The following is a 57,671-nucleotide window of genomic DNA, read 5'->3' on the forward strand; positions in this document are numbered from 1 at the left end:
CACTCAAAATTTTTGGTACTAAATCTTAAATTGTCGAATTCAGTACCATTCTCACTCAAAATTTTTGGTACTAAATTTTAAATTATTGAATTCAGTACCATTCTCACTTAAAACTATGGTGACCATATTTAATAATGTGCCATTCCCAACCCAGCATGACCAAATTAGCACTAAATATTTATTTTTAAAATTTGGTGCTAGTTTGAACTGAATTTTTTAGCATCATATTTCTATTTCTAGGATTTGATGCTAGTTTCCAATCTCCACCATTATACTAACATTTCTCCCCCCCTCATTCTTTCTAATAATATTGACAAACCAAAAAAGAACAATAACCAAATTTTGATTATTGTTCTTCCTAAAGTTCTTTGAATACTTGGGACAATGGTTAGTCAACTAATACGTCAACTGCTTCTTCATTTGATACTCCCATGAAGTATTCTTTAATATTAACTTTATCAATGACTTTTAAGATTGATTCTCTGTCATATTTTGTGCCCTTAAGCATGGTTGCAAGTTCGGCTACATCTTTTACTCCAAAGAAGTCGCCGTAGAATTTGATGTCTTCGATTATTCCGTGGATTACATTGATATTTGCTTCAACTTTTCCTGTAGGAAGTTTTCTTTTTCTTTGAACATTAAAGTCTGGGTTGCTTCCATATACCCAATCCCAAGAGTCGTTCTTTTCAGCTTTGATTGCTCTAATTTTTTCTTCATCTTCTTCAGTAAGAATGTACTCTTTCATATCATATGTTTTGTACATGTGTTCTCTTAATTTGTTTAAGAAATCACGTACTGTTAAAGATTTATCTTCAAGATGATCCTTAATATTTGTAACACGTGATCTTACTGATGTTTTACCTTTTGATTCGTATTTGTCTTTTGAAACTGTTAGAGCTTTTGAAAGCACTGAAACGTCTACATCAAACATCATACATCCGTGATGCATTACTCTTTTACCTTTAATGTATTGTGCATTTCCACAGAATTTTTGATCCCCGATTTGTAAGTCATTTCTACCTGTAAATTGAGCATCTACACCCATATCTGCAAGAGCATCCAATACAGGCTGACTCATTGACTTAAAGTCAAAGTCAGCTTCTGAATCTTCATTGGATATTATTGTGTAATTTAGATTGTTATAGTCATGATATACTGCGCCACCACCACTAACCCTTCTTACAATTTGAATATTATGTTCATCACAATATTTTTGATCAATCTCTTGTCTTGTATTTTGATTTTTTCCAACTACAATACATGGCTTGTTAATCCATAGAAAGAATACATTATCTTCCTTAGCAAGTTCTTGAAATGCATATAGCTCTAAAGCTGTATTGTATGCTGGATCATTGCTCTTTGATTCTAAATATATCATGATACTCCTGATTTCTATTTATTTTTCTTTGGTAAGTGGATACTTCTATCTAGACAATCAGCAAAAGCTTCATATAAAGCTTCGGAGTATGTTGGGTGACCATGCATAGCTTCTAATACGTCATCTACTGTCATTTCTGTTTCAATAATTGTTACAGCTTCGTTAATGATTTCAGCTGCACTTGGTCCAACAATGTGAACACCTAAAATTTCGTGATATTTTGTATCCATTACAACTTTTACGAAACCTTCAGCATTATTTGATCCAAGAGCTCTACCATTACCTGCAAAGTTGAATCTACCAACCTTAATGTCATAAGATTTTTTAGCTTTTTCTTCAGTTAAACCAACTGTTGCAACTTCTGGGAATGTGTAAACTGCTGATGGAATGGAATTTAATGTAACTTTCTTATTTAATCCCATTGCGTGTTCTGCAGCTCTTTCACCCATCTTGAATGCAGCATGAGCTAACATTAATTGACCATTTACGTCACCAGGTGCATAAATGTCTGGATCTGATGTTTGCATATATTCGTTAACTGCTAAAGCGCCTCTTTCAGTTTTCTTCAATTCAACTTCACCTAAAGCACTTAGATTTGGCACACGACCAACTGATAATAATAGATAATCAGCAACAATATCATCTTGTCCTTCAACTTTAACTTTGATTTCATCGCCTTTTTCTTCAATACCAGCAAATCTTGCATTTGCAATGATGTCGATACCTTCTTTTTTGAATTTCTTAGCAACTACATCTGATAAATCTTTGTCTAATACGCTTAATAATCTTTCAGCACCTTCTAAAATTGTAACTTTTGAACCAAATGCTGAGAATGCTTGACCAAATTCTGTACCGATTACACCACCACCAACGATTACTAATCTCTTTGGTAATTCTTCTAAATCTAAAATAGTATCAGAAGTTAACACTCTCTTGCTGTCTAGACCAGGTAAGTCTAACATTCTAACTTCTGAACCACCAGCTAAGATAATCTTATCTGCATCAATAGTTTCTTCACCACCATTTACTAAAACTTTTTTATCTTTAGTAATTGTACCTAAACCGTTGAATAGTTTGATACCATATGATCTGAATAAACCAGAGATTCCGCCAGTAAGTTTTTTAACAACATCATTTTTAACTTTAACTGTTTGTTTCATATCTACTGAGAAAGCATCATTAACTAATTTAATACCTCTTTCTTCAGCTTCTTTAATGTTATAAATAATTTCAGCATTGTGTAGATATGTCTTTGTTGGAATACATCCTCTGTTTAAGCAAGTACCACCAACAACGCTGTTTTCTACAACTGCTACTTTACCACCTAATTGAGCTGCTCTGATAGCTGCTACATAACCAGCAGGACCACCACCGATAACTACAACATCATAGTCACCTTTTCTTTCTCTCTTTGGAGCTTCTTCTTCAGATGGTTTTGATACTGATTTAGGTAAAACTTCTTCCTTAACTTCTTCTTTTGGTTCTTCTTTTGGTTCTTCATCTGATCCACCTGCTGAAGGAACTTCTTCACCTGGTTCACCAATCCAAGCAATTGTTTCAACCACTGGAACAACTTCACCAGCTTTGTGAACAATCTTTAATAATGTACCGGATTCTTCAGCTTCAACTTCCATATTAACTTTATCAGTAACGATTTCTAAAATTGGTTCACCAACTTTAACTTCATCACCTTCATTTTTCAGCCATTGTACGATTTCGCCCTCTTCCATTTCTGAGCCAGCTTTGGGCATGATTACTTCATATGCCATTCAATTACCTCCTATAATAATAATCCAATTGGATTTTCTAAGTTACCTTTTAATGTTTGCATAAATTTAGCGCCTTCTAGACCATCTATTACTCTGTGATCACCTGTGAATGTGATATTCATAATTGGTCTTATAACTATTTCATTATCGATTACTACTGGTTTTTGTTTTGTAGCAGCGATACTTAAAATACCGTTATTTGGTTGATTAATAATAGATGTGAAACTATCAACTCCAAACATTCCTAAGTTTGAAATTGTAAATGTGGAATCAGCCATTTCATCTGGTTTTAATTTACCATTTACTGTCGCACCAATAACTCTTTTACTTTCAACTACTAGTTCGCTAAAGGACATCTTTTCTGCATTTTTAACTACTGGAACCATTAAACCACTATCTAACCCTACTGCTATACCTAAGTTAACATAAGAATATTTTGTAAATTCTGATTCATCCGCACTAACTGATGAGTTAACAAGAGGATGTTTTAGTAAAGCCTTGATAACAGCTAGTGATATATAGTCTGTAACTGATGGTTTCAATCCTGTTTGTTCTACCACTAGATCTACAGTTTGTTTTCTTAAATCTAATAGTTTTGTCATATCTACATCCACACTTACTTGGTAAGTTGGTGCTATAGATTGAGATTCCTTCATTCTCTTAGTAATAACTTTTCTCATTGGTGTCATCTTAACTGTTTCGAATTCACCATATTTATTAGTATTACCAGCTTCTTCTTGTTTTTCTTCTTTTGCTTCTGCAGCTTGTGCTGAAGCTTTTTCTTATTTTTTGCCACCATGTAGAAGATTCATTACATCTTCTTTCATGATTTTACCTTGTGGTCCTGTACCTTCAAGCACTTGAACATTTAGACCTTCAATTTCTGCAATTCTAGCAGCTAATGGAGAAATCTTAACTTGTCCATGTAATTTGTATTCAATTACATCATCTTCATGTACACGACCTTTTGCTCCTGAGCCTTTTACTTCCGCAATACTAATACCGTATTCTCTAGCATATTTTCTTGCGGCAGGAGTAGCTCTAAATTTTTTGTCTGACATTGCTTCTCCTTTTTATTGTTTATTAACTGTTTTTAGTACTGCCTCTTTAACTTGTTCTACACTTGGTTGAACAGCTTTTTCTAGATTAGATGCTGAAGGTACGTTTGTATCTGCACTTGCAACACGTCTAATTGGAGCATCTAAGAAATCAAATGCTTCGCTTTCAACTACTCTTGCTACAATTTCACCACCAAATCCACTAGTCTTGAATGAATCGTGAACAACAACTAATTTACCAGTTTTCTTAACTGATTCAAATATTAATTCATCATCTAATGGTTTCAATGACATGATATCAACTAATTCAACGTCAATACCTTCTTTTTCAAGTTCTTCTGCAGCTTGTTCAGCTAAAACAAAAGCTTTACCCCATGATACAATTGTGATATCTTTACCTTCTCTAACAATCTTACCTTTACCAATTGTAGCGATATTGTCATCACTTGCATCAACTTCACCCTTCATACCAAAATGAGTTTTTGGTTCTAAGTACATTACAGGGTTATTGTCTCTAATTGCAGCTCTTAATAATCCATACGCATCGTTTGGATTAGATGGAGCAACAACTTTCAATCCAGGAATCAATGTAAACCATGATTCTAAAGTCTTAATGTGTTGTGATGAAGCACCTGTACCAGCACCATTAGCAAATCTTACAACCATAGGCACTTGAACTTGTCCACCTAGCATGTATCTCATTGGAGCTGCTTGGTTAACAATCGCATCCATTGCAATAGTTGTAAAGTCCATAAATGTCATATCAACGATTGGTCTCATACCATTTGATGCAGCACCAGCTGCTAAACCATTTATAGCTGCTTCTGAAATTGGTGTATCAATAACTCTTTCTTTTCCGAATTCTTCTAACATTCCAACTGTAGTACCAAAGTCACCACCAAAGATACCAACATCTTCACCAATTAAAAATACATCTTCATCTAAACGCATTTCGTCTACCATTGCTTGTTTGATAGCATCACGAAATTGCATAACTTTTTTTTCTGCCATATAAATCTCCTCTTTCTGTGCTTTTAAGTTTAAATAAATTAATTTGTAATATTAGTCTGCGTAATTATCTTCAAATGCTACACTTTCATCTGGGAATGGAGCATTTTTCGCAAATTTTACAGCTTCTTTAACTTCTTTAGTAGCTTCTTCTCTAATCGCATCTAATTCATCAATATTAGCTGTTTTATCATCTAATAAAACTTTTCTAAAAGCTTCGATTGGATCTTTTTCTCTCCAAGCATTAACTTCTTCTCTAGATCTATATGCACCGGCATCTGAAGCTGAGTGACCAAACCATCTATAAGTATTTGTTTCAAATAAAACAGGACCTTTACCTGCTCTTGTGTGCTCAATAGCTTCCATCATACCATCATAAACAGCTAAAACATCATTACCATCTTTAACATGTATTGCTTTAACATTATAAGCAGATGCTCTATCAACGATATTTTCAACGTTCATCGCATTATTGATATCCATTGAAATACCATATTTATTATTGATTACACAATAAACTACTGGTAAATCCCAAATTGAAGCCATATTTAATGTTTCGTGGAATGAACCTTCGTTTGTTGATCCATCACCCATGAAAGAAACAACTACATTACCAGTTTTCTTTCTCTTTTGTACGAATGCAGCACCGATACTTAATCCTTGGCCACCACCAACGATACCATTACAACCCATGTTATTTACTTCAAGGTTGAACACGTGCATTGAACCACCACGTCCTTTACAGTATCCTGGTTCTCTACCTAAAATTTCAGCCATCATTAGATTAATATCAATACCTTTAGATATTGTTTGTCCGTGACCTCTATGGTTAGAATACATAATATCTTCTAATTTCATAGCAAATACACTACCAACATTTGCAGCTTCTTCACCAACTGAATAGTGAGTCATCCCTGCAACCAATCCTCTTGCATATAGCTTTGAAAGCTCTAAGTCAAAATGTCTACAAATTTCCATTGTTTTTAACATTTCAAGCTTTTGTTCTTTTGTTAATTTATCTGAATATTTACCCATAAATTTTCCTTTCCTTTGCACCGTATTTTTTTGCCTCAATTAGATTATATACTATTAAATATTTTAATCCAATTAAGTAAATATTTAACAAAAAATCGTGCATATTGCTTTATTCCTATAATAAAAAAAGCCCTTAGTGTTTACCTATCCATGTTACAGGAAAAAGTATTTTAAATCTGTAATGCTCATCACGTTTTCATAAAAAATGTAATACCTATGAACATGTTAAAATTTTATTAATTCACCTCCCTGAAACTATCTATTTCTATCAATACCCTATTTCTAACATTTATACACTTAGAGAAGAAAATTTGTTTAATGGAGATATACAGATATTATTTGATCTAAAAAAGAGTTATCAGATTATTATGCAAAAGTCGTTTTTGACCCAGCATTTTTAGTTTTTCTTATTTATAAAGGTAAAAAAATTCCTGTCTAATTCTCAAAATGAGAAATAAACAGGAAATCTATTAATAACAGCTTAAATTTTACACTTACTGAGAATACTAGGACTCTAAACCTTGATAACGCCTCATATCTCATGGAAAGACAACTTCACATTCCACCTTAATCTAAAACTAGATGATATGCTAGTCTTTCTAATTCGCCATCTATATAGACAATGCCAACATATTGAAATCCATTCTTCTTAATGTGAAGTTGCATTATCTTGTTGTTTTTATGTGTATCAATTCTAATATTTTTTGTTTTTGTTTTTGCAAATTCTAGTACTTGACTAAATATGCCGCCCTTTTTTCCAGATGATGCGATTTTATGAATGGCTAGATATGGTTCATCATTTAACCATTCCCCCTGAATATCAATATAATCATTGTCAAAATCGATTAATGAGAAGACTCCTAAGATTTCGTTGTTTTCTTCTATGACATACATATCAGCTGATTCAATGTCTTTTACAATTGCATCATATTTTGGTCTATCATTTCCCCATTGATCGGGATTTCCAGTGGCTTTCATCGTACGTCTCGCTATTGCGTAAATTTTTAATATTTCGCCTAAATCATCTCTTGTCGCATTCCTAATCATAAAACCTCTATGTTATTTTTGTGAGAATGAAGTACTGGCATCTCCTAGAAAACTTTAAGACAATCCAAACTTACTCTCTCCCTCTTTCATTGGTATCTCTTCATAATCTACATCTTCAATTTTGATTATTGGTAAATGTTTCATGTATTCGATCAAAAATTTTATCTTATCTCTTTCACTTTGTGCTTCAAGTTCAACTGTACCGTCTTGTAGATTTCTAACATATCCGGTAAGTTGTAGTCTCATAGCAATGTCATAAGCATTGTATCTAAATCCTACACCTTGCACTCTTCCGTGAAAAATGATGTGCGCTCTAATTTCTTCTGAACTTTCGAAATTTGGAATTTCTAATTTTTGACCTTTATAATCACCAAACATTCTGTTAAATATATTTTTCATTTTTTCATCTCTTTTATAAATCTATCTATTTCGTCAAAATCGTCAGAAAACAACAATTTTCTTCTATCTTCTACAGCTAAAAACTCCTTTTGTGCCATTTTATCGTACATATTTTTCAGATCATCATAATATCCATCTTTATTATAGACAATACATGGACTCGTATTTTGACCTACTAGAAAAAGAGAATACGCTTCAGTAATCTCTTCCATTGTTCCTGCACCTCCAGGAACAGCAATACATACATCTGATAAATTTCGCATCAAGTCTTTTCTTTCTTGCATAGTTTCAGTTTCGTAAAACTTTGTAAGTCCCTTATGTACAAGCTCATATTCTTTTAGGTAGTTTGGCATTATACCAATTACTTCGCCGCCGTTTTCTAAAACTCTTCCGGCCAATACGCCCATTAAACCATTTGCATTTCCACCATAAACTAAGCTATAGTCATTTCGTGAAATCCAATCAGCAACCTCGATACAAGCTTTTCTATAAACTTCACTATTCCCAATTTTTGACCCTAAAAATACTAAAACTTTCAACTCACACCTTCTCTATTTTTCAAAATTTTCTATTAATTTATTCATTAGATAAATATTTTCGTGAATGTTCATTTTTGATTTAATAGTAATCACATAATATTTTTTATCTTTTCCTAAGAACTCAGAAATAAATTCTCCCGTTTCTGTTGAAAACATCGCCAATTCCATTCCTTCAATTTTGGCAATATCCGCTGGATAGGTTTCGGAATACATATAGTAGAAAGCTTTTGGAGAATAATCATCATCAAAAGGAATAATTGATAGAACAAAATCATTTTGTTCATCCACTTTTTCTCCTTCTTTAGCTTCATATCTCGCCGCAATGTATCCTGAATCTCCTTGTTTACCTTGTGTAACTTTCAAATCTTTTGAAAGCTTAAGCTTAAATATTGGATTTTCCTCCGGAACGCTATATTCCTTATCAGGACTTAATCTCTTATCTATTAATTCTTTCGCTTTATCACTTACTTTAGTTTCATCATATTTAATTGTAGGTTCTAGACTTACTTTATCTAATTCTTCTTTTGGAGGAGTTAAATCTGGAGCTTTACATCCTGTAAAAATCAAACCAGATAAAAGCACTATTAATAATATTAATTTCTTCATTTTTACCCTAATCTACCTATCTTTAATCTATTTTTCAAGTATAAATTTCTCAACATAGTCTGCAACACCATCTTCATTATTTGTCAGTGTCACATAATCAGCTATTTCTTTGATGCTATCTACAGCATTTCCCATAGCTACACCAGTCCCAGCTAAAGCAATCATCGTATGATCATTGTTTTGGTCACCAAAAGCAACAACATCTTCTGCTTCAACTCCAATCTTTTCTGCCAATTCCATTAATGTTGCACCTTTTGAAATATTTTTTGCCATAGCCTCAAAATAGAATGGTTCAGAAAAAACAAATTCAAAATATTCGTCAAATTTTTCTTTAATTTTCATTGCTGGTTCTTTAATTCTAGATTCATCTTGTGAAAATAAAATATTATTCGGTACAAAATCAATATCTTCAGTTAAGTTTTTTCTAAAAATTAATGGCATAAAACTCTTACTCAAAATATCCTCTAAATATGGCATATCTAAAGTATATGCATAAACACAATTATCATAATAAATGACATATTCAATATCTAAATCCTTTGAAAATTTTAACATTTCTTTCATCTTTTCAGGATCTAGAGTGTGATTAATCAATACTTCTCCATTCATAACATTCGTAACAAGACCACCATTGAAATTACAAATATATCCACTATATTTGTCCATTTCAAGCTCTTTGTATAAATGTTCCACTCCCTTTGGAGCTCTTCCTGAAGAAATAACCAATCTATGACCTTGCTTTTGAGCTTCTATCAATGTCTTTTTTGTTCTTTCCGTTAATTCATGATTAGACTTTATCAATGTCCCATCAACGTCCACAGCTATTAACTTTTTCATCTTCTCTCCAATTCTCAAATTATTTTAAAATAAACTTCTTCAAATATTTCGCGATACCATTCCTATTATTTGTATCCGTTACATAATCTGCCACATCTAATAATTCAGATGAAGAATTTTTCATCGCCACGCCAGTTCCACACATTTTTAACATGGAAATATCATTCCCATAATTTCCAAATGCAATAGTATCCATAGGATCTATCCCTAAAATCCTTGCTACTCTCAACACACTCTTACCTTTAGACGTTTCCTTTGGCGTAATCTCAATAGAAACTCTTGAAGAAAAGTTGATATCAACCTCATCTCCAAATTCCTTTTCCAACTTAAACTTCGTCACCTTTAGATGTCTCTTCCAATCATTCACAAGCACCTTATAGACAGGGAAATCTGTATAATCGTGCAATTCTTCATTATCAATTGCCACCTGCCCGACAAGTTTCCTATAAATCTTAAATATCAATCGACTATATTTATTTGTATACAATTTTTTCTCATGCAAAACAGAATAATCCGCTTTCATATCATTCATAAAATTAATGATACGCTTTAACAAATCCATATCCATTTTTACATCATAAATCTTCTCTTCGGGATTTAATCTAGTAATCAATCCTCCGTTATAATTGGAAATAAAACCATTAAACTTATCAATCTGTATCATCTTCGCATATCTTAATGATGATACATAAGGTCTTCCCGTTGCAATCATCACAACATGCCCTTGTTCTTGCGCCTTCACTAGCGCATCAATCGTCTCTTGTTTTATCGTTTTTCTCCAATTAAGTAACGTCCCATCTAAATCTAGTGCAATTAATTTCTTCGTGTTTTCCATTCATATTCCTTTTAAGTTTCTAACTAATAATATGATAACATAAAATGTAAATTTTGTATCTGTGTGTATTGGGGGAATGGGTGTTTTAGGGAAATATGTATATTGGGGGGAAATTAATATTTTGGGGGAATGGGAGTTTTGGGGAAAATAAGTAGTATGTGGGAATAGAAGTTTTGGGGAAATATGTAATCTATAGGAATGGGCATTTTGAGGAAATATGTAATCTTTGCAAATAAGTGTTTTTGGGAAATGGATAGTTTGTGAGAATGGGTTTGGTTTTTCAGAGCATAGTTTTAAGGTAATGGAATAGTTCGTAATACAAATGGTTAAGATATTATGTAGAACATGTGGGTGCACTAAATGAATTTATGGTATTCTAGCAGAAATTTAATATTAAATGTTTTCACTTGGATGTATTGCCCGCGTATACCCCTCCCCGGTATCTTTTGGACCATAAATATTTTTTTTATGGTCTGTAAATACCCCACCCCAGTATTTTTTAGACCATACGATTTGAGGATATTATAAAAATTATGGTCCCTAGATACCCCTCCCCAGTATAATTGAGACCATAGTTTTACAAATTTATATAATACTTTCGGCTGAATCTTTTAAATCTATGGTCCATTTTATACCCCCCTGGAGTATTCTGAGACCATAAATTTCGTAAACATACTCCTTAATATACCCCCTAGGGGTATTTTGGGACCATAAATTCCCAGGATAAAATTATAGATAAACTATAAAAAAGTAATAATTTTATAAAAAATTGAAATATCAACATTTATTTAATTTTTTTATCTTTTTAACTGTTAAACCAATGCCTAATTTAATTTATCTCCCCGTACCAACAAATAGTGTCGGATAACAAAAAGAGACTGCTGAAAAACAGCTCTTCAGTCATTTTTCAACAGTCTCCTATTTTAGTTTTGAATTAGATATTTAATTAAAATCTATTTCCTATTACAGCTCCGCTTTTATCAAATTCGTACCATTTTCCATCTATCCATTGTCGGCCAGTAACTCTTGTACCTGTACCAATTCTATAGAACTTCCATTTTCCATTGACTTTTTGCCAGCCAGTTGCCATGGTTCCAGATTTTCTGAAAAATCTCCATGCTCCATTAATGAATTGTTCTCCTTTAACCATTGTGCCTGAAGATAATCTAAAGAAATAGATGTATCCATTTTCTGGATTTGTCCACCAACCCTTGTGATATTGTTTCATTGGTCCGGTTAAGGATAAGCATGAGAGACCATTCTTTGTGTAGATTTGGTCCATGCTATATCCTTTGGAGTTAAAGTATTTCCAATTGAATTTTTCAGTTTCTTTACCATTCTTGTCAATTATTGGAGCCCACTTCCATTCTGAAATGGCTTGGTGTCCTGTATTTTTGTCTAAGAATTTCCAGTGACCATCAAAGAATTGCCATCCAAGTGCTAAGGTACCAGATTTTCTAAAGAACATCCAATCACCATCGATGAATTGTCTTCCTTTAACCATTGATCCAGAGTTTATTCTGAAGAAGTATTTGCTTCCTGTTTCTGGTCGTGTCCACCATCCACGGTGGTATTGGTTTGTTGGGCCAGCTACTGATAACCATGAGGAACCATTTTCTGTGTAGATTTGCGAAATATTATTTCCTTTGGCGTCGAAATATTTCCAATTGAATTTAGCTGTTGGGTTTCCTTCTTTATCAAGTATTGGTGCCCATCTCCATGAGGATTTTACTTGAGATCCGTCTTTGTCGTAATAGTTCCAGTAATCTCCATTTTGCACCCATCCAGCTTTTACTTCTGCAGGTTTATCTTTTACGATCAAAATTGTAGATAATGGAGCAATTTCTATTTCACCATTTTTAATTTCAACCTCTTCTATTCCTTCAGATTTTGCAACTTGATCTCTTACAAGAACTTTATATTTTCCATTTTCCGCCGCAAATTTTTGAGCATTTCTTGCAGCATTATAGCCAATATAAATTTCATCTTTGTTGTAATCTAATTTATAGGCAACTAGTTGTTTTTCTGTTGCAATTTCCTTATAAACGGCATCAATTTCATCATAAGATTTTAAATCAAATACAGGATATAATTTTCTAATCTTTACTAGTTCTCTGAAATATTCAACATTGTCTGCAAATTTTAGCGCTCTATCCCAATCAATTTGATTTACTGAATCTGGGGATTTGTATGAATTATGATCCCCACCTTTTGTTCGAGCAAATTCTTGGCCTGTATGTATAAATGGTGTCCCTTGAGAAAGTAGTACCATTGATGTGGCCATCTTGTGCATTTTCAGTCTTGTTTCATCACTATCATTTGGATTAGTTTCTAGTAATTTATCCCAAAGAGTTAGGTTGTCGTGCGCTTCGACATATTGAATGACTTGTCTTGCACTTGTGTAACCTTGAAGCCCTTTACCACCTTTTATATTTTGTAAAATGTAGTCTTCTTGATTTTGTTGTCCATTCACAAATCCTGGTTCTGCACCATTAAATACGGAACCTTTTACTCCATCTCTAAAATTATCGCTGAAGTGAGCTATACCCTCTGGCATCTTATATGCATTCTTTTGAGTTGCTCTGATATCCTCTGGAATGCCCATTCCCATGTTCCAGCCTTCACCTAAGATGAAGATATTTGGATTTATTTTTACTAATTCTTTATAAACTAGATTCATTGTTTCGACATCATGTGTCCCCATTAGGTCAAATCTGAATCCGTCAAATTTGTAGGTTTCAGCGAGATATGTGATTGAATCAATGATGAATTTTTGCATCATTTTTCTTTCTGAAGCAGTTTCATTTCCAACACCTGTACCACCTAAGAAATTGCCTTTAGCATCTTGTCTGAAATAGTAGCCTGGCACGATATAATCAAAGGAGTGTTGATCTACACCAGCAACGTGATTATATACAACGTCCATTATTACACCCATTCCATTTTGATGAATGGTGTCAATTGTCTTTTGTAATTCTTCTATTCTATTGAATGGATTTGCAGGATCCGTACTGTATGACCCCTCAATAGAGTTGTAATTTACAGGATCATAGCCCCAGTTAAATTGTGGCGTATCTAATTTTGTCTCGTCCACAGAATATTTACTATAGTCATAAATTGGTATCAATTGAATATGTGTAACACCAAGTGATTTGATATAGTCAAGTCCTGTAATTTGACCACTTGGCGATTTCGTACCAAGTTCTGTCAAACCTAAGAATTTACCTTTATTCTTAATGCCACTATTTTCTGCAATTGATAAGTCTCTTATATGAAGTTCATAAATGATTGGATTTGTAGCATCTTTTCCTGTCAATCTTGAAACATCTGAAGGTTTTGGATTTACCACAACTCCTCGTTGACCATTTATTGTAACAGATTTAGCGTATGGGTCTACCACCCTATTTGTAACATCGTCAAAATGCACATCAAACATATACGCCTTACCCAGTTGGTCGCCTGGAAGTTTGTAATTATACACACCTTTTTCATTCGATTCCATTGGATAAGTTTTAAATCCTTCTTCATATAAATCATCAAATATAACTAAATCAACCTTATTCGCCGTAGGTGCCCAAATCTTAAATTCCGTACCTAACTTACTGTAAATTGCACCTAATTCTCCATCATATGCGTATTTTTTCTCAAATTCAGGAGTATCAAAAAGTCCAGCAATTCTTGAAGATTTTTCAAGTGGATAATCCGCCTTAACTCCATCATTATCATTTTGAGTAATAGTGAAGTTTATCTTTATACTTCCATTTATTGCTAAATCTTCCTTGAATTTAACTAAAAATTCTGAACTAGCATTTTCATCACCTGACACTGGTGTGATTGATTCCACTTTGTCTTTGATACTATTTCCACCAAATGCAATATCATAGTCATCTAAAATATCCGTCAAAGCGACTTTTGTATTTAGAATGATATTAGCTTCCCTAAATGAATCGATGTTAAAGCCTTCAATTCTTGGTAGCATCACGCCATCGGTTGTAAATTCTTCTTTTCCTGATTCGATATATACATTTTGAGGATTCTTTGTAATATAGACAAATCTGTCACCATCAAAATTCTTGGCCCAGTCATTTTTGCCCTTTATTATAAATCCTATTTCTTCAACTTTTCCAGGGAATGTAATTTCCGCAATTTTTACATCTCCATCTTGTCTAGTAAATTCGTATTGCGCACCATTACCATCTTTTGGCCATGCCCAAATCGCCCATTCCCCATTATCAGGGTCTTTGAAGTTAAATATTACAGTTGTACTTTCTGTTTGTGAAGGTAAAAACACTGCAGTACCACCGTCTTTATTCGCCGGAATGGTCACTGTAATTTTGCCATCTTCTGCTTCGAATTCCGCATCTTCATTAAATATATCTTTTAATGCATCGCCCATTGCTGCATTCATTGGGAATGTTACACTCTTAGCCTCATTGCTTATATTCAACCCAACAATTACAGTTTCACCATTGAATGTTCTTGAGAAAATTGAAACATTCTCATCTGTATAAAGTGATTTTCTGTCACCTCTAGCAAAGACTTCTGCATGTTCTTTTCTAATATTTGTTATCTTTTGATAGTGCTTTAATACATCATTATTTTCAACTTTTGACCAATCAAATGATTTTCTATTTTGATTTCCTGCATAAGGAGCGCTCATACCAATCTCTTCACCATAGTAAATGACTGGTTGACCTTTTGCTGTAATTTGCAGTGATGAAGCTACTTTTAGAAGGGATGCATTCCCACCTATTCTTGTCGCTAAAAATCCATCTTCATCATGAGAAGATAAAAATGATCCAAAGTTCTTATCAAAAGTAATTTCCTTGTTTCTTTCCGCTAATCTTTTTTCTATATTAGCAATATCGCCTTTAACGAATTTTTCAGCCAATGACTTAAATTCAAAATCCAATAGTGAATCCATTTGTCCACCACCCAAATACCAACCAGTATTTCCTGTGGAGCCGCCATAAAATTCACCAATCATCTTAAAGTCAGGCTTAATCTCTACAAGTGCAGTTTTTAGTTCTTTCCAAGTATCATGTTCTACATGTTTTACAGTGTCAATTCTAAAATAGTCAATTGTATTACCTTTGTCAGTTCTTAATGTATTTAACCATTCTGATTGCCACTTAACAAGCTTTTTACTAATCTCTGGGTTTTCCGTAATGAAATCTGGCAATCCAGATAATTCTGAAGTTAAATCATCAGTACCTGGCTGAGTTCTATGCATTCCTTCAAATTGACCTTTATTTTTTGTTTCATATCCGGAATGGTTAAGAACAACGTCAACCATTAATTTTATGCCATTATCATGCAATGTGTCGATTAATTTCTTTAATGTATCGACATCACCAAGTCTTGGTTCAATCTTTGTAAAATCTTCCGCCCAATAGCCGTGATATCCGTAAGATTTGCCGTTTTGATTTAAATTGTTTTCAATATTATCCACAATCGGAGTAATCCAAACAGTTGTAATTCCAAGTTGTTTCAAATAGTCAACTTTATCTATTATTCCTTGGAAATCACCACCATGATAAGCGTCTATTTCAGAAGGATCATAAGAGCCATTCTTCGCAGGATCGTTATTTGTACTATCACCATCAAAGAATCTATCTGTCAATAAGAAATAGATAATTTCTTCATCCCAAGCAATAGTATCTTTTGTATCGCTTGATGCCAAAGTATCAAGCTTAAGAGTAGTTTTGTGAGTTCCATTATATTCATCAACTAAAACTACATCAAAAGTCTTTTCTCCAGCCTTTAAATCAAGTGGTAATGCCACATTTTGTTTTAACAAATCTACTGGAACGCCAATTTTATTTTGTCCAAGATTTGTACCATCAATGTAAATTTCTTTTATCCCATGATTTTGAGGATTATCCACATCAATTGTAACAACAAAAGATTCCCCCGCTTTAGCTTCCTTCATATTTAATGATGCGCTAATGCCAATATCAAGACTAACTAATCTTTGATATGATTCCCCATCAATAGTGTTGGAAACATCTAATAATCCCGTTTTTGTCTCTCCATCCTTTGTAACATCAAAGGTATAGACATAATCAAATCCTTCTTCTGGATTTTCTAAAACATATCCGAAACGTTGATTTTCTGAGCTATATGTCATCTCAAATGAACCAAGCTCTTTCATTTCTTTTGTATCTACATTTCTCTTTGAAATATTGATTTTCACTGAATCAATTGCATCCATTTTATCAGCTTCGTAAAGATCAATATCTCTATAATAGAAGGAAATATTTCCGTCTTTGTATTCTGGTCCTTTAAGATATGGGACCACTCTAAACGCATCTTGACCTTGAGTTAAAAATACTTTTGTTGTAATTTCCAATGCGTTTGGATCTGTCTCAACAACTCTATCTAAATCTTTGTTTGGATCCTTTTCCGTCCATCGATTATCATCAGAAACACTCTTTCTTACGATAAATCCTACATTTGTTGCACCTTTTGAAATTGGTAAATCAAGTTTACCATTCACAAAATAATCTAAATCATTTAATGCCACTTTATCTGATGAATCCACCAAACCGGTTGACCAGTACCATAAATTCCAGCCGTCATAATCTTTCTCTGATCTATCATAATTGAATTGAATTTTTCTAGTTTTTGCAGGCTCTGAATCATCTCCAGGCTTAGAATAATACACATTTTCATCACCAGACACAACCCATGCCTCTACAGAAGTCTTTCCTTCAGGCACAGTAACCACTCTTGTCATTTCCTGACTATCCCAATTTTTAGGTCTAGAAATAACAGAAATTTCACTTATTGGAAGTTCAAAAGTTGCCCTTGCATAGCCATCAACGTCTTCTGTAAATCTTTCTGCATAACCATTTAATCCATTTCCAAATACCCACATATCCCAATTCATTTGAGCATTATCTGCCCTCTTGTAATTAATAGTGTAGGTAAACATTGTAGATAAAATAGTTATTTCTTTTGTAGCCTTTTTACCATCAAACTCTGCTACCAAACTGACTTTATCAGCTTTAGCATTTTCGCTAACAACTAACTTCCCATCTTCTATAGAAATACCATCCACAGCATTTTCTAAAGAATAAGTAGCTTTCACATCTTTAACACTTCCATCAGGATTCACATATTCTGCAGCCAAATCCAAACTACCGCCCAATTTAACCACAGACTCCGAATTTATCTTCAATCCCTCAACAATATATTCTAAATTTGGATCCGGCATCCATTTCCCATCAATAATAAATTTATATTGATACTTGCCTGGCTCCAATCTTTGCTGAGTCGTAAATAAATAATTTTCTCCCTTTGTAAGTGAAATATTGGAAGTATTCCATTCATTCATCTCACCAGCTAAATTTACCGTTTTAGTATTTTCATTCCCTTGATAACTAAATGTAGTTATCCCGTTTTCCGTCCTTGGAGCCAACTCCTCAGCACTCGCAGTTTCCATTCCCACCGGAATGAACCCAAGCAACATCGAAAATACCAAAACTAAAGAAACAATCTTCTTAATACCTTTTCGCATTTTTTCCTCCTCATAATATTACTATTGATGTGATTATATTATGAAAACGTATATATGTAAACGGTACCATTTCATAGCATTTTAGTAAATGTCTGGAAAATGCGAGTTTCTGAGTCGAACAGTGAAGATGTTAATCATTTGATTATTAATATTAGTTAATAATTGGAAATTTTCATTAAATTAGGGGTAGGAATGGGTTTGGTGGTATTGGTGACGTGGGGTTTGTGGGGAATGGTTTTTGGGGTATTGGTAATGCGGGGGTTTAGGGGAATGGATTTAGTGGTATTGGTGATGCGGGATTGGATTAACTACTAATGATTCAGTGTTTGCATTCCAAATGTCCATTTTATCCCATTCCACACAAAAAAAAGTATCCTAATCTAAATAGCCCAACTATTAGAATAGAATACTCTCTACATACTATTTAATTTATTCTTAATTTCCCTATCAAGCAAATACAACATCTTAGGCCTATTGCCCATATACTTCCTTTGAATATATGGCTTAACAATCCCTTTATTTACAAGCTTATCAAACTTTTTACCAAAAATATATTTATTCGAAACTTCATTATATCTCCCAGATTCCTCGTCATAAAAATATTCCTTCAAAAGATCCAACTCCTCCTCTTGAAGCCTATAGAAAAAATACATCTTTAGTAACTTATCATACTTCTTCATAACCCCCTCCATGATGCCAAGTATATCATTTATTAATGTTATATACCCGTACTCTCCATCTTTAAGCATAAATGTTAAATTTTTGTATTAATAATGAAAGGTTTTATTTGGTATGAGGTTATATAATGGAGAGGAAGGGATTCAGCACTTGCCATTTTTAAAAACAGTTCGTTTTTATACACATTTTAAGGTATTTTAATTTTTATGTATAAATTATTTTTTCACGTATACACATTCTCTATAAAATAATTTTTTATGTATAAAGTTTTTATCGATTTTGTACACATTAGTCTATCTAATATCAAAATGTGTATAAAATATATTTTTTTCATATACACAACTTCCGAAAATAATGATAAATATGTATAAATTTCGCGATTTTCTTATACATAAAATTTCAAAAATACATTCTATGTATAAATTATTTTTTATTTTATACATAAACTAAAGAATAAGTAACTATATGTATAAACTTTTTGATAAGGAGGAAAATATGACAAGAAAACAAAGTAAATTTTATAATGAAATAGAAACTTTGAAGACTTACAAGAAAAACATAGAAAGTAAACTAATAAAATTCCCAGAGGGTAGGCTAGGAATAAGAAATTCGGGAGGAAAGCCTAGATTCTTTCAAATAATAGGGAATAAAAAGTCAGGATTAACTGAGAAATACCTTTCCGAGAAGTATTTTCCTCTCGCCAAGACTTTAGCGCAAAAGGAGTACTATTTCAAAGTCCTAAAATATATCGAGCAAAGGCTAAAAAATATAGAGAAGATAAATAAGTTATCTGATAATGAAGACTTAATTGACATTTACAATAATCTAAGTCCTGTCCGAAAATCGTTAGTTACACCGATAGAGCCAACATGGGAGGAACAGGTAGATGCGTGGTATAAACAGAGTTATGAGAAACCAGATTCTAAATATGATAATCTAAAGCTTGCAACTAAGAATGGTGAGTTTGTGAGATCCAAGACGGAGAGATTTATGGCTGATTTTTTCTTTGATAATGGAATTAAATATAAATATGAAAAAATTATCTATTTAGATGGCTATGGACCAGCTTCTCCAGATTTTACTTTTATGTCACCATATACTAAAGAGGAAATTTATTGGGAACATTTTGGAATGGTTGATAATCCAGAATATGCCTTGAATATGGTAAAGAAAATTAATGCTTATCTAATGAATGGTTATGTTATTGGTAAAAATTTAATTGTGACTTTTGAATCTTCTAAAGAAGTTCTCAATCTCAAAATTGTGAAGAGTTTGGTGAATGAACATTTAATTAAAGATGATAAGATAAAATAAAAAACACCCTTGAAGTATGCATATTTCAGGGGTGTTTCGTTGTAATTTATATTAATTTACTATACTAAAACCTACAACACTGTGGTGCTCTTGCCTCTATTTCTTTTTGTTTTTCTCTTTCTACGTCTTCTTCTAGTTTTTCTGTTACACCTTCTAATTGGTATACATCAAATAGGATTGAACCGTCGTCTAGAAGGAATGTTGGAAAGCCAGCTTTGCCGTTGGCTTTGATTTGGTCGAATTCTGATCTTGTGTCTCTTAGTTTTAGAAATTCTTTCATATTTGTCATGTTGGCTGTTACATCGATGTATTCAACTTCTACTTTGTTTTTTCTTAGAATTTTGTCTGCTTTTACTGTAGTTGAGCAGATCATTGTTCCGTACATTTTAATCATTTTGTGCTCCTTTATAATTTTAATTCTTTTTTTATTTTCAATAGGACAACATCTAATTCTTCTTTGTATCTGTGATTGAATGCTCTATTATTGTCTGTGATTGTTAAGTCGACATATCCATCTTTCAAGTAAGTTATATCCATTGCTTTCACATCTTTCCATTTTATGTATTTTGCAAGGAATGTGAATGTGCCGGTTGTGGTGATGCCTGTTCGATTAAATCCTTTGACAATCATTCCGGAAATGGTGTAGAGAATTATTAGTACACCGAAAATGATATAACTTAGATTGAAATTGTTTTGTACAATTATGACGGAAATTATTCCGACTGTGATTATCATTGCAGTGATATTCGCCTTTGTAATGTATGCTTTGTAGAGTAGGTCTACATATTTACTAATATTGTAGATGATTGCTGCTGAGAAGGCAAAAATCAGTAAGTAATATATAATTTCCATTTTCTCCCCTAACTATTCTAAATCTAGGCGTTCTGATTGATTGATGGTTCTAATAATTTTCGCTGGAACTCCCGCTACTAGTGAATTATCAGGTATGTCGTTTTTCACTACAGCTCCGGCGGCGATTACGCAACCATTACCTATGGTGACACCAGGCATGACTGAGACATTCGCACCAAACCAGCAATTTTTTCCAATTTTTATTGGTCTTGCTATTTCTAATCCTTGATTTCTTTCTTGGTATTGTAGCGGATGATGCGCGGTATATAGCCCGACATAAGGTCCGAAAAATACATTGTCCCCTATGGTGATTCCTCCTCCATCCATGAAATAACAATAGTGATTGATGAATACATTTTTACCAAGTTTAATATTTCTACCATAGTCTACTATGAATGGACTTAGTAGTTCAAGACCTTCCGGAAGATAGCCTAAGATTCTTTGGATTACTTCATTTCTTTCTTTCTTATCTTCATGAGGAATGCGGTAATTTAGTTCATCACATAAGGATTTAGCCTTGTATCTCATTGCTAATAAGTTTTCATCAAAATTAGCATCATACCACTTTCCATTTAACATTTTTTCGTGTTCATTCATTATTTGCTCCTAGGTTGTTGTATTCGTCAAGAAACGAAAATCTATCACCGTCTTTAGTGTATGAGATGACTGTGTCGACCGCAACATTTTCGGCGGATTTGAAAATATTCTTTTCAATATTCGGATTATCTTTTTTTAGATTTGCTATCATCTCTTTAATATTTTGTCTCTGGCTATCATTTTTCTTTTCCATAATTGGGCAGGCTTCGTCCATTGGGATGATACCCGTGTAATTTATCCATCTGATAATGTCTTTTTCTTCAACTAAATATAATGGACGAATGAGCTCAAGACCTTCGAAATTTCTACTTTTTAATTTTGGCATCATTGAGCGATATGAACCATTCCACATGATATTCATCATGATGGTTTCGATTACGTCGTTGAAATGGTGGCCTAATGCTAATTTGTTGCAACCTAGTTCTTTTGCTTTTGCGTAGAGATTTCCCCTTCTCATTCTTGCGCAAAGATAGCATGGGCTGTCCTTTGATATCTCGTGCACCACTTCAAATATATTTGTTTCGAAGATTTTCACTGGGATGTCCATATATCTGCAGATGTCTTCTAACTTTTGTCTATTTTCTGGGCTGAAACCAGGATCCATCGCTATATATTCTACTTCATATTTTACTCTTGAAAATTTTTGAAGTTGTTGTAACATTTTTGCCAAGATGAGTGAATCCTTGCCACCACTCATTCCGACTGCAATTTTGTCACCTTCTTCAATTAAATTGTACTGATCTAATGCGCGAAGAAACTTTGAAAATGTATCTGTTTTGTATTGTTTTTGTAAAGAACGCTCTATTTCCTTAAGTTCTATCGCATTTTCTAAATGTTCATTTGCCATAATTACTCCTTGTAATAACAATTATATAATATTTGAAAATTCATTACATTATTTAAATTGACTTTTATATTTATATTCCATACAATTATATTTGCAATATAAGGAGAGAATTATGAATAAAAAAATATTGAAACTTGCTCAAAGTGCTATTTTTGCGGCTTTGGCGTTTATTTCATTCACATATTTCCAAATTAAAATCCCCGTACCGGGCGGTGGAGATTTTACATCAATTCATTTTGGAAATATTTTCTTAGTAGTGGCCGCTCTTACTATTGGAGGTTTCTATGGTGGGCTTGCTGGAGCAGTGGGTATGACCATTGCGGATTTATTAGATCCAATTTATGTGATAGTCGCACCTAAAACATTCATTTTGAAATTATGTATTGGTTTAATTGTTGGTCTTATCGCCCATAGATTGAAAAAAATCAATTTATCAGACGATAAGAAATACATTATGAAATGGGCAGTTATCGCATCTATTTGCGGAATGGCGTTTAATGTTGTAGCAGATCCGTTGGTGGGATATTTTTATAAGAGGTTTTTATTAGGTCAACCTCAAGATATAGCGACAGCATTAGCAAAATTATCCGCGGGTGTGACACTGTTTAACGCTGTAATTACGGTGATTATTGCAAATATCATTTATAACGCTATTAGACCAATTTTAAAGAAAGTAAATTTATTATAGTCTCACATTCCCTTAAGTAAGAGAAAATCTTGCTAAGGGAATTTTTATTTCCATATTTATCATTACTTTGATATTATTATAAAGTAAATCAAATTATTTTCGAGGAGCACTTATGAAGGATATATTCAACTATATAAAAGAAAAAGGAAATATTAGTTTTTCAGAATTGCCTTTCAATGAGATTGACTGCGCAATTTTATCTCAAATTTCTTATCATGATTTATTTAGATATTATGAGAAACTGCCGTTTTTCTTGAGGGATATTCCTAAGGATGATTATAAGAGCATAGTTAGAGGTGTTTGGGAAGAAAATAAAAATGTCGATTTGCTTAAATTAATTTCTAAATATCCTAGATTTACAAATATAGATATTGTCGATATGACATCAAAAAATGATAAGGATAAGTTTGATCAATTTTTTGCAATGACTTTGAGATTAGATGATGGTTCAATAGTTATTGTTTTTAGAGGAACGGATTTTTCAATTCACGGTTGGGCTGAAAGTCTTGCAATGTCGTTTGAGCCAGAGATTCCTGGGCAAATTTCTGCAAGAAATTATCTGCGTAAAATTGGGAAATATTTCCAAAGAAATATTATTGTATGCGGTCATTCTAAGGGTGCTAATTTAGCGGTTTTCGCTGCAAGTACCGTTCCAAAGTACATTCAAGATAAAATCACCGTAGTCTATGATTTAGATGGTCCAGGTTTTTTTGATGACTTTTTTGAACGAGACGACTATCATTCAATGAAGGATAAGATTAAGAAATACATTCCAGAGCAGTCAATTTTCGGTATGATGCTTAAAAGTGTGGTCACACCTACGATTGTGGATAGTGCAGGATGGCATTTCCACCAACATTTTCTATTAAATTGGCGTACTGATGATGTCACATTTAAATATGATAAAGTTTTGGATGAATTGTCTACACGAGCAAATAACGCTTTGACTAAATGGATGGAAAAGTTTGATGTCATTGAGAGACGTAAAATTGTGGAATGTTTGATTGATATTATGGATGACTTGGGGATTTCTAACGTGTTAGATTTAGGAAAGATAAATCAGCTAATCAGGATAAAAGATTATTATGAACAAAATATTGAAGAATATGATATTTTGCAAGATGCGTTAACGGAATTTATTGATTTATATAAGACTGAATTGCTAAATGCTATTCCAAGCATTCCTTTTATAAATGATAAAAAATGATAAATGTAGCCGCCCGCCGAAGTTGAGCCTTAAGAATCAACTTCGGCGGGCGGCCATCTTTTATTCATTAATGATATGACCTTGTTTCACATTTTCCAATAATTTTGTATAAACAAATTCATACACTCTTGGGTCTAAATATTTTATCGGTGCAACTCTCTTTTCAATTTGTGATAAAGTCACTTTTCCTTCCACCCAAGTACCACCATTTTTAGCAAAAATATTGCTCAAAACTGGTTGCAATCTATCCATCGCATTGGAATACTTGGATTCTTCAGTTTCCATATCCTCAAATTCTAGCCATAAAGTCTCAAGTTTTTTCGCATTTTCATCATCTAAAAGAGATTTTAGCTTTTCCATAGCTTTCTTTTCTCTAGACAACTTATCTTCATTTGCCTTTACATCATAAGCAAATGTATCTCCTGCATAAATTTCAACTAAATCATGTACCAACAACATCTGTATTGAACGATTAACATCAATTTTCTTTGTAGCATATTTCTCTAAAAATAGCGCCATTGTCGCTATATGCCAAGTATGTTCAGCGTCATTTTCCCTTCTTGATTCTCCAATTATCTTTGTTCTTCGATAAATCTTCTTCATTTCTTCAAGAAGCACTATAAACTCAATATCTTTTTCAATACTCATTTTAACCCCTGACCTGTTTCCTATTTATATTCTCTGTATTCTTTGCCTAAACTTTCAGCAACCGCTCTATTTGTCACATAACCATCAAATGTATTTAAGCCATTTCTGAAATGTTCATCTTCAGCAAATAATTGTTCATATCCTTTATTTGCAAGTTGAACTAAAAATGGTGTTGTCACATTTGTTAATGCAATTGTTGATGTTCTGGACACAGAACCCGGCATATTTGGTACTGCATAGTGCAATACACCATGTTTAATATACACTGGATCAGTATGTGTAGTAGTTCTGTCGATTGTTTCAACTATACCACCTTGGTCAACCGCTACGTCAATGATAATTGAACCATCTTTCATGGTTGCAATCATATCTTCTGTAACTAATGTTGGCGCTTTTGCACCCGGTATAAGTACAGCACCAATCAATACATCCGCATGTTTTACAACTTTTTGAATGTTAAATGAATTTGACATTAAAGTTTGTACACCATTCCCAAATAAATCAGATAATTCTGATAATCTCTTTGCATTTACATCAAGAATGGATACATCCGCACCTAATCCGATCGCAATTTTAGCAGCATTGGTACCTACCACACCACCACCGATAATAGCCACTTTTCCTTTGGACACTCCTGGCACACCACCTAGTAATGTACCTGATCCTCCATTTTGCTTAGTAAGTAAATTAGCCGCAATTTGCACTGACATACGACCAGCGACCATGCTCATTGGTGTTAAAAGTGGTAATGTCCCCTTATCATCCGTAACAGTTTCATAAGCAATACTTATCACTTTATTTTGCAGTAATGCTTCTGTTAATTTCGCATCTGCAGCTAAATGAAGATAAGTGAACAGTATTAATCCTTCTCTAAAATACTTATATTCTTCTTCAAGTGGTTCTTTTACTTTAACAACAATATCTGAACCCCAAATATAGTCCAAATCTTCTGAAATTTCTGCACCCTCAGCTATATATTGTTCGTTAGTAAAGCCTGAATCCAATCCTGCATCTTTTTCAATAACTACTTGGTGACCATTATCTACTAAACTCTTTACACCTGCTGGGATCAAACCTACACGAAACTCGTAGCTTTTGATCTCTCTTGGTACACCTATTTTCATAATAATTAACTCCTTTTTTTCTTTTTAAATAACTTACAAACTTATTTATACCCATTCCTTCTCATGCTAAATATTATTTTTGGGTATTCAAATATCCTAATAAATCTCTTATCATATATAGTGAACCGCACCAAACTACCAAATCATTCTCACCCGCAATAGATTTCGTATGCTCATATGCCTCATACCTATCTTCAATGGCAGTGACATTATCACAATACTCTTCTACTTTTTTAGTCAACTCATCCAAAGTAAAAGACCTTCCATTATAATTTATCGTGGTGACAATTATCTCATCCGCCATTTCTGAAATTTGAGAAATAACGTAACTAAAATCCTTATCTTTCAACATACTAAAGCCGAAAATCAATCTATCATACTTAAATGCCTTCAATGATTTTTTCAATATATCAATTGACTCTGCATTGTGGCTTCCATCAAATAAAATCCTAGGTTTTTCATTAACTAATTGCAATCTGCCCAAATTTGTTGACTTATTTATTCCATCATAGATATCTTCTTTTGTCAAATTGAACTCATCTTTGAAATAATCTAAAACCATAATCGCCAAAGATGCATTATATAATTGATGCTCGCCAATTAACCCAGATTTAACGTTTTTGTATTCTCTAAAATTAAACCTATTCACCCTATCCGACAATTCCAAAATTTCAACTTCATCTTTTGTAAATGTAAATAATTCTGAATCTGATTCTCTTGCTTTATTTTCAAAAACCTCAAAGACATTTTCCGCTTGAGGGTATACAAAAACAGGTCTTCCTTGTTTAATAATGCCAGCCTTATGCTCTGCAATTTCTTCAATTGTATCGCCTAACACATTTATATGATCCATTGAAATAGTCACAATCACAGACGCCAATGGACTTTCTATCACGTTGGTAGCATCAAACTTTCCACCAAGTCCAACCTCTACAACAGCAATATCAACTTTCTGATCATAAAAATACTTAAACATTATAGTAGTCAAAACTTCAAAATATGTAATGTGATGATCTTCAGCATCCAGTTTATCAACCAATGGCCTTATCTCATCGATATATTTCTTAAAGACTTCTTCCGTCATCTTCACACCATTAATCTTAAACGAATCCGTCACAGTATCCATATATGGTGAAACAAACAAGCCACATTTTGTAGTCTTAGAAAGAGTACTCGCTAAGAAATTAGCTGTCGACCCCTTACCATTTGTCCCCGCAATATGAATGATTTTCAACTTATCCTGAGGATTTCCAATCTGCTTTAAAAGCATCCTGATATTAACGGTCCTATCTCTACCTTTCGCAGTCCCCCTTTGATACATCCAATCTAAATAGTCGTCCATTGTAATTAATTCTTTCATTTATACCCCGCAAAAAAAAGATTTATATAGAATATATTATATCAAAATCAGGTAATAAGGTGAATATATTTTGACAAAAATTTAATAAAAATATATGTCGGATGGGTTGGGGAGGAATGGGGATTGTGAGGAAAGTCGATTAAGGAGTAATGGAGATTACTGGAAATTATTTGAGGAGTAATGGGGAATTTTGGAATTTTGAGTGAGGGAGAATGGGAAGTGCTGGGAGCCAATTAAGGAGGAGTGGGAATTGCTGAGATTTTGAGCGAGGGAGAATGGGATTTGATAGGGCCGATTAATGAGGAATGAAAATTGGCGGGAAGAATGGGAAGTGTTGAGATGGACGATATAGGAGGAATGATTGTTGCTGAGATTTTTAAGCGTCAGAAATAGATTTTGCTGAGATTTGATGAGTTTTCCTGATTATTTTAAGAATTGCTATTTAGTCAGGAAAAGTTTTCGCTTGGTTTTCCTGATTATTTTAAGATTTGCCATTTAGTCAGGAAATTCATTCAATAATTTTTCCTGATTTTTTTGCGATTTGCATTTTAATCAGGAAAATCGCCTGCTAGTTGTACCTGTTTATTTTAAGATTCCCGTTTTAATCAGGAAATTTACTTAAAATTCTTTCCTGTCTATTTTCAATTTAGCGATTTTATCAGGAAATTCACCCCTCAACCCATCTTTACATGTGTATTTTAAGTTTTCACTTTACACATGTAAGGATTTTAACCATTTTACATGTCTATTTGCCTTTTCCCCATTTACACATGTAGATTTTTCAAAGGTCTACATGTCTATTTCTAATTTTCCATTTTACACATGTAAGATTTTTAACCATTTTACATGTCTATCTGCCATTTACTCATTCACACATGTAATCGCAATGTTAACTTTACATGTCTATTCCTCATTTTCCCATTTACACATGTAATCGTCACAAATTTTATACATGTCTATTCCTCATTCATGTCTATTCCTCATTTTCCTATTTACACATGTAATGACAAAAATTTTATACATGTCTATTCGCCATTTCCCCATTTACACATGTAATTGTCGCAAATTTTATACATGTCTATTCCCCATTTCCCCATTTACACATGTAAATGTGAATCTATATGAGTGTAGGTTACATCCCAACAAATATTTATGAACCTAAAAAACACGAATTAAATTATTTAGTAATTTAACTCGTGTTTTTAATAATATTGTTTGAATTATCTATAAACTATATTGTTTGCTTTCATGTTTTCGTAGAATTTCTTGTGTTCTTCATAATTTTTAAGTTTTGATAAATCAGCTTCACCGCTTGAGATAGCTTTTTTGAATGCTTCATTTTCAGAAATAGATTTTTTTCTAAACGCTCTTGCTTCTGAAGGGCTTGTGAAATATTGCAATAGACTATCTCTTTGAAGATATGCTTCATAAGATGCTAAACCTCTGGTTGGTACAAAGTGCTTAGTATCTGTTTGGTAAAATGCTCTATAATAATTAAACATATCAACATCTTCGTTTGATTCCATTACTCTTCCAACGCCGAAAATTTGGGCACCGTGTACTTTGACTTTATATGAACCATTGTCTTGTTTTACTGCTCTTATCTCAAGGTCAACACCAACCTCTCTCCAGAAAGGTGTTAACATGGCTTTTCTGTGACCTTTTGATAGGTTTTCAGAACCTGGGTCTTCATAATAATTGTGAATTATTTCTTCAGCATAGGATTCAGGGCTACCTAAAATTTCTTCTATTTGTTTTAAGTTTTTCACATGAAATTCTGTGATAGAAATATTTTCTCCAACTGTACGTGGGTAGGCATAACCTAAATTGCTTGCATCTTGTTTAGCACTGTAATATACTCCATTTTTGGTGTATTCGTGTGCAAATTTATTGTTATTGATATTATCTAGATTTCTCTTCTTTGCCACCTTATCTAAAACACTATTTTGATATAAAGAGTTTAGCATATTTCTACTTCTTAGATTATTTAACTTATTTCTGTTAGCTACTGAAAATCTTGATTCGTAAGCATTTAAATAATCTTCTTGTTCTTTAGTTAAACCAAATTCATTTACTTCAACGTGTTTTGTACCAACTTCAACTATTTGACTTGTAGGTTGTGTTACATCTTCTTTTAATAATTTAGCTTTCTTTAAATCTTCAATAACTTTACCAGTTTTTGCATCAAATGCTAATTGGTATTTTTTTGTAATTTGTCCTTTTTTACCCTCTTGCATAATCTTCTTATGTGTATCAGGTAACTCAGGATTCTTAATTATTTCTTCTTTGAAATCTACATCTTCTTTTACATACTTTATTACACCAACCAAAACTATTTCATTAGTAGGTTTGTCTACTGTTTCATTTTTTTCCATTTTATTTGTTTCGGTATTGTATGTATAAACAGTTGTCTTTTGGCCCTCTATAGCTTTTACGCTCTCATCAACTTTACTTGAGCCAACCTCAGCTGAAATATCTGATTTATATACTTTTTCAAAATCAATTTTTTCTTTTAATTTAACAGGTCGTGTGCCTGTAACGATAACTTTATCCTCTGGTCTAGTTTCCTTAATAAGAGTTTCTGACCTTTTATCTCTTGAAACCACTTTATTATCTTTTATGGTTACGGTATACAGTTCTTCAAAAGTTTTCTTACCTTTTTTCCCTTCAGTAACTTCAGTATTTAATCTGTATTTACCATCATCACCTTTAACGACAACATCAAGTTGATCGGAAGTTTCTTCAACAGTTCTGAAATCTACATCTTCAGTCCTGTTTTTTACTTCTTCTTTCATCGCTACATTATTTTCAAAAGATTCCGTGTTATTACTCTTGTTTTTATCAGAATCTCTTTCAATTTTATAATTTAACAAACCATAAAATTTTTTCGCATTCCCATCTTTATCGGTATAGTTGAACTTGATTGTGTCAAATTTTGTATAATATTTTTTACTTGGTAATGCTAAAAATATGGATAATGCAATTAATGCAAGTGAAGCTACTGATATTGCAATTTTAGCTGTTTTTTTCAATTTCTTATATAAAAAAGCAAAGACAAGAGCAGAAACGGAAACGCCTGCTAATAAAACTACCAAAATCCAATTTGTATTTTGTGTAGAATTTACTTTAACAATCTCTTTTTTCCTGCTTTCAAAAAGTTTTTCAATATCTTTGTCGTTGACTTTATCATTAGAAGATAAATACTTACCATTTACCTCTATTTCATCGTTAACTTGTAAGTCATTTATTACTTGTGAATGTGTATCAAGCTTCCCATTCTCTATTTTTATAGTATCTAAACTTATATCTTCTAAACTTTTATTATTTATATTTTTTATCTTTATCGCAAAACTGTCTTTATTGGCATCAACTATATCTAATTTATGATAATTATTTTCCATTGGGAGTTTCTTCATATTTTCAGCCCTTGATATAGACATACCTGTAAATATGATAATAAACATAAATATTAAATTTATTAAAGATCTTCTTTTAATCTTCATATTCTACTCCCTCTCTCTTACCAATTCATTTTTGTTATTAATATAATTATACCATTTTATAAAGATTTAAATTATAAAGAATTTATTACAATTTCCCGTTTTTTGTAATTATTTATTCACTTTTTAGTTACTATTAGTCTTCTTGATTTTGATCTAAACGATCAACTACAAATTCAACTTCTAATAAGTGTAGTAAATCACTCATATTTTCAGGATAATCGTTAGAACCTTTCTTTATTAATTTATCACCATTTTCATAAAATACATTTAATTCCCAAGAATATCCATAAATTCTATTAAAAACAACGTATGAATCATCCCATTCTTCCACATTGATTTTGTTAAATTCTTTTAAAAATTTCTTTTTATCTAACTTTAATTCTCCTTCATCATACATATGTTGCATAAAATTATCGGATGTTCTAAAAACTTTTTCTCCATCAAATTTTACAATGTTATCAGTAAAACCATCACCTTGAGTGCCTATCATAAGTGCAATTTCTTTTATTTCTTTTCCTTTTTTCATTTTTATTGTCTCCCCTTTTTGTTCTTCTGTACTAATATTTCAATACCCATATTATCAAAATATTATCTAACTTTATTTTACTAAAACATAAGTGTAAAATATGTATACATCATCACTGAAATTTGAAAATTTCAAAATCTAAGACTATAATTTAATAGGTTAAGAAAGAAATCGAGGGAAGAATGGAAAATAAAAATTTAAAACTATTAACAGTATTTGACAATTACGAAATTATTAAATTAGAAAAAGATACAGCAATAGTAAAAACTATTGTTGAAAAATCAAACTTAAATTTATATGAGAATGCTCACGGTGGCTATCTTTTTGCGCTTTGTGATTCAGTGAGTGGTTATGTATTTATAGGAAATGGAACAGATGTTGTCACACTTTCATCAAGCATAAACTATATTAAAGGCGCAAAACTTGGCGATGAGTTAACCATTACAGCTAAAATCCTACACAATGGTAGAAATACTAAAGTTGTAGATACGCAAATCACAAATCAAGACGACAGATTAATCGTCAAATCTACTTTTACAATGTATCCAATTAAAAAATAAATCATCAATACTTGCGAAATTCATGTTCCAAGCAAATATTAGGTATTAAAAAACCAGAGACAAATATTTCTAAATGTCTCTGGTATAAAATTATACTAATTTCTATTTATTAGTTTCTTTTTTCTTAAGAATAACTAATCCAGCTACTGCAACAGCTGCAAGTCCAATATAGATAATTGTACTGAAATTGTCTCCAGTATTTGGATTACGTCCGTTTGATGGAGTTCCAGGTTTATTATTTGAATCTCCTGGTACAACTTCTTTATCAGTTTCTTTTTCTGTTTCAGTTTCTTTTATAGTTTCTGTTTCAGTCTCTGTCTCTTTTGGAGTTTCTACATCAGTTTCAACAGGTGTTTCAACTTCTGTTTCAGTTTCCTTTGGAGTATCTTTTTCTGTTTCATCTGGTGTTTCTGTATCTGTTTCACCTGGTGTTTCTTGAGGTATCAGCTTGTTATATATTAATACTGTATCACCTTCTACACCTACATTATCAGGTGAAAAAACAGTACCAATATTTTCAACCTCAAAAGGTATATCCTTTGCAACTTCATATCCTTCTGGTGCAGATTTTTCTGTCAATGTATATTTACCAGTTTTTAATTCAATTTCATGTGGTGTAGTCGATGATGTCCATGTTTCAACTATTTCACCATGCGCATCTTTTAGTTCTAGCACCGCACCAGCAAGTTCTTCATCAAAAATATTTCTCTTTGAAAATATTATCTTATATGGTCCTACTTTTTCTTGATTTGTTATTGTAAATCCATTCTCAGCATCACCTGTTATTATAGCATCAAATCCTTCGACTTCATCTTCCTTAATAGTATAATTCAATCCACTTTGCATATTTTCGAAAACATGTGAGTCAGTTGCAGATCCACCATCAGATAATGTAGCATTATCTACTTCTTCTCCATTGGCAAACAATCTAATATATGCACTTGTTGGAGACTCTTTTAAAACATTCCCTTCTGCGTCTTTCCATACTTTTGTAACCTTAATATCAATTGTTTTATCATCAATTGGTTTACCAGTTGTTTCATCAACAAATCTTGCACCTACAAGGTTTTGATACGCATAATCAATAGTACCTTCTGGCACAAAATATTTGAATAAATCTAGTGTTGCATTCGCAGGCACTTCTTTAACTAATGCTTTTTCCGCATCAGTTAATGTGGAATTATCTTGACCTGTTAATAAATAATAAGCCTTAACAGCATTTCCACTTAAAAATACATGACCAGTTGCATTTGCATCACCTCTTGAATATCCATCTGTGAAATACCAAACTGCTGCTTGAGTAGCATCACGCATTTGTTGATCACTTAGGCCAAGTGCATTTTGTAATTCTGAATTTGTCTTTTGTTGATTATATCCATTATATTGCTTTTAAAACCGCATCTTTTAATTGTTCAGCATTTAAATTATGTGGAATAGGTGATTTAACCAATATACCTGCAAAATTTGATGCTGTGCCTGGTATTTTGTCATAATTAGGATAAATTGTATCTAATTCCTTTCCTATAGTTGGAGTAGTTGGTACCCCTCTAGTCGCATTAAAACAGTACACTAATTCATCTGAATCTGGATTTAGTAGTGCATTTAGTTCTTTTGCATATAACGCCATTGATTGATTTTCACCATTAGCATTATAGCCTTGATATTCTACAGCTGCCATTACATCGTTATTAATTCCATTATTTGGTAAAAAACCAATCATAAAAACAAGAGCTAATAACAAGCCAACTATTCTTTTCGTAAATTTACTTTTCATATATCCTCCTATTTTTTGCTATATGTTTGCATTTACAATTTCATAGTTCAAAACACTGACCATATTGCAGTTTTTATCCAATCAAATTTTTGAGATAATTTTTTAAAATGAATGACCGCCTACTTTATATTCATAAATCCATATTTAATTTATAATTATGATTAAAATAGGTGTTTTTCTACTAAAAAAGGGAAAAAATATCGCTCATAAATTACGATTATCAAATTTTATTATTTTTTCAATAATTGTGAAAAAGCATGTTTGTAGGAATGGGTAGAAAAGTGTTAAAGTGTGGATTTCTAAGCAACTTGTATACATAATTGAAGATTTCATAGAATGGGTAGATAAGGTATGAAATTTTTTATAATTATATATTACTTTTTGTTTGGTTTTCCTGATTATTTAGGGATTTGCGATTTAGTCAGGAAAGGTTTTTGATGGGTTTTCCTGATTATTTCCAGATTTACGATTTAATCAGGAAAGATTTTAGGTGGATTTTCCTGATTATTTCCAGATTTACGATTTAGTCAGGAAAGATTTTTGTTGGATTTTCCTGATTATTTTGCGATTTGCGATTTAGTCAGGAAAATCATTCAATATTTTTTCCTGTCTATTTTGGAAATTGCGATTTAATCAGGAAAAGCACCTGTAAGTTGTACCTGTTTATTTCCAAATACCCATTTTAATCAGGAAAATTGCTCAATATTTTTTCCTGTCTATTTCAGGTTTTGTGATTTAATCAGGAAAATTTTCACTTACTCCATTTTTACATGTGTATTTTAAAATATTTTATTTACACATGTAAGTATTTGGACCATTTTACATGTCTAATCGTCCTTTTCCCATTCACACATGTATATTTTTCAGACCTCTACATGTTTATTTTTGATTTTTCATTTTACACATGTAAGATTTTGGACCATTTTACATGTGTAATTGCCATTATCTCAATTAAACATGTAATCACAACTTCGTCTTTACATGTGTATTTTCAATTCCTTCATTTACACATGTAATTGTCACAATTTTTCTACATGTCTACTCTCCATTTTCCCATTTAGACATGTAATCACAAAAAATCTTTACATGCATATTTCTGTTTTCACTATTTACACATGTAATTTTCAATAATTTTCTACATGTCTAATTCCCATTTCCCCATTCACACATGTAATTCCCCATTTCCACAATAAAATAGGAGTTAGATTTTACTCTAACCCCTTAAATTTCAATACTTTATATTCTAAAGTGTTTCTTTTTTATTGTTCTTTACTAATACAACGCCTGCTCCTGTCATTACTACAAGACCAATTATTGTAAATACTAATGTACCAACGCCACCAGTTTGTGGAATTGTAACTTTCTTATTGATTACTTTTTGAGCATCAGTTTTACCTGAACCGTCTACATATGCCATATCGCCTTGTGCGTATGAACCTTTTGCAATTGAGAATGCTACTGGTCCTTGTAATTTAGCATATCCTTCTGGAGCTTTGATTTCTACTAGTTGGTATTCACCTTCTTTTAGTCCTGTTACTTCAAATTGTCCTTGTGCATTTGATGTAATGATTAGAGCTTCTTCTTTAGTATCAACCCAAACGTATGAAGTTTTTGCTGCGATGAATGCTTTATTGTATTCTTCTTGTGCGTTTGCAATTACTGCTAAATCTGTACCTTTTACAGCTTCGTCTAAATTAGTTTTTGCAGTTGCTAATGCTTGTTGTTCTTGAGTTGTTTGTTCTGATGTCTTTGGTGCTAAGAATTTATTGTCTTCTTTATTTTGTACAACGAATTGTGCACCTTGTAATCTTTCATTTGAATCATTTGCTTTTACAAATTTCTTACCAAATGTTTCAACTTTTGGTTCTTCTGGATTTACTGGTTTAGGGTTATTATCTTTCCAGTTTTTAACCCCAATTTGTCCATTACCTTCTGTAGAATATTCTGCTGAATATCCATTAAATGTTTCTACTACTTTATATTCTGTATCATTGTCTAATCCAGTAAATTTATGTGATGTTTCACCATCTTGTAAAGTATATCTTGCAACTTCTTTACCAGTTTGTGCATTATATAATACAAATTCTACTTTTACACCTTCTGGCGCTTCACCTTCTGCCCAAGTTTTTGTAGCAGTGATTTCACCATTTGATGGTTTTGTAGGAATAGGTGCATTTCCGTGATCTGGGTTGTTACCATAGTTAAATATAACGTCGTTTGATTCTGGGACTTCTACCATTGTTGCTGAATTTAATGTTGCAGTGTAGTTAATTTGAATTGTTTGAGCTGTTTCTTGACCATTAACTTTCTTAAGTCCTTCAGCTGTTAATTCTAATTTAAATCCATTTCCAGATTTTGTAACAGTATAGTCTGTTTTTACAGTTAAATCTTTTCCGTTTAATGTAACTTTCACATCATTATTAAATGTTAGACCTTCTGTCATTTGGTCTGACCATCTTGCTGTTGCATATTTTGCATCTTTAGGAATAATTGTTTGGATTTCGTAAGGAACTGATTCACCAATTGTATAATTTCTTGTTTCTGATACTGTAGCATCAGGGTTTTCTGCATTTGCTAAACCTTTAAAGTCTTTGTCAACTTGTGGTTTTTGTTCAGTATTTTTTGGATATACTTGAGCTACTTCTACTAAACCATCGCTATTATACATAGGTAAAGTAATCATAACTGGTACTGCTTTTTGACCTGTTAATGTTTCACCGTTTTCACCAACATATGTTGATTTTTCTGTAACTTCTACTATTTGATATTTACCTTCTGGTAATTTTGAAGTATCTAATGTTAATCCTGTAGCTGTAGTTAAACCACCTAAAGCTTTATCTACTGAGTCTACTTCTTTACCTTCAGCATCTATCCATTTACCTGCTTCTGTTTGGAATGCAAAGTAAACGCCTGCGATTTCTTTTAGATCTTTTCCTGTGTTATTTGCTAATTCTTGTATTGTTTGTGTACCATCATACTTTTCTTCTGTGATTGATTCTGGATCCCAATCGGATAATTCAGATTCTGACATTAATAGCTTATGAAGTACTACCTTATTTGTCTTTGGTTCCGTTGGTGATGCAGCTTTTGTTACTGGTGCTACAAATGCAAAAACCATTACAAAAGCTAATAAAAGTGATAACAATTTACTAGTTTTTTTCATTTTTCTCTCCTATGTATTTTATTTTGTTGTGACATCCTTACAAATTGTACAAAATTGCACTTATTTAACTCCAGCAACTAACTAGCTTGGCTAGTTAGTTGTGGAATCTTTATACCTTTGCTTTCTGTTGATATAGTATCCAATAGTCATTAGTAATAGACCAAATAGATAGAAATATCTAGTTCCAAATCCTCCCGTTTTTGGATATACCGCTTTGATATTTTTGATTGTCTCAATAAATAATCCCGCTGTATCTCCATGTGTTAACTCTTGCTTACTATCTGCTTTTATCTTACCTTGTTGATCAATTTCGACTTTATATATTCGTCCATTTTCAACTAGATAAGGTCCGATTAAATCTTTATTTTTCACATAACCCTTAGGTGATATTGTTTCTTTTAGCCAGTAAACACCAGCCTCAATATCTTTGAACATTGCTACACCACCATTTTGTGTAGTTTGCTTTATGCCTGTAGCTTCCGCCTCTTCCTTAGGATTATATGCCGCAAATGCACTTTCTGTAGCTCTGTAAAGTTCAAACTCTACTCCATCAAGTTTTATACTATTATCTTTTGAATCAACCTTTGTGATTTGTAAATCAGGCTTAATGTAGTTTTTGATTTGAACTGGTTGTGGTTCTAGGATTTCGTTTGAATTAATCACCTTACCATCTGGACCCTTGATACCATCTTCTGTAGCTGTGAATGGTCCATAAACAGTTTCAGCTACTTGATATCCATCAGCTCCCTCAACCTCTTTTAGATAAAACTTAATTTCTTCAAGCTCATAATCTGGATTTCTATGTGGTAAAGCTTCAAATATTATTTTACCTTCGCTATTTGTCGTTCTAACCACTGGCGAATCATTTGAAGGATCAGTTGCATTTGGCAATCTATTTTCTTTAACTGCTCTTAACTTCACTTCTGTACCATCTTCTCTATAGAATGTATCTTCTTCATATTGAGGAACCTCATAGTATAGAGCAAATTTTACATTTGGAAGTATTTGTTTAGTATCGCCATCTATCTTTTCAAACACTAGTTTATTTGGTTCATTTACAATCTTAATTGCTATTGTATTCGCCTTACCAGACCCATCACTACCTTCTACCATTACTAAATCATTAGGACTTAATATCTTTCCATTCTCATAAATTAGAATACCTGTAGTATCCGCTTCATTTGAATGTTTTCTAATCCATGAAATGCTATTTGAAATTTTTCCCGTTGCTGAATCCTTTGATTCAACTATTTCAAATGTGTAATGTCCTGCAAATCTAATATAGCCGACAGGAGATAGTTCTTCATCTATTCTATATTTACCTGATGTTAAACCTGTAAATATACCATATCTAACTTCAACCTTTGAGGCATCTGTATAATTTGTATATCTACCTGGTTGCGGAGTTATTTCGCTACCATCGATATTTTTAATTTCGAATTTTGCACCGGAAATTGAACTCAAGCTCCCATCCGCATTTTTCTTAAGTTTTTGAACTCCTATCTCTGTAGTCTTTTCTTTATAGTTTGTCAATTCGTGATAAAGCTTACCTTCTCCAGATATTTCATCCGTTCCATTGAAATTAATCTTTCCATTTTCCTGAACGATTAAGCTAAGTAATCCAGGAACAGGATTATATCCACCTTTCGGAGCTGAAATTTCTTTAATGAAATAATTACCCGCACGAAGTTCGCCAAAATCTACAATACCATTCACATCAGAAGTATATATCTTATCACTTACAACTTCAGTAACACCATCAGCGCCATATAGCTTAAATTGTGCACCTTGAAGTTTAATGTCATGATTATCACCATCGATTTTCACAATTTTTACCGGCACAATCACTGGTACATTGTAGATTGTCTTGAATGGGTCATTCTTAGTAATCTCTCTACCACTTTGTGTAATCTTACCATCTATACCTACAGTGAATGTTTTCACAGGATTCTTTGGTGTTTCAAAACCTGTAGGTTTCTTAATTTCAATTAATTCATATTGACCAGGAACTAATCTTTCAAAGAAGATTTTTCCATTGCTATCTGATGTCACATCACCATAATCCCTGTCTGGATTATATGGATCTTTGTAAATTTCACCATCTTTTCTTAATTGGAAAACTACATCTTGTAATGGTTCTTGTGTCATAATATCTTTTTTAATAAAGTCTATCTCGTTTTGTGTATTTACAAAATCATATTCTAAGACTTCTCTATTTATTACATTTCTATTTCCACCATTACCTTCATAAAGTACAGAATAATTCCCATTGCTTGATGTTTCAATTATTCTATATTCATAAACTCGTCCACTATTGTCGAATGGTATCAAGTTTGTATATGATTGTTTCCAATTTCCATCCTTTGTAAGTGTCTTTGGTCCATTTAATGGATCATCAATATATTGGCTATCTTCTTCTCCAACAATTTTCTTTTGAAGTTTCACTTGAATGGATTCTGATGAATCTGGATTTACCGTACCATCCGCATTTTGCCAAATCTTACTAATATCTATACTAATGGATGGAGCACTTATCTTAGGCAATGGTAAATCCCATATAGTCGTGGATTTACTATTTGGTTGAAGTGTTGTCCTACCATTTGTATCGTACATCTTGCCAGGAACGAAATTAGGATCTTCCGTCTTCAGATTAACTTTATATATAAGCTCAATTTCTTGATCCTTACTTAAGTTAATATTGTTAAGTTCAATTCTATTGTCGGAATAGTATCTCTCTATCGCAGCCATCACCTCTGAATCAATTGGCTTATCTCCAGAGTCTTTTAGCTGTATTGAACCCATTTGCAATGTTACCATTTCACCCATTGGGTCAATTAGTCCACCGCCATTAACTGTTGGTGGATTTAACTCTTCAACTTGAGCTAATATTTGTGTCAAATAGGTACTAATATTATCTAAGTTTTGCGCATCAAAATAGTTGTTTTTTGATGAAGAGATACCAAACATTACTTCTAATGCTTCGGATCTTTTTGCATCTGGTGTAGTGGTACCAGAAATTGTTGAATCTCCAATCTGAATACCTATTGTATACATCTGAGTGCCCGTATCTTTAATTAAAGTACCTTGTCCTATAGTTGCATAACCGTGGTTATTGATTAGTTTATAGCCATATCCATTATTTGGAAGAATGGTAGCACTTACTATAGATGTACCATTATAATAAAGTTTTTGAGTGTTTTGAGCATAATCAGCTGAATTATCATATTTCTTCGTTTTATCTTGCACCCAATAATTATCATACGCATTATATGTTGCCATATATGGACTTCCAGTATTTCTAGTTGTTAAATAACCATAACCATCATTATATAATAATTTTCCATTTACATAACCGTACGGATATCCTGAATTATAAGTTGATAGGTATCCAGTTCTATACCCAGCACTATTGTATTCATAGTACAAGTAATATCCATCACTTACAACTTGCTTTCTATAAGAATAATAATATGGAGTTACAAATCTATTACCTGTACCTATTTTTGTTGTTGTAAAGGTATATTTCCCATTTGCATCTATACCAGAAATAACTTTAGAGAATGTTGGTACCCCATCAGTAATTGTTACGATAATCTTATTATCAAACCCACTATTATTTAATAATTCTTGAGCTTTTTCAATTGCTATTTGTGTATAGGTACCACCTTGTTGAGATTGTCCTCTATCTGTTGGGATTGTTGTTGGTAATTTTTCAATTAACTTACTTGAATCATTTGTAAAATATGGATAACTGTAAGTATCAAATAAATCTGTACCATAAGTTACAAGTGCAGCCTTAACATTTTGATCTGTTAAAGATAATAAATCTGTTAAGAAGCTTTTTGTAGCTTCATTTGCCGCTTGTAATCTAGACTTACCATTTGCATCAGTTTGTCTCATTGAGTTTGAGTTATCTAATACAACCACAACTCCAGTTTTACTTGTTACCCTATTACCACTTACCTTCAAGTGAACTTCATACTCGCCAGGCACTCCAGTAGGTAGTATATATTTGTTTACGCCCGCAACATTTTTTAATGTTTGACCTTTATATGCCCCATCAAATTGATATAGTCCACGTAGATAATCTGGATTGCTATAGCTTTCCACAAAACCAGTATAGTTTTTCCTTGTGGTATATGCATATGGTGCCGTTACTGTTGAATTACTCTTTCGTGGATTGATTCCAGCAGGATAAAGTCCTGGTATTTCCGTACTTGGTATCGGTGGAATGCTTACAGTTGCAGCATTTGCACTCGCTCCTATATCTGCAGTTGCAGCAAATGAAGTAAACAAACTTCTAAACATCGATCTATTTAAAGAGTTGAATGTAGTCGTTGTTGTGTTTAATGCATTTGCTTGAGTTTTTGTAACCTCAGCAATTGTTGTTATACCATTTTCATCGACTTGAACTTGGAAAATCTTATCTGATTTAATATAACCATCTGTTGGTTTTGTTTCTTCAAGTCTATAATAACCTTCTGTAATATCTGTAAACTTCACTATACCTTTATCATCAGAAACTGCTTTTGTTGTTTGATCTGATTTTGTCCAAAATTAAGAAGAAGTATTTGATATATCAGGTTTCTTTTCTCCGATATAGAAAAGAGTAAATTCCGTACCCGCCAAAGGTGTACGACTTTCATCATTAATCATCTTATTGATTTGCAAATCGCCCTTCGCAAGTTTTCTTTTATTTTCAATATTGTACAATGTACCATCGTAAGTAAGACTATCATCAGCATCTATATCGCCAAGATATTCTATAGTTCCATCATATTTTATTTTAAATGGTCCTATCATTTCTCCACTATTTTGATATCCTGTTGGAGCAGAGATTTCTTTTACCCAATAGTAGGTATCACTGAATTTTGTATCATAATATCGATAATCTCTTTGTAAATTATCAAATTCTACAATACCATCATAATCTGAAACTGCTTTTTGCTTAGTTGTTGTAGCTTTGCTTACATCATTCACACTACTCTTAAACAGTTCAAATTGAGCCCCTTGTAATGCGATTAGTTTATCTTCTGCTTTACCATCCGCATTATATTGTTTTTCTTTTCCGACTTTCTTAAATTTATATGTCGCTCTTTCTTTATTATTAATAACTGAAATTTCAGCCTTTTCTAATAAATTATTTACTATAGGTCTTGCTGTTGGTCTAGCTAAATAAACTAAACCTGTAGTCATACCATTTGAAGTACCTGAAAATCTACTTTCATTTCCTGTCCAGTAGAATGTATTCTTTCCGTTAGTCATTTTTTCATCAAATTCTAAACCATATGTTAATTTGATTGATTGACCATTTGATACTTTCAAACCTGTCGCTACTAGTTGATCACTTGACTTATCATATGTTAATTCGGCACCGTCCAAAACTCTGTTTGTTCCGAATGGTTCACCACCATAAACACCTTTGATGAATTTTGAACCATCAAATTCAATATAGTAGAAAGAACCATCTGATGCCACCATACTATAATCATCTCTAGTAAATATGCCATCATGGCCAAGACTTACATTGAAATGATCCCCCATCACATCAGTTAATGTACCAGCAGTAATAGTTTGTCCTGGCTCTGCTTTTAGAATCACTTCCATCTTATAAGCATTATCGGATTCGTGTCCTACTATTTGTTTACTGATAGTACCAACCTTAGTTGAACCTCTCATAATATCAACAACATGTGGATTTTCATTTCTCACTAAATCTGCATACAGACTTAGATAATTTTCAGCAAAATCACCTGTCTTCTCAACATTTGAATCTGTTTCAACATTCATTGGGAAGTCTGGTGAAGTAATCTTAAATACTCCCGATTCATCTTTCTCAACCTTAAACACCCAGTATGAAAGTGGTTGAACAAATGTATCTGGTACTTCTATTTCTTCAATTCTATAATTACCTGGAATCAAATTATCGAATTTGAATTGACTTAAATTAGCCCCAGATATTTCTTTTGAATACCCTGTATCACTTGTCACTCTAAATGTCGCGCCTGTTAATGGTTTATTATTTTCATCAACTTTATTTACAATAAGTTGAGCAGGTTGAACGACTGAAGTTAAAGTAATAGTCCCGTTTTTTGATAAGGTCGTATCTTTATCTAACCCCCAAATTACATTTCCATAATTTGAATTTATCTTGAACTCATAAACATTTGTATTAAGAGCATAACCAATAGGTGGTATCTCTTCTTTTACAAAATACGTTTTTCCAACATCAAATTTTCCTATGATTTCATTTGGTAAACTACTTGTATCCACTGAATGTACAAGAGTGTCTTGACTGTCAAAACTATCATTTCTATTTGTATCAACATAAATATTTATCTTACCAGTGTTTAATACTTGACCAGAAGAATTTTGTCTTGTAATGCTTACGCTTGTAGCAGTATTTGGCACCTCGATAGATGAAGCAGACGGAGCTGCTGAAGGTGTCATATTCACTGTGGTTGTTATACTTGCATTTCCAAGGTAAGAATATCCATATCTTGTATTTTCAATATTTGATGTTGATCTTATTGGATAAGTACTTTTTTCATTATATGTTCCCATAATTTTAATAATATATGGATTATTAATATATCCTGTATTAGGTCCAAAAGTTATACTTTTTGAAATCCCAGCTCCACTAACATTTACATAATCTTTTTCATAATATCTCGTATCACTCAAATCCGGATTAAAACTTGTTGGCATTAAAGTTGAAATATAAGAAAAATATGCATCTTTTATTTTATAAGCTTCTACACTTGTTACATTTGTGATAGCTGAATCAGAATAAATGTTGTAATTAAGTTTAAGACTTCCTAAATATGGTGGAGTAGATCCAATATATCTGTTTACATAAATTATTTGTGTAAATGTATTATCGTTAGTATTAACTGATGCAATTGCGGACCCAATATTTGTACCATTATTATCAGTAATAATACTCCACGCTGGTAAAGATGTAGTAATCTTTTCTTGCGCTCCATCACCAGTGTTCAATTCCCCTTTTTTAGCGATATATCCCCTACCATTTGCATCAACAAAAACATCCCATTTTTGTTCTGTAGGCAAATATCCACTTGGCGCATATAATTCTCTGACTTCATAGTAAGTATTTCTTACTAAATCTGAAAATACAATACTTCCTGAAGTGTTTGAAGCTACAGTTTTATAATTATCTGAAGATACTAAATTTGATAAAGAACTCCCTTTATAATAAATTCCAAAAACAGCACCTTTTAATTTCTCTGAACCATCTTGATTTGTTTTAATTAATTCAACTGAATTCAAAGCATTTGATGGCAACGCCATTGGTGAAGCCATTCTAAAACTTCTAGGAATCGGCGTAGACGTTAAATTAGAATCATCAGCTGGAGCTTTTTCTCCACCATCACTTGATTTTGGTTGAATGTTTAGACCTATATCTTCATTTGACTTTTCATTTGTTGTGTCTGATTTATTAGAACTAGAATTATCTGTCGCTTTATCATCTGATTTTTGAGTATCAGTTGATTGTTGCGTATCAACAGTATCTTTCTTATCAGTTTCTGATGTACTAGTCTCATTTTTATCAGTTACTTGTTTGTCAGCGTCTGAAACCGGTTCTTTTTTATTTTCTTGTGAAATAGCATCGTTCACTATTTCATTAGTATTTTCACCCGTGGTACTTGAGTTTTCTGAACCTTCAGTACTTGTCTCAACCGCGGTCTCCGTTATCTGACCTGACTGCGTTTCTTTAGCAAACAATGTGTGTATTGGCACACTTGTAAGCAAAATAACTAAAGCAAGAATAAAAGACTTTATCCTTTTACGCTTCTTCATTTATCCCTCCTAGAAATGTATCTTTAGAAAATTACATTAAATATATTTCTTTTAATTAATTGATTATCAAACATTATATTTTTGCACAAAAAGAGAATTAACAATTTCGACAAAAAAATAATGCGTTTAATGAAAAACATTACATTTTTGTAATATTTGTTAATCAAAATATGAAAATATTTTCTGTACCCTTATAATAATAACCTAATTCGTCATTTTTCGTGTGAAATTGAGAAAAATCGCGGTTATTTCACTATATCTGGGTATATTAATCCATGAAAAGTATACCATGTACAGAAAAATAAAATTATCATTATTACATAATTCTTACAAAATTGTGCAAATTTAATGTTAACATATCAAAATAAGATAAAAGTAGCATTATATTTATGTATAATATTTATTAATGTATAATAGAATACAGTGTATAAAACGCATTTCTTCAAAAGGGAGGTTTTTTTCATGAGAAGTTTATTGAATAATTCTGAAGAAAGAAGATTAACACTTATCGAAATTTTATCTTTTTATTGTAATTCTGCGAAAAAAGATGAAGTTTTGAAAATTATGGATTATAAAGAGAATACCTTAAGATCGGATATAGATTATATCAATGAGAAATATGAAAAAATTCTTAAATTGACATTATCTGCAAGTCATATCAATCTTGAATATTTCGACAATCAAAGTATTTCAACATTTTCTGAAATTATTTTAGATAATCTTATTATATTTAAATTAGTTGAGAATATTTTTTTTGACAAATATTCATCTATTGAAGACTTATCATCTCATCTTTATAAAAGTCCTTCAACCGTTTATCGTTTAATCGATAAGTTTAACGAATCAGCTGGAAAATGCTACAATATTGGACTTGACACGAGAAACATTCACTTTACTGGTGATGAAAGAGATATAAGGGATTTTTTTATCCAGTTTTTTGCTGAGAAATATTCCCTGCAAAAATGGCCATTTAAAGACATTGACAAATCTTCAGTCCAAAATTTAATAATTGAACTTAGTAAATTTTACAATGTAAAATTAAATTACTCAGATTTGGAAACTATGTGCTTAACTTGTGCGGTAAATATTTCAAGTTATTTAGATGGTTTTTCAATCAATGTAAAAGATGTAAATAGCATGTCTAAGAACATTTATCAAAAATATTTTGTTGATAGACAGCCACCACAAATTATAAAAAAAGAACTTGAAAATCTCGGACTTGATACAAGTTTCCAAAGCATTTACAATATTTTTCATAATTACATGCATAAGGATTTTATTTATAGTTTTGACTATTTCTTAAATTTACCAATTGAATCGGACGAATATTTTGAAATAAGGAAATCTATACATTCACTTTTTAGAGTAATTTATAATTTAATAAAAGAATTTGACACACCAGTGATCAATACAGATGAATTAGCAGTTATACTTCATAATGAATCTTTACTATTTGATTCAAGACCAAGAGCAAACTTCATTCTTTATAACGCTAATGAATTTTATATAAAGAAGATGAAGCTTAATTATGAAAACTTAGTAAATGCTTCATACAAAGAATTAAAAAACTATTTAGTACATATGAAGGGTCATGCAGACGAGCAAGAAATCCATTATCTGATATATCGATTAATATCAACATGGATTGGACTAACGCCTAGAATAATTCTAAATAAAAAGAAAGTTAAAATATTAGTAGCAAGCTTAACAAACTTCCACCATTCAATAAGTATGAAAGAGTACCTAGAAACAATACTTTCTGATTTTATTGAAATAGACATATATGATGAACAAATCTTTGACGTAAAAAAAGTAGATGACCCAAAATACGATTTTGTAATAACCGACTTTAGCTTAAACTTAAAAAACGGTCCAGAATGGAAATACTTCCATGGAGACCAAAGCTACAATGACATAATGCAGATTTCACAAATCATCTATAAAAAATTCTTTGAGAAAAATAAATAGAAGTAAAGAACAGGAGCTACGCAAATACTAAAAGTTATTTTGCAACAGCTCCTGCTTTTTATTCTAATATTTACATGTAATTTTCAGACACTATAAATATCAATCTACCAATATTTTTTTATTCTTTTGATAGGCTTTATCCCATGAAGCGAATTTTGGATTGCTTCTTTTATCTTCAAATAATCCACTATCCTTAAGGTATTTCATTAAAAATTTTGTAGCTTTTTTTGCTCCATAAATATTTAAGTGGTCACCTTTATCATAAGTGTCGTTATTCCAATCAATCCCCATTTCTTGCCAGTGAAGATTCATATCTAGATAATCAATATCATATTCTTTAGCTAATTTACTAATCGCATTGTGTTTTTTATCTGACCAGCATAATGGACTAGGTGTGCTTAAAAACACTAATTTAATGCCTTTTTCATCACAAATTTCCTTAATTTTATCTAGATATTCCCTATTTATTGGAGATATTTCATCAAGTCTTCTATTACGTTTTAGAAATTTATTGTCTGTATGCTTCTTATACAATCCTATGATGGCAGGTTGTGTAGACATATTAATTCTAAAACCTCTTTGTTCATCTAAATAGTCAGATTTTTCCTTATTAAACAAGTTTGAAAAGTTTATGTTTTTCCATCTTGAATGATACTCAAATATAGGAATTATTTTAGAAATACTTAAACTTATACCATCATTTACATTTACTTTCCTAAAGAAATTATTCCCTTCCAAAATAATCATCTTCACTTTTTGAAGTTCGAGCATTTTATCGATTTGATCATAAGTAAAAGATAACTTTTGTGAATTTGTCCCACCAATATATGTAGTGATGCCAGTTTCATTCCAAATATTTAGAGGAATAAATGAAGTAAATGATAGACTATCACCCATTATTAAAACATCTATACTATCTTTTTTTTCAGCAATTAATCCATTCATTCTGGAATTTGAAATTTTGTCAACTTCACCATTTACTTTAGGGGCAAATAGCTTTGAAGTCAAAAATAATAATATTACTAAAATTGTTGTAAAAGCAATTCCATACATTACACTTTTTAATTTGTTTTTCATATGGCCTCCTAGTAATTTGCATACATTGGATCTATCGGAGTATATCCATATCCATAAGCTCCAAATATGATGATAAATAGAATAATGGCATATATTATTATCCATCTATAAACTATATTCTTTTCAAATATTCTATCCCTGATATTTACGCCTCTTTCTAATGCTAAACTTATACAAAATACAATCAATATGCTAATTATAGAAATTACAATATCTGGCGTTTCCATAATAGAATAAAATGGTTTAGAAGTCGGCATATAAAACTTCGTAAATATTCTCTTTATCATGGACAATGCAACTCTTATATTAGGAGCTCTAAAGAACAATTCGCCAATAACTACTAAGAAGAACGTCCTAATTATCTGCATTATCTTAAAATATTTGTTGGAAGTATTTATCTTTAATTTAGTTAATATGTTATTTGTGAATGGCAATAGAAGCGAAGCCGTATAAATTAGGATAAAGTGATACATTCCAAAAGCGATAAATGTCCATCCAGCTCCATGCCATAAACCATTTAATAGCCACACACAAAATAGCGCCACTCCACCAGCTAATAGCGGTCCGAAGTGATTTCCTATTTTCTTTCGAGCATTTGATGTTAATTTCTTCATGGATGAAGACATGGTTATTGGATAAAATATATAATCCTTAAACCATGTACCTAAGCTAATATGCCATCTTGTCCAAAACTCTGATATAGTTCTTGAAAATAGTGGTCTTCTAAAGTTTTCTGTTAGGCGAATCCCAAGCATTTCAGAAGTACCCAATACCGCATCCATACTTCCTGAAAAATCCATATAAAGTTGAATGGTATACGCAATGATCCCAACAAGTAAAATCCATCCGGAATATTTATCATATTTATTAAACACTTTAGAAACTATGATATTTAGCCTATCCGCAATGACTATTTTTTTGAAAATACCATACAAATATCTCATCGCCCCATATTTTAGATTCTTTTTATCGTAGCTTGTGACATTCCACAATTGAGAAGCAGTGTCTGCATATCGACAAATCGGTCCTTCTACTATTTGTGGGAAATAGCTGATAAATAAAGCCAGCCTAAAAATATTGTGATCCGCCTTTATAACTTCCCTCTTTACATCAACTAAATAAGAAATTGACTGCAAAGTAAAGAAAGATATACCAATTGGAACCATTAATCTTGGAATTTTAAGTCTAAATCCAGAATCTATGCCTTTTAATAAATAGTTTAAATTTCGTGTGAAAAATCCTAAATATTTAAATACAACTATTGACAGTACAAGCATCGAAATTGATAATACTAAAATCATCCCAGATTTTTTATTAAACTTAGATCTTATTTCTTTCTTTTGTGATTTTTCAGCATTCTGAAGCTGTTTATCTCTATTTCCATATAATTTTTCAATGAATAAACCAGCAAAATACATAATTAACGTCGTACCAATAAGCACAACAATCAACTTCCTGCTTATCCACCAATAATACAAATAGCTTAAAGCAAGTAATGTATATCTCTTATATCTTTTTGGAGTTATTCCCACCAATATAAACACCATCGGAAGCAGTATAATCATATACTCCACCGAGAAAAATGATATCAATGATTGCTTGTCTTTATCCAAAAAGAATTCAAATATTTGAGACATAAAAATCTCAATCTAATCTTTCTACCATTTGGTAGATAGATTTTACTGAATTAAAATTTGCAGGCACGATCTCAACTGCAGGAATGGATATGTCAAATTCATCTTCTAACTCCACTACCAATGATAAAATTGATAATGAATCAAGATGATGACCATCAATTAATTCCTCACAATTTTCGTAATCAACTCCTGGTTTTATTTCTTCTAAAATTTCTACTATTCTTTCCATTTTACTCACCTCTTTTTTTATTTATTTCTCATATTCAACTTGTAGGTTTCGAAATTATCTCTAAGTCTCTCAAAAACGACATTTGAATTTTCTATAATTTTTACATATATTGCGGGAATATCTCTTGATAAAAATAAAGACATTCCTTCGGTCATACTGTAAGCTCCCGCATTTTGAAATTCCAAAACATCTCCAACAGAAACATCTTCAAATTCAGCCTGTTTTACCAAAATATCATTCATCGTACAAAGAGATCCAGCAATATTATATAGATGTTTTCCTTTTACAACATCACCTTTTTCCATCTTTATATGTCTTATAAATGGTAGTTTCATCGCCATATACTGACCGAAATACATAATTTGGTGCATTCCTCCATCAACCATTAAATAGTTTTGACTTTTATTCGTTTTAATATCTACAATATGTGTAAAATAGCTACCACAAGAAGCAACGACACTTCTTCCAAGCTCTATCGTAATCTTTCCTTTATAAGAAAAATTTTCAATTAATCTTGACCATTCACTAAACAAATTTTCTTCATCAATTTCTTCATTTTCAAAATACGCTACCGGAAATCCAGTCCCATACTCGATTTCATGAGGAATGTAATCAAACTTTTCCTTCAAATCTGCAAGTAAGTCCTCTAAAGTTCTAAGCTCCCTAGCAAATTTTTTTAAGGAATGTTTTTGAGTTCCTGTAAAGTACTGAATGCCAAGTAAATTAATAAATTCATCATTTCTTTGTTCGACAATTTCTTCAATATCACTAATATCCATTCCAAATTGACTGTCATTTGTAAGTCTTAAAAGTAAATTGACTTTCCTTTTGTATTCATCGACATATTTCTTTATTAGCTCAAACTGGCCCATAGACTCAATCGTAAATATCCCATCAAAATCCTTATCATTAACTAATTCACGAATAAAATATGGATCCTTATAAACACCGGAAATTACCATCTTGCTATATGGCACTCCTTGAAGTTTACATATCTTTGCTTCACCAGGAGAACAAATCTCAAATCGTTCAACTTTATCTATAATAAACTCAGTAATAAAAGTATTGGCCTTCACTGCATAACAAAATTCCAAATGATTTGGTAGCTTTTCTTTTATGTAATCAATTCTCTGATGTAATTTTTCTATATCAAAAACATAAAAAGACTTTGAAGAACCTTTCATTATATCTGACAAATTTTCAAATCTCATATGAAATACCTCCTATTAGTCCGCTATTTCAGCCAACTTCTTTCTATCCACTTTACCATTCTTATTAAGAGGCATATTTTCAACTCTTTTAATCACTCTTGGTATCATGTAAAAAGGAAGGAGTTTTTGCATTTCATCGACTAATTCATTCTTTTCAATATCACCTAAATAGAAACATTTAAGTTTAGATTTCTTTTCCTCAAATATACAAATACATCTCTCAATACCATCAATCTTAGATACCACTCTTTCAATTTCTTCAAGTTCAATTCTATGTCCTTGATACTTTATTTGAAAATCTTTACGTCCCGAAAATACCAAATCAAGATTTTCATTATACCAAGCTAAATCTCCCGTCCTGTAAATTAATTCTGGATACAAATTATTTAAGGGATTTTGTACGAATGCTTTCTCGTTTTGAACAGGATTTTTATAATACCCTAATGCAAGAGCACTCCCTCTCACACAAATTTCTCCCACAGTCTCAACACTTGTAATTAGTTTAGAATCACTGTCCAGTAGAAATACATCTTCATTTAAAAATGCTTTACCAATTGGAATGTATTCACTATACTCATTAGTTTTATCTAAAATATGATACGTACAATTACAAGTAATTTCAGTAGGCCCATACACATTGATAAATGTAGCTTCTGGTAAATGCTTACGCCATTCATAAAGATGTTTTAATGGCATAACTTCACCACTAAATACTATTCTTCTCACATCTTCAGGAGTCTTATAATCTAGCCCATGAAATGTTGACACTAGACAAAGCGCAGAAACTGCCCAAGTTAAATTAGTAACTTTATTTTCAACCAAATAGTCAATTAAATCTTTTGGTCTAGAAAAATATTCTCTAGGAATGATAATCAAATTAGCACCAACACATATTGAAGAATAGATATCTTTAACTGAAACATCGAAATCAAATGGAGCTTGATTTCCAATAATATCACTCGAATCAATGCCACAAACTTCAACAAATTCTTCTATAAAATCAATAGTTGATCTATGGGAAACTACAATTCCCTTTGGATTTCCAGTAGAACCAGATGTAAAATTAATATATAAAGGATCTGTATCGATAGCTTTTCTTCTTATCAAATCTAACGTTCTATCTCGTAATTCAGTATCTATCCCATTTAATGAATCTAACAAAGATTCAATCGTTAAAATTTTGCATTCAACATTCGCCTTATTAAAAATTTCTTCTGCTCTGTCCTTATACTGCTCATTTGTCACAATAATCTTTGATTCAAGTAAATCCACCATATACAACAATCTATGGTCTGGAAATTCTGGATTTAACAAAGTATATGGAGCACCCGCATACGCACTAGCGAAAAATCCTGCTAAAGTCAAAGACGACTTTTCCATAAAAAACACGATTGGAGACTTATCAAGATATAGTAATGTACTACTATAATCTATCTCTTTCTTGTCCTGTCTAATTTCATAAAATTTATATGCTAAATTTCTAGATAACTCTTCCAACTTTTCATAAGTTAACGCTAGCGAACCATCAAATACCGCCAATTTATTTTTATACTCTCTAGCACTTCTCTCTAGATAAGTAAGTACGCTCTTTATCTTCACTAAAATACCTCATTTAGTTATAATTTAAGTAAATTTATATTACTTTACTTTATTTATAATACAACGACAGTAGAACAATTTCAATAAAAAAATTCTTAAAAATTTATTACATTTATCTATTTTTCTTAACCTTTTTGTAATATCTTGTTTTTACCACAATATAAGCAATTCGAGTATATATAATTAAGTAGATTTATTAACAATTTGCTTATTTAGAGAATTTTGACCTTATTTGAAATGGAATTAAAAATATAATAAATTATAATGTTGAGTTTTTATAAGGGAGATAGGAGGATTTGAGGGGGGGGTTGGATTGGGGGATTGGACGTTTTGGGGATTTAGGAGATTTGTAGAATTGGAGGGGATTTGGCATTTTGGAGGAATTTTAGAACAACACATTTTGTAAATATTGGCAGAATGTGTTGAATCCCATTCCCTCATGACAGCACAACTCTAGAAAATCATTAGAATGTGTTGTCTTTTCAATCCCATATACATAAATTAACTGATTTAGTAAAATATGTATAAAAAAAGGAGCTGTTAGGGTAATAACCAAAAAGTTATTTCCCTAGCAGCTCTCATTTCCATAAACATTTCCGTGATAACACTTATTTTAATCTCTTTATTAATTCTAAATCTAGGTCTTTAATATTTTCAATACTTAATAATGAATTTACAACTTCTTTTTGTCTTTCATCTTCAAAGTTTAAGAATGGTCTTCTTGAATATCCAGCTTCTATTCCCGCTTTTCTTAGGATTGATTTCATCGCTCCAACCATTGAACCATGTTTTAGCACATCCATTATAATACGCACCGCATATCTTTGAAGTTCTTCTGCTTTCGCTTGATTTCCATTCTTCACATTTTCTCTAATTTGGATAAATAAATCAGGAATCAAATTATAGAATGAACCAATGATTCCATCAACACCGATAGCTAAGTTGCTTGATGCCAATTCATCAGCACCACCAAAAATCATAAATCCTTCAGGTGTTGCATCCTTGATTTGTGTGATTTCAAATAATGTTGTACTTGTAAACTTAACACCGCAAACATTCTTTAATTCCGCCAACTTCTTAATTGTATCAACTGACATTAGTCCCGCAAGAGGAATGTTGTATACAATCATTGGTAAATCAACGGATTCAACAATATCTTTATAATAATTTATTATCGCCTCTTCGGAATGTCTCCAATAAAATGGTGGTACGGATGAAATCCCAGCCACCCCAAGACTTTCCGCATGTTTTGCAAGTTCAATTGCAGCTTTAGTTGAAAGTGTACCGATGTGAGCCACAACTGGCACTCTGCCCGCAACTTGATCCATTACAATTTCCAACACTTTTTTTCTTTCTTCTTCATTCATCAAGAATGTTTCACCAGTTGACCCAGTCAAATATAATCCACCAATATTAAAACTCAATAAATACTCTGTTAAATCTCTGATGCCAGCTTCATCTATCTCTTCATCTTTTGTAAAAGGTGTAAGCATAGCTGGGATAACACCCTTAAAATCTTCAATCGTAAATTTTTCCATATTACACTCCTAAAGTTTAATAATTCTATTATAATCCCATTAAATAAAATTTTGTAGGAATGCACATTCTTAATAATCGGCAAAAATAAGCAAATCCTGATTATATGTTAAAAAAATAGTGTATCGAAAATATTTTCAATACACCATTCTACATTAATTTAATTTATCTGATTTAACTCTTTCAACCAAATCTCTAACTTTCTCATCGATACTTTCAATTATTTTCTTAAATTCTTCATCTGGTCTTCCTGTTGGATCATCAAGTCCCCAATCTTCTGTACCATAACTATATGGTAAAACTGGGCAAACCACATTGCAACCCATAGTCACTACATAATCAACTTGTGGGATGTCGTCAATTAATTTTGGGTTTTGACTTTCTTCCATGTCGATATGATAGATTTCTTTCATCAATCTAACCGCATCTTGATTGATTTTATCTTTTGTCGCTGTACCTGCAGAATACGCCTCAATCACTCCCTCACCATATTTTTTAGCAAGAGCTTCAGCAATCTGACTTCTACAGGAATTATGCACACATAAAAAAGCTATTTTTTTCATAACTTCACCTTAAATAATATTTTTTATTTCGTCAACAGTTAAAACCTTACCCATTGATACAACATTTTCGTCCACAACAAGCGCAGGAGTAGACATTACCCCATATCTTGCAATTTCTGCAAAATCAGTAACATGTTCCACTTCAGCATTTTCACCATTTTGTGATAATGCTTCTTTAAGATTTTCTTCTAATTTTTGGCATTTCGCGCATCCGCTGCCCAAAACTTTATATACTCTATTCACACCTTCTCCTTACATAATATATGGTTGTAAAAAATTAAATAAATAGCCAACTAAAATTATTCCTATCGCACATATTGCCACAAATACTGCCAATAGCTTTGTCTTTATCGCATTTTTTAACATTATCAGTGATGGCAAACTAAGTGTGGTCACCGCCATCATAAACGCAAGCACCGTACCTAATTGCGCCCCTTTCGCAAGTAGAGCTTCAGCAATAGGAATGGTACCAAATATATCCGCATATATTGGTATACCCAATAATGTTGCAATCACAACGCCAAAAATATTATTTGTACCTAATAATTTTTGTATCCATTCCTCCGGAATAACATTATGAATTACCGCACCAATACCTACACCAATCAAGATATATGGAAATACTTTCTTAAATGTTTCTTCGACTTGTTCTTTAGCAAAATTCAACCTATCTTTTACAGTTAACTTAGGAATGTCTAACTCAATATTCTTTGCATTTCTCACGAAATCAGCAATTTGGTCTTCCATTTGTAAACTACCAATAAATGTACCACCAACAACCGCTATGACTAAGCCAAATATCACATACAATATTGCTATTTTGCCACCAAAAATGCTCATCAATAAAACCAGAGAGCCAAGATCAACCATTGGAGAAGAAATCAAAAATGAGAATGTCGAACTAATCGGCAATCCCGCACTAGTAAACCCTATAAACAGCGGAATACTTGAACAAGAGCAAAACGGTGTTACCGTCCCAAGCAATGCACTTATTGTATTTGCCCATACGCCCTTAAATTTCCTTAAAATCTTTTTACTTCTTTCAGGTGGAAAATATGATTGAATGTATGAAATAACAAAAATCAATGTACACAATAAAATGGTAATTTTTACCACATCATAAAAGAAAAACTGCAGACTTCCACCAACTGGACTGGTAATATCCACACCCATTCTAGACAGAATATTTCCAACCAGTCGATTCAACCAATTCATGCCCAAAATTTCTTTTTGAATAAAATCCATCATTCTAACTTACCTTCTTTAATAAAACTATAATGCTTCTTCATTCATTATAGCATCAATGTGTTCAAAATTGGCTAAAACTTCTCTAACCTCATCAACACTTTTTGTCCTTACCAAAGTGTCTCTCAATTGTCGTGAGCCCTTAAAATCCTTCACATAAGTCTTAAACAACCTGTTCAACACTTTGCTCAATCTAGGCTCTTTCTCAACCATATCTTCATAATAATCCAAATGATAATAGAACAAATCCATAAATTCCTTGTGGGAATGGGCTCTCTGTTCCTTTTCAAATGCGAATACATTCCTAAAAATGCCTCTCCCAATCATGATACCATCGACACCGTATTTTTCAACAAGTTCCATTCCGACTTTTCTATCTGGAATGTCGCCATTTATCGTAATCAACGTATTTGGAGCAATCTCATCTCTCAACTTTACAATCTCAGGAATCAACTCCCAATGCGCATCAACAAATGACATTTCCTTCTTCGTACGTAAATGAATCGTCAAATTTGCAATATCCTGTCTAAGCAAATGACTAATCCATTCCTTGTATTCATCCACTTTTAGATATCCAAGTCTAGTCTTCACACTCACCGGGATACCACCTACCTTCGCAGCCTGAATAATACTCGCCGCAACCTCAGGTCTTTTTATCAATCCAGATCCTTTACCCTTCTTAACAACATTCGCCGCAGGACATCCCATATTTATATCAATACCTTTATAGCCCATTTCAGCCAAACCCTTAGCCATATTTTCAAAGTTTTCAGGCACGTCTCCCCAAATATGAGCCACTATCGGCTGTTCATCTTCTGTAAACAAAAGCCTTCCATCAAGAGTATCCCTTACATTCGGCAAATTATATGCATTGGTATCTGTAAACTCCGTAAAAAATACATCCGGCGCAGCAGCCTTTGCCACCACATGTCTAAACACAGTATCTGTCACATCCTCCATCGGCGCCAAAATGAAAAACGGACGCGGTAAATCATTCCAAAAATTCTCTTTCATAAACTCTTCTCTTTTCTAATTAACTCTAGTATTTTGGCCTTTCGCCAATCTTAACTATTTTACTAGTATAAGCGGAATTTTTCAATGATAGTTATAAAAATGACTAAAGGGGTATTTTATAATACTAAATTATTAAATTAGCAATAGTATTATTAAAAAAACAAAAATATCTGCTGAATAATATACACCAACAGATATTTTTTGTTTTTTATTTTATTGTAAATCTTAAACTGGATTCAAAAGTTTTCTCTTCATAATCAAAACTTTTTCTAATTTCATATTTTCCTTTAGATAAATTTGAAATTAGCTTAGAAAGTCTTATTTTCTGTTTTATCCCTTCTTGAGGACGAATTATTAAAGCAATATCTTTGTAATCTAGAGGATTATCAATTTCTTTCAATTCAGATTCATTTTCTATTTTATAAATCTTAAAATTATTATCACTTGAAGTAGTTACTTCTTCTTGTTGCTTATTTATAAATTCAACAATCATATCTCCGTTATTATCTTTTATGAATTTAAAATCAACAAACTCATTTTTTATTTCTTCTACTTCATAGGTTAATCTTTCTTTTTTTGCACAACCTAATAGTACAAATATTAGGATTGAAAACAGTAATATAGTTTTTTTCATAGTGAACCCTTTTAATATCTTTTTAAATTTAATGCTTTGTTTACTTCTGAAGCTCTACAATAATATTTAGTACTTCCTACACCCGCCATATGAACACCTACAGTATTTATTAAATTTTCACCTGGGACCTTAAAGAATACTAAACCACCACTATCTCCATGATCAGATTTGTAATTGGCACCTACAAGATTAAAGTGTGTAACTCCGTCTAATGTTATAGAAACATTATTTCTAGTTGCTCTATATGCTACTGATGAATATGA

General features: G+C 32.1%; 44 protein-coding genes and 3 pseudogenes (1 of these 47 only partly in view). 5 read left to right on the forward strand and 42 right to left on the reverse strand.

Annotated features, from left to right (window positions below; genetic code table 11):
• Positions 1-388: 388 nt before the first annotated feature.
• The 14 genes and pseudogenes from lplA to HMPREF9709_RS07120 all read right to left on the reverse strand — a co-directional run bounded on the left by lplA (position 389) and on the right by HMPREF9709_RS07120 (position 18,713).
• Positions 389-1,378, reverse strand: coding sequence for a lipoate--protein ligase (gene lplA / locus HMPREF9709_RS07060; RefSeq protein ID WP_005398911.1), 990 nt, complete (start codon positions 1,376-1,378; stop codon positions 389-391).
• Between the two features lie 14 nt (positions 1,379-1,392).
• Positions 1,393-3,147, reverse strand: a complete 1,755-nt coding sequence (gene lpdA, locus HMPREF9709_RS07065) for a dihydrolipoyl dehydrogenase (protein ID WP_005398912.1) — start codon at positions 3,145-3,147, stop codon at positions 1,393-1,395.
• A gap of 11 nt (positions 3,148-3,158) precedes the next feature.
• Positions 3,159-3,842: pseudogene (locus HMPREF9709_RS10240) on the reverse strand (2-oxo acid dehydrogenase subunit E2); the annotation flags it as partial.
• An 87-nt stretch (positions 3,843-3,929) separates the two neighbouring features.
• On the reverse strand, positions 3,930-4,208 hold the full coding sequence (locus tag HMPREF9709_RS10245; protein ID WP_005398914.1) for an E3 binding domain-containing protein: 279 nt from the start codon (positions 4,206-4,208) through the stop codon (positions 3,930-3,932).
• 12 nt (positions 4,209-4,220) lie between these two features.
• Positions 4,221-5,216, reverse strand: coding sequence for an alpha-ketoacid dehydrogenase subunit beta (locus tag HMPREF9709_RS07075; protein WP_005398915.1), 996 nt, complete (start codon positions 5,214-5,216; stop codon positions 4,221-4,223).
• Positions 5,217-5,267: 51 nt separating this feature from the next.
• A complete protein-coding gene (locus HMPREF9709_RS07080; RefSeq protein WP_005398916.1) occupies positions 5,268-6,248 on the reverse strand; it encodes a thiamine pyrophosphate-dependent dehydrogenase E1 component subunit alpha in 981 nt (326 codons plus the stop codon).
• 567 nt (positions 6,249-6,815) lie between these two features.
• Entirely contained in the window at positions 6,816-7,295 is a 480-nt protein-coding gene (locus tag HMPREF9709_RS07085; RefSeq protein WP_005398918.1) for a GNAT family N-acetyltransferase, read from the reverse strand.
• A gap of 54 nt (positions 7,296-7,349) precedes the next feature.
• Positions 7,350-7,694, reverse strand: a complete 345-nt coding sequence (locus HMPREF9709_RS07090) for an acylphosphatase (protein WP_005398919.1) — start codon at positions 7,692-7,694, stop codon at positions 7,350-7,352.
• Positions 7,691-8,233 (reverse strand): LOG family protein, encoded by a 543-nt coding sequence (locus tag HMPREF9709_RS07095; protein ID WP_005398920.1) that lies wholly within the window; start codon positions 8,231-8,233, stop codon positions 7,691-7,693. Before HMPREF9709_RS07095 ends, HMPREF9709_RS07090 begins: the two co-directional genes overlap by 4 nt.
• A 12-nt stretch (positions 8,234-8,245) precedes the next feature.
• Complete coding sequence (locus tag HMPREF9709_RS07100) at positions 8,246-8,839, reverse strand: hypothetical protein (RefSeq protein ID WP_005398921.1); 594 nt, start codon at positions 8,837-8,839, stop codon at positions 8,246-8,248.
• Positions 8,840-8,866: 27 nt separating this feature from the next.
• On the reverse strand, positions 8,867-9,676 hold the full coding sequence (locus tag HMPREF9709_RS07105) for a Cof-type HAD-IIB family hydrolase (RefSeq protein WP_005398922.1): 810 nt from the start codon (positions 9,674-9,676) through the stop codon (positions 8,867-8,869).
• 19 nt (positions 9,677-9,695) lie between these two features.
• Positions 9,696-10,511 (reverse strand): Cof-type HAD-IIB family hydrolase, encoded by an 816-nt coding sequence (locus HMPREF9709_RS07110; RefSeq protein ID WP_005398923.1) that lies wholly within the window; start codon positions 10,509-10,511, stop codon positions 9,696-9,698.
• A 946-nt stretch (positions 10,512-11,457) separates the two neighbouring features.
• Positions 11,458-18,033, reverse strand: coding sequence for a type I pullulanase (gene pulA, locus HMPREF9709_RS09680; RefSeq protein ID WP_005398924.1), 6,576 nt, complete (start codon positions 18,031-18,033; stop codon positions 11,458-11,460).
• Positions 18,034-18,446: 413 nt separating this feature from the next.
• On the reverse strand, positions 18,447-18,713 hold the full coding sequence (locus HMPREF9709_RS07120) for a hypothetical protein (RefSeq protein ID WP_005398925.1): 267 nt from the start codon (positions 18,711-18,713) through the stop codon (positions 18,447-18,449).
• Positions 18,714-19,206: 493 nt separating this feature from the next.
• Here HMPREF9709_RS07120 and HMPREF9709_RS07125 point away from each other — a divergent pair, with 493 nt between their 5' ends.
• Positions 19,207-20,025 carry a hypothetical protein gene (locus HMPREF9709_RS07125; RefSeq protein ID WP_005398926.1) on the forward strand — a complete coding sequence of 273 codons (819 nt, stop codon included), beginning with the start codon at positions 19,207-19,209 and terminating at the stop codon, positions 20,023-20,025.
• 64 nt (positions 20,026-20,089) lie between these two features.
• Here the strand turns inward: HMPREF9709_RS07125 and HMPREF9709_RS07130 are convergent, their stop codons facing one another.
• Genes HMPREF9709_RS07130 through HMPREF9709_RS07145 form a run of 4 tightly spaced genes read right to left on the reverse strand, consistent with a single transcriptional unit; the run spans position 20,090 to position 22,321 of the window.
• Complete coding sequence (locus HMPREF9709_RS07130) at positions 20,090-20,419, reverse strand: hypothetical protein (protein ID WP_005398927.1); 330 nt, start codon at positions 20,417-20,419, stop codon at positions 20,090-20,092.
• An 11-nt stretch (positions 20,420-20,430) separates the two neighbouring features.
• On the reverse strand, positions 20,431-20,877 hold the full coding sequence (locus HMPREF9709_RS07135; RefSeq protein ID WP_005398928.1) for a hypothetical protein: 447 nt from the start codon (positions 20,875-20,877) through the stop codon (positions 20,431-20,433).
• A gap of 12 nt (positions 20,878-20,889) precedes the next feature.
• Entirely contained in the window at positions 20,890-21,474 is a 585-nt protein-coding gene (locus HMPREF9709_RS07140; RefSeq protein WP_005398929.1) for a sugar O-acetyltransferase, read from the reverse strand.
• Positions 21,467-22,321: a tRNA 2-thiocytidine(32) synthetase TtcA gene (locus tag HMPREF9709_RS07145; protein ID WP_005398930.1), complete on the reverse strand. Its 855-nt coding sequence runs from the start codon at positions 22,319-22,321 to the stop codon at positions 21,467-21,469. Before HMPREF9709_RS07145 ends, HMPREF9709_RS07140 begins: the two co-directional genes overlap by 8 nt.
• Before the next feature lie 112 nt (positions 22,322-22,433).
• Here HMPREF9709_RS07145 and HMPREF9709_RS07150 point away from each other — a divergent pair, with 112 nt between their 5' ends.
• Positions 22,434-23,009 (forward strand): ECF transporter S component, encoded by a 576-nt coding sequence (locus HMPREF9709_RS07150; protein ID WP_005398931.1) that lies wholly within the window; start codon positions 22,434-22,436, stop codon positions 23,007-23,009.
• A 112-nt stretch (positions 23,010-23,121) separates the two neighbouring features.
• Positions 23,122-24,216, forward strand: coding sequence for an Mbeg1-like protein (locus HMPREF9709_RS07155; protein ID WP_005398932.1), 1,095 nt, complete (start codon positions 23,122-23,124; stop codon positions 24,214-24,216).
• Positions 24,217-24,276: 60 nt separating this feature from the next.
• On the opposite strand, the gene HMPREF9709_RS07160 is transcribed toward HMPREF9709_RS07155, so the two are convergent.
• From HMPREF9709_RS07160 to HMPREF9709_RS07180, 5 genes are all read right to left on the reverse strand, one after another.
• A complete protein-coding gene (locus HMPREF9709_RS07160; protein WP_005398933.1) occupies positions 24,277-24,864 on the reverse strand; it encodes an HD domain-containing protein in 588 nt (195 codons plus the stop codon).
• Between the two features lie 20 nt (positions 24,865-24,884).
• Positions 24,885-25,988 carry an alanine dehydrogenase gene (ald, locus tag HMPREF9709_RS07165; protein WP_005398934.1) on the reverse strand — a complete coding sequence of 368 codons (1,104 nt, stop codon included), beginning with the start codon at positions 25,986-25,988 and terminating at the stop codon, positions 24,885-24,887.
• Positions 25,989-26,061: 73 nt separating this feature from the next.
• Positions 26,062-27,348 carry a bifunctional folylpolyglutamate synthase/dihydrofolate synthase gene (locus HMPREF9709_RS07170; protein ID WP_005398935.1) on the reverse strand — a complete coding sequence of 429 codons (1,287 nt, stop codon included), beginning with the start codon at positions 27,346-27,348 and terminating at the stop codon, positions 26,062-26,064.
• 1,220 nt (positions 27,349-28,568) lie between these two features.
• The gene (locus HMPREF9709_RS07175) at positions 28,569-30,851 is read right to left on the reverse strand and encodes a G5 domain-containing protein (RefSeq protein WP_005398936.1); all 2,283 of its coding nucleotides are present in this window, start codon (positions 30,849-30,851) and stop codon (positions 28,569-28,571) included.
• A 133-nt stretch (positions 30,852-30,984) separates the two neighbouring features.
• Positions 30,985-31,377 (reverse strand): hypothetical protein, encoded by a 393-nt coding sequence (locus HMPREF9709_RS07180; protein ID WP_005398937.1) that lies wholly within the window; start codon positions 31,375-31,377, stop codon positions 30,985-30,987.
• Between the two features lie 182 nt (positions 31,378-31,559).
• Here HMPREF9709_RS07180 and HMPREF9709_RS07185 point away from each other — a divergent pair, with 182 nt between their 5' ends.
• On the forward strand, positions 31,560-31,937 hold the full coding sequence (locus tag HMPREF9709_RS07185) for a PaaI family thioesterase (protein WP_005398938.1): 378 nt from the start codon (positions 31,560-31,562) through the stop codon (positions 31,935-31,937).
• A 102-nt stretch (positions 31,938-32,039) separates the two neighbouring features.
• On the opposite strand, the gene HMPREF9709_RS07190 is transcribed toward HMPREF9709_RS07185, so the two are convergent.
• The 7 genes and pseudogenes from HMPREF9709_RS07190 to HMPREF9709_RS07210 form a co-directional block, all read right to left on the reverse strand.
• On the reverse strand, positions 32,040-33,077 hold the full coding sequence (locus tag HMPREF9709_RS07190; RefSeq protein ID WP_245527513.1) for a Cna B-type domain-containing protein: 1,038 nt from the start codon (positions 33,075-33,077) through the stop codon (positions 32,040-32,042).
• Between the two features lie 99 nt (positions 33,078-33,176).
• Positions 33,177-33,272: pseudogene (locus tag HMPREF9709_RS10250) on the reverse strand (TQXA domain-containing protein); the annotation flags it as partial.
• 43 nt (positions 33,273-33,315) lie between these two features.
• Positions 33,316-33,711 carry a Cys-Gln thioester bond-forming surface protein gene (locus HMPREF9709_RS07195; protein WP_005398940.1) on the reverse strand — a complete coding sequence of 132 codons (396 nt, stop codon included), beginning with the start codon at positions 33,709-33,711 and terminating at the stop codon, positions 33,316-33,318.
• 1,243 nt (positions 33,712-34,954) lie between these two features.
• Positions 34,955-36,874: an isopeptide-forming domain-containing fimbrial protein gene (locus HMPREF9709_RS07200; protein WP_005398941.1), complete on the reverse strand. Its 1,920-nt coding sequence runs from the start codon at positions 36,872-36,874 to the stop codon at positions 34,955-34,957.
• A 90-nt stretch (positions 36,875-36,964) separates the two neighbouring features.
• Positions 36,965-41,182 carry a SpaA isopeptide-forming pilin-related protein gene (locus HMPREF9709_RS07205; RefSeq protein WP_280985309.1) on the reverse strand — a complete coding sequence of 1,406 codons (4,218 nt, stop codon included), beginning with the start codon at positions 41,180-41,182 and terminating at the stop codon, positions 36,965-36,967.
• Between the two features lie 69 nt (positions 41,183-41,251).
• Positions 41,252-41,398 (reverse strand): annotated as a pseudogene (locus HMPREF9709_RS10325) (prealbumin-like fold domain-containing protein); the annotation flags it as partial.
• 33 nt (positions 41,399-41,431) lie between these two features.
• Positions 41,432-44,695 (reverse strand): SpaA isopeptide-forming pilin-related protein, encoded by a 3,264-nt coding sequence (locus HMPREF9709_RS07210; RefSeq protein ID WP_005398943.1) that lies wholly within the window; start codon positions 44,693-44,695, stop codon positions 41,432-41,434.
• A 462-nt stretch (positions 44,696-45,157) separates the two neighbouring features.
• Between HMPREF9709_RS07210 and HMPREF9709_RS07215 the strand changes: the two genes are divergently transcribed.
• Positions 45,158-46,663 (forward strand): AcpB/EbpR/MafR family transcriptional regulator, encoded by a 1,506-nt coding sequence (locus tag HMPREF9709_RS07215; RefSeq protein WP_005398944.1) that lies wholly within the window; start codon positions 45,158-45,160, stop codon positions 46,661-46,663.
• 99 nt (positions 46,664-46,762) lie between these two features.
• Here HMPREF9709_RS07215 and HMPREF9709_RS07220 read toward each other — a convergent pair whose 3' ends face one another.
• The 12 genes from HMPREF9709_RS07220 to HMPREF9709_RS07275 all read right to left on the reverse strand — a co-directional run.
• Positions 46,763-47,740, reverse strand: coding sequence for an SGNH/GDSL hydrolase family protein (locus HMPREF9709_RS07220; RefSeq protein ID WP_005398945.1), 978 nt, complete (start codon positions 47,738-47,740; stop codon positions 46,763-46,765).
• Between the two features lie 8 nt (positions 47,741-47,748).
• Positions 47,749-49,305 (reverse strand): MBOAT family O-acyltransferase, encoded by a 1,557-nt coding sequence (locus HMPREF9709_RS07225; protein WP_211204496.1) that lies wholly within the window; start codon positions 49,303-49,305, stop codon positions 47,749-47,751.
• A 79-nt stretch (positions 49,306-49,384) separates the two neighbouring features.
• Positions 49,385-49,606 (reverse strand): acyl carrier protein, encoded by a 222-nt coding sequence (locus tag HMPREF9709_RS07230; protein ID WP_005398947.1) that lies wholly within the window; start codon positions 49,604-49,606, stop codon positions 49,385-49,387.
• A gap of 17 nt (positions 49,607-49,623) precedes the next feature.
• Positions 49,624-50,817, reverse strand: coding sequence for a hypothetical protein (locus tag HMPREF9709_RS07235; protein WP_005398948.1), 1,194 nt, complete (start codon positions 50,815-50,817; stop codon positions 49,624-49,626).
• A gap of 15 nt (positions 50,818-50,832) precedes the next feature.
• On the reverse strand, positions 50,833-52,416 hold the full coding sequence (locus tag HMPREF9709_RS07240) for an AMP-binding protein (RefSeq protein ID WP_005398949.1): 1,584 nt from the start codon (positions 52,414-52,416) through the stop codon (positions 50,833-50,835).
• A gap of 608 nt (positions 52,417-53,024) precedes the next feature.
• Positions 53,025-53,954 carry an N-acetylneuraminate lyase gene (locus HMPREF9709_RS07245; RefSeq protein WP_005398950.1) on the reverse strand — a complete coding sequence of 310 codons (930 nt, stop codon included), beginning with the start codon at positions 53,952-53,954 and terminating at the stop codon, positions 53,025-53,027.
• Between the two features lie 153 nt (positions 53,955-54,107).
• Positions 54,108-54,515 carry an arsenate reductase ArsC gene (locus HMPREF9709_RS07250; RefSeq protein ID WP_005398951.1) on the reverse strand — a complete coding sequence of 136 codons (408 nt, stop codon included), beginning with the start codon at positions 54,513-54,515 and terminating at the stop codon, positions 54,108-54,110.
• 9 nt (positions 54,516-54,524) lie between these two features.
• On the reverse strand, positions 54,525-54,758 hold the full coding sequence (locus tag HMPREF9709_RS07255; protein WP_005398952.1) for a thioredoxin family protein: 234 nt from the start codon (positions 54,756-54,758) through the stop codon (positions 54,525-54,527).
• A gap of 9 nt (positions 54,759-54,767) precedes the next feature.
• Complete coding sequence (locus tag HMPREF9709_RS07260) at positions 54,768-55,763, reverse strand: permease (protein ID WP_005398953.1); 996 nt, start codon at positions 55,761-55,763, stop codon at positions 54,768-54,770.
• Between the two features lie 24 nt (positions 55,764-55,787).
• Positions 55,788-56,774: a tRNA dihydrouridine synthase gene (locus HMPREF9709_RS07265; protein WP_005398954.1), complete on the reverse strand. Its 987-nt coding sequence runs from the start codon at positions 56,772-56,774 to the stop codon at positions 55,788-55,790.
• A gap of 208 nt (positions 56,775-56,982) precedes the next feature.
• Positions 56,983-57,408, reverse strand: coding sequence for an immunoglobulin-like domain-containing protein (locus tag HMPREF9709_RS07270; RefSeq protein WP_005398955.1), 426 nt, complete (start codon positions 57,406-57,408; stop codon positions 56,983-56,985).
• An 11-nt stretch (positions 57,409-57,419) separates the two neighbouring features.
• Positions 57,420-57,671, reverse strand: the 3' end of a protein-coding gene (locus HMPREF9709_RS07275) for a hypothetical protein (RefSeq protein ID WP_005398956.1). Its footprint extends 552 nt past the window's final position; the window shows 252 of its 804 coding nt (coding positions 553-804); the start codon falls outside the window, past its right edge; it ends in the stop codon at positions 57,420-57,422.

The sequence above is a fragment of the Helcococcus kunzii ATCC 51366 genome (assembly GCF_000245755.1).
In the GTDB taxonomy this organism is placed as follows: domain Bacteria; phylum Bacillota; class Clostridia; order Tissierellales; family Peptoniphilaceae; genus Helcococcus; species Helcococcus kunzii.

What these genes read in the sequence shown, in the direction of transcription:
- lplA (WP_005398911.1), bottom strand. Translation starts at nt 1,378, where the DNA reads ATGATATATTTAGAATCAAAGAGCAATGATCCAGCATACAATACAGCT.
- lpdA (WP_005398912.1), bottom strand. Translation starts at nt 3,147, where the DNA reads ATGGCATATGAAGTAATCATGCCCAAAGCTGGCTCAGAAATGGAAGAG.
- HMPREF9709_RS10245 (WP_005398914.1), bottom strand. Translation starts at nt 4,208, where the DNA reads ATGTCAGACAAAAAATTTAGAGCTACTCCTGCCGCAAGAAAATATGCT.
- HMPREF9709_RS07075 (WP_005398915.1), bottom strand. Translation starts at nt 5,216, where the DNA reads ATGGCAGAAAAAAAAGTTATGCAATTTCGTGATGCTATCAAACAAGCA.
- HMPREF9709_RS07080 (WP_005398916.1), bottom strand. Translation starts at nt 6,248, where the DNA reads ATGGGTAAATATTCAGATAAATTAACAAAAGAACAAAAGCTTGAAATG.
- HMPREF9709_RS07085 (WP_005398918.1), bottom strand. Translation starts at nt 7,295, where the DNA reads ATGATTAGGAATGCGACAAGAGATGATTTAGGCGAAATATTAAAAATT.
- HMPREF9709_RS07090 (WP_005398919.1), bottom strand. Translation starts at nt 7,694, where the DNA reads ATGAAAAATATATTTAACAGAATGTTTGGTGATTATAAAGGTCAAAAA.
- HMPREF9709_RS07100 (WP_005398921.1), bottom strand. Translation starts at nt 8,839, where the DNA reads ATGAAGAAATTAATATTATTAATAGTGCTTTTATCTGGTTTGATTTTT.
- HMPREF9709_RS07105 (WP_005398922.1), bottom strand. Translation starts at nt 9,676, where the DNA reads ATGAAAAAGTTAATAGCTGTGGACGTTGATGGGACATTGATAAAGTCT.
- HMPREF9709_RS07110 (WP_005398923.1), bottom strand. Translation starts at nt 10,511, where the DNA reads ATGGAAAACACGAAGAAATTAATTGCACTAGATTTAGATGGGACGTTA.
- pulA (WP_005398924.1), bottom strand. Translation starts at nt 18,033, where the DNA reads ATGCGAAAAGGTATTAAGAAGATTGTTTCTTTAGTTTTGGTATTTTCG.
- HMPREF9709_RS07120 (WP_005398925.1), bottom strand. Translation starts at nt 18,713, where the DNA reads ATGAAGAAGTATGATAAGTTACTAAAGATGTATTTTTTCTATAGGCTT.
- HMPREF9709_RS07125 (WP_005398926.1), top strand. Translation starts at nt 19,207, where the DNA reads ATGACAAGAAAACAAAGTAAATTTTATAATGAAATAGAAACTTTGAAG.
- HMPREF9709_RS07130 (WP_005398927.1), bottom strand. Translation starts at nt 20,419, where the DNA reads ATGATTAAAATGTACGGAACAATGATCTGCTCAACTACAGTAAAAGCA.
- HMPREF9709_RS07135 (WP_005398928.1), bottom strand. Translation starts at nt 20,877, where the DNA reads ATGGAAATTATATATTACTTACTGATTTTTGCCTTCTCAGCAGCAATC.
- HMPREF9709_RS07140 (WP_005398929.1), bottom strand. Translation starts at nt 21,474, where the DNA reads ATGAATGAACACGAAAAAATGTTAAATGGAAAGTGGTATGATGCTAAT.
- HMPREF9709_RS07145 (WP_005398930.1), bottom strand. Translation starts at nt 22,321, where the DNA reads ATGGCAAATGAACATTTAGAAAATGCGATAGAACTTAAGGAAATAGAG.
- HMPREF9709_RS07150 (WP_005398931.1), top strand. Translation starts at nt 22,434, where the DNA reads ATGAATAAAAAAATATTGAAACTTGCTCAAAGTGCTATTTTTGCGGCT.
- HMPREF9709_RS07155 (WP_005398932.1), top strand. Translation starts at nt 23,122, where the DNA reads ATGAAGGATATATTCAACTATATAAAAGAAAAAGGAAATATTAGTTTT.
- HMPREF9709_RS07160 (WP_005398933.1), bottom strand. Translation starts at nt 24,864, where the DNA reads ATGAGTATTGAAAAAGATATTGAGTTTATAGTGCTTCTTGAAGAAATG.
- ald (WP_005398934.1), bottom strand. Translation starts at nt 25,988, where the DNA reads ATGAAAATAGGTGTACCAAGAGAGATCAAAAGCTACGAGTTTCGTGTA.
- HMPREF9709_RS07170 (WP_005398935.1), bottom strand. Translation starts at nt 27,348, where the DNA reads ATGAAAGAATTAATTACAATGGACGACTATTTAGATTGGATGTATCAA.
- HMPREF9709_RS07175 (WP_005398936.1), bottom strand. Translation starts at nt 30,851, where the DNA reads ATGAAGATTAAAAGAAGATCTTTAATAAATTTAATATTTATGTTTATT.
- HMPREF9709_RS07180 (WP_005398937.1), bottom strand. Translation starts at nt 31,377, where the DNA reads ATGAAAAAAGGAAAAGAAATAAAAGAAATTGCACTTATGATAGGCACT.
- HMPREF9709_RS07185 (WP_005398938.1), top strand. Translation starts at nt 31,560, where the DNA reads ATGGAAAATAAAAATTTAAAACTATTAACAGTATTTGACAATTACGAA.
- HMPREF9709_RS07195 (WP_005398940.1), bottom strand. Translation starts at nt 33,711, where the DNA reads ATGAAAAGTAAATTTACGAAAAGAATAGTTGGCTTGTTATTAGCTCTT.
- HMPREF9709_RS07200 (WP_005398941.1), bottom strand. Translation starts at nt 36,874, where the DNA reads ATGAAAAAAACTAGTAAATTGTTATCACTTTTATTAGCTTTTGTAATG.
- HMPREF9709_RS07205 (WP_280985309.1), bottom strand. Translation starts at nt 41,182, where the DNA reads ATGTTTAGAAGTTTGTTTACTTCATTTGCTGCAACTGCAGATATAGGA.
- HMPREF9709_RS07210 (WP_005398943.1), bottom strand. Translation starts at nt 44,695, where the DNA reads ATGAAGAAGCGTAAAAGGATAAAGTCTTTTATTCTTGCTTTAGTTATT.
- HMPREF9709_RS07215 (WP_005398944.1), top strand. Translation starts at nt 45,158, where the DNA reads ATGAGAAGTTTATTGAATAATTCTGAAGAAAGAAGATTAACACTTATC.
- HMPREF9709_RS07220 (WP_005398945.1), bottom strand. Translation starts at nt 47,740, where the DNA reads ATGAAAAACAAATTAAAAAGTGTAATGTATGGAATTGCTTTTACAACA.
- HMPREF9709_RS07225 (WP_211204496.1), bottom strand. Translation starts at nt 49,305, where the DNA reads ATGATTATACTGCTTCCGATGGTGTTTATATTGGTGGGAATAACTCCA.
- HMPREF9709_RS07230 (WP_005398947.1), bottom strand. Translation starts at nt 49,606, where the DNA reads ATGGAAAGAATAGTAGAAATTTTAGAAGAAATAAAACCAGGAGTTGAT.
- HMPREF9709_RS07235 (WP_005398948.1), bottom strand. Translation starts at nt 50,817, where the DNA reads ATGAGATTTGAAAATTTGTCAGATATAATGAAAGGTTCTTCAAAGTCT.
- HMPREF9709_RS07245 (WP_005398950.1), bottom strand. Translation starts at nt 53,954, where the DNA reads ATGGAAAAATTTACGATTGAAGATTTTAAGGGTGTTATCCCAGCTATG.
- HMPREF9709_RS07250 (WP_005398951.1), bottom strand. Translation starts at nt 54,515, where the DNA reads ATGAAAAAAATAGCTTTTTTATGTGTGCATAATTCCTGTAGAAGTCAG.
- HMPREF9709_RS07260 (WP_005398953.1), bottom strand. Translation starts at nt 55,763, where the DNA reads ATGATGGATTTTATTCAAAAAGAAATTTTGGGCATGAATTGGTTGAAT.
- HMPREF9709_RS07265 (WP_005398954.1), bottom strand. Translation starts at nt 56,774, where the DNA reads ATGAAAGAGAATTTTTGGAATGATTTACCGCGTCCGTTTTTCATTTTG.
- HMPREF9709_RS07270 (WP_005398955.1), bottom strand. Translation starts at nt 57,408, where the DNA reads ATGAAAAAAACTATATTACTGTTTTCAATCCTAATATTTGTACTATTA.